The organism is Acinetobacter higginsii, assembly GCF_000369845.1.
GTDB classification, from domain to species: domain Bacteria; phylum Pseudomonadota; class Gammaproteobacteria; order Pseudomonadales; family Moraxellaceae; genus Acinetobacter; species Acinetobacter higginsii.
In genome coordinates this window covers 288357-339186 of sequence record NZ_KB850213.1, presented here as the reverse complement: position 1 = coordinate 339186, position 50830 = coordinate 288357, and the positions used below count along the sequence as shown (strand labels likewise).

Genomic DNA, 50830 nt, shown 5'->3' with positions numbered 1-50830 from the left:
CTTTTCTAGCCAAATCCTTGTTTCTCAACAAGTTTTTATCTGCATCACCGCCGATGGATGTGCATTCTACAGCATTTCACATCCAACACAACCCCCTTTTTTAAATTATCTTAATTTATTGCTTTGATCGATTATTTTTTACACAAATAAGGCTGAAAATGTGCAACTTGGTCGATTATTTGCTCAGTTTTATTTTTTTCTTGCCAGTGTAAAGGGCGACAATCGATATATTCACAGTATCCAGAACCTTGATAGCTTTGTTTGTTCCACAATAATTGATAATTAAAACTTCCTACATAACCCGCAGCTAAGCCAAATTTATAATCACCTCGGCTTTGAGCGTGTAGTTGAAAGACCACCTCTCCCTTTTCTGAATATTGCCAAATAAATTCCCGCGGCAAATACATCTCCCGTCCATTTGGGGTCTGTACTTTAGGATATACACGTGTGACATCTAAAATGACTTGATGATCATAGAGTATTGAATTTTGCTCATTCGACTGAATTTCAATTCTAGAAAAAATAATGTTATTCCACTGATTTCTAAGTTCAGATAAGATGATCTGGAAGTCTGCACTGACCTGAATAATTTGATAAGTAAAAAAATGAAAGGCGATAAAAGGTAAGTAGATGGCTCTGGCATGTTTCAAAATGCCTTGTGCTTGGATTTGATATTTTTGTTTTTTATAGGTGATTTCGCCTTCGCACTGACAGCGAACATACCAATAATCCCCAACGCCCCATTGCAAGGCTGAATGGTTTTCTATCTCAGTACCAATATTCACTTTGAGTTGGCAACTGAGTTCTTCATCATCACGCTTAAAATAATAATTTGGGAAATCAACTTGGATTTGATCTACATCTAAAAACTGGTAACGATCTTGCTCTAATTGACACTGTTCTTTGGCACTATAACTTTTGAGATGCCCGACTGTAGATAAACTACTGGCAACCAAAACAGTCGCAGTATCAATTGCCGTCGTAGCAATTGCACTGGCGTTATAACAAATAGGGATACGAGGTTGGCCAATCAGGCTAATGAAATTTAAATAATGAAAGGGTTCAGGCAAATTTGGCAGGATTAAGGCCTGATAAACAATTTTAAAAAGACCTTTGGGTGGATGAAAAGTTAAAGCATCTGACTTATTGAGGTTCAGCTGCTTTAATTGATTGCTATTCATCAATATTGGCATACTGAACCTCCGTATTTTAAGTTGTTATTTTAGCATCATTCTTTTTGGCAAATAGTGTCGTCACAAATCCTGAAAGGACATAGATGATACAGACTATCAGTATCCCTACAGGAATGTTGTACGTGATTGCAGCAAAAATCAAGACCACAGGTAACATCACGACGAAAGGTACACGCTTACGATCCATTTGTTTAAATGAATAGTATTTGATGTTTGAAATCATCAGTAAGCCAACGGCAACCATGACCACTGAATTAATCACTTGAATGACGATATCTTTTAAATCAAAGATAAATGGATAATCACGACCGACCCATACCAATGAAATAACAGTCACTGCCGCAAGCGGGCTGGCGATACCAATAAAGTAGCGCTTATCCACCACGCCGATTTGCACATTGAAACGCGCTAGGCGGAAAGCGGCACAAGCTGTATAAATAAAGCAACAGGCTAAACCGATACGTCCAAGATCATGCAAGCTCCAGCTATACATCAAAATAGCGGGTGCAACACCAAACGCCAACAAGTCAGAAAGCGAATCGTATTGCTCACCAAATGCACTTTGTGCACCAATTGCACGAGCCACTCTCCCATCCAAACCATCAAGCAATGCAGCCAAGAAAATGGCATAGATCGCTTGGTTAAAGTTTCCATTCATACTGGCAATAATGGAATAAAAACCAGAAAGAAGTGCGGCTGTTGTAATTAAATTCGGCCATAAATAAATGCCACGGCGTTTCACTTTTTGTCCTTCGTGCGTATGCTCTTCTTCTTCTACTTCAAAAGTGATTCCATCAAAAGAATGATCTTCTTTGTTCAAATCAGAATCAGGTTTAAGAGAATTTGTCATTATTTTCAATTCCTCGAGAATATTTGGACGTTGATGGGTTATTCACCCACCAACCAACGCACTGCAGCATGTCCACCATTTTCACTCATGCGCAAATGTGGAAATAACCATTGTAATGCTTGATCCGCATCTTCTGAGAACTTCCAAGGTGGATTAATCACCAATAAGCCACAACCATTCAATCCGACTGGGGTGTCATCTGGCCATACACAAATTTCACAAATGAGCTGACGGCGAATACCCGTTTTCATCATTTTCTTTTCAAAACGTTCAATCATGGCGCGATCTTTGATTGGATACCAAACTGCAATCACACCTGTTGGCCATTTTTTATGTGCGGCTTGGAGTATTTCAACCAATTGCGGGAAATCTTTACGCTCAATTTCGTAAGGAGGGTCAATCATGACCAATCCGCGCTTTTCTTTCGGCGGAATAACACCCATCAGGCCTTCATAAAAATCACGCTCATGCAAGCCCGCACGTTTATCACGAATATTAAAATACAATTGTTGAAACACATCACGCTGCATTTCAAATATAGTTGCTTTATCAATATCACGCATACCTTCAAGCGCAAACCAAGGTGAACCTGGATAAGCGCCTTTACCCGAACCAGCACGCATATCTTCAACAATTTTAAGATATTGCTTTACACCTTCAGGCGCATTACGTTTAATCGAATCGTCAAGCTTGACCAAACGATGGATACCCGTTAAGAATTCACCTGATTTTTGTGCTTCAGACGTAGATAAATCATATTTACCTGCACCACCATGGGTATCGATATATCGATAAGGTTTATCTTTAGCATTTAAACGAGCGAGCAGTTGAAGCAAAAGTACATGCTTCATAACATCGGCAAAGTTACCCGCATGGAAATGGTGACGGTAATTCATGTTGACAATTATTCCTCAATTCAGCGGGTAGTTTAACATGAAAGAAAAAAGTATTCTTTAGCGTTGATGTGATCGTCTAAAATTGCCCTACAATCGAACCTAAGTCATTGGAGTGCTATGCAAGCAACAACTCTTCCACCCGCATTAAATCTTCAGTCTTGGAATCTGGATCAAGTGCTGGATGATCTAAATGAATTTGGCTTTGCCTTGATTGATCAAGTGTATTCAGATGAATATGTACAAGCTCTTGCACATGAATGTACTTCGCATCTTGCCGAATTTAGAGCAGCAGGGATACAAAATGGTGTGGTCAGCCATATCCGTAGTGATCACATTCTATGGATTGATGGGCAACTGCCGATTGCACAACAGCATTTACAGACCTTAGAACATCTATCTCAAGCGTTGAATCAGGCTTTCTATTTAGGCATTAAAGAAGTCGAAGCACATTTCGCTTGTTATAACGCAGGTGAGTTTTATGCTTTACACCGCGATAACCCACAACAAAAAAATGATCGTATGATTTCGACCGTGTTTTATTTGCATGAAAATTGGCAAGAGAATTGGGGTGGTCAATTACGATTGCAGGATAAGCATGATCAATGGCATATCATTCAACCACAACCGAATCGTCTCGCGATTTTTCAAAGCGATGTCTTGCACGAAGTCCTACTCTCTAAACAGCAACGTTTATCAATCACTGCATGGTTACGTAGTGGTGGCTCAATTTGGAATAAAGCTTAAACCCTTTAAATTCCTAAAAACACCCTTATATACCACGCATAACTGACGATTTTGGATCCATAATGTCGAATGAAACTCAACAAGTGATTGCTCGAATTGGTGAAACAGACCAACTCTATTTAGACAGCAATACTCCCGAACTTGCTTTAGAACGTGCCGACCTACGTTTGCAATTAGTGGTACTGAGCCATATTCGTCAGGAACAATTGCATTTCTTGCAAGAAGCAATCGTGCTCATTGAACAGGCGCGTATTGAATACGATGAAATGCCACTCAGCTTATATTTGAATTTGTCCTTGCATCTAGCCAAAGCCTATATGATTTACTTTGAGTTGACCAAAGAACGACGCTTTGCCTTGATTACCCAACAAATTTTAAAACCCTTGGCCCATCATGAGCATTTAGACGTCTATTTCTTCTTGGCCTACGCATCAGCAGCTAAACAAGAACAAGCCTTAACACAACACTGGTTAAAAAAATATGTGTCGTGTTTAGAACATGATTTAGAGTTATTACAACTCCACCCTGCATTTAATGCCATACGCCAAGAAGATTGGTTTAAAACATTGATTCAAAAAAAAGCTCACTAATGTGAGCTTTTTTTATTTGACTATCTTGTGCTATCAACATGTAGCTGTTGATTCAACTCATCAATCACGATCGCCCACTCATCATCTTTATCCCAGTGACTTTTGAGAAAATCTCGCTGCCCTGCACTCCAGAACTCAGCTTCATGTAACTTTTTATCAGCGGGTAGTTGATGAGTTTTCACAAAGTTTTCGATTGCTGCCTCATCCGCCCCAAGCCCAAGTTGTTCGAATAAAAGCTCAAGTGTCGGTTGCTGTTCAAACATTGTTATTCTCCAAATCATGTCCTTTATCGAAGTAATCTAACAGCAAATCGCCATAGCATGCAGCGATAGGTCTATATTTTCTTGTTGTTTTTTGTGTTTATTGGCATAAAAAAAGCACTCTCTAGGAGAGTGCTTCCAATTTATCAAAAAGATAAATTATTTAACCATGTCAGCAATTGCTGCACGTTCTTCTTCAAGCTCATTCAACGTGAAGTTGATGCGCTCACGGCTGAACTCGTCAATTTCTAAGCCTTGAACGATTTTGTATTCACCGTTTTCAGTGGTTACAGGGAAACCGAACATAACACCTTCTGGAATACCATAAGAACCATCAGATGGAATACCCATAGTTACCCATTTGCCGTTAGTGCCCAACGCCCAGTCACGCATGTGATCGATTGCAGCGTTTGCAGCTGAAGCAGCTGAAGACAAACCACGTGCTTCGATAATCGCAGCACCACGTTTACCAACAGTTGGAAGGAACACATCTTTGTTCCATGCAGCATCGTTGATTTTGTCTTTTAAGCTTACACCATTTGCAGTTGCAAAACGGTAGTCAGCGTACATTGTTGGAGAGTGGTTACCCCAAACAGTCATGTCTTCGATGTCAGAAACTGCAACACCTGCTTTTTGAGCAAGTTGAGTCAAGGCACGGTTGTGGTCAAGACGTAACATTGCGGTAAAGTTTTTCGCTGGAAGATCTGGAGCAGATTTCATTGCGATGTAAGCATTGGTGTTTGCTGGGTTACCAACAACCAATACTTTAACGTCACGGCTAGCAACTTCGTTAAGTGCTTGGCCTTGACCGATAAAGATTTCGCCATTCACTTTCAACAAGTCAGCACGTTCCATACCAGGACCACGTGGGCGAGAACCAACTAATAACGCATAGTCAGCATCTTTAAATGCAACTTTAGGATCATCAGTCCCGATCATGCCTGCCAATAATGGGAAAGCACAGTCATCAAGTTCCATCATCACGCCTTTAAGCGCTTGTTGAGCTTTCTCAAAAGGAACTTCAAGCAATTGTAAAATTACTGGTTGATCTTTACCTAACATTTCTCCGCTTGCGATACGGAATAATAAGCTATAACCAATTTGACCAGCAGCGCCTGTAACGGCAACACGAACGGGTTGCTTCATGTGATATTCTCCAATGAGATGCGTTTGCACGATTGAACGCTATTATTATTCAATCGAATTATCATAAACGGCAAAGATTGTACTCTAAAGCGAATACAGATGCATGTAAAAGAGAATGAATTTCAACGAAAGTCTAATAGAAAATACAAATCAAACTAGGTAAATACCTAGTAACTGCCTTTAATTGTAAATTCACTTGGGCAGCCCGTCACAATATGGCTTGCGCATTGTTTATATTGACCATTTTTCTGATAACAAACGCGTATTTCAGTCAGCACCGAATCAAATCTCGATGACTGGCAAGTAAAACGAATACCATTCGGCGGTAATGAAGGATTGAGCTTGGTAAATTGCTGTCTTAAGCTTTCCTTTTGTACTTCAATGGTATTCGGGCTGGTCAAATCCGCAGGGATTTTTAAACGCTCCGCAAAGTTAATAATGGTTCTAAAATATTGACTAGCATTCATCGGCATACACCCCCCCACATCCTGCCATAACTGCACACGGGCATTTTCATCAGGCATGACACGCGCCACCACCTTTGCTTGTAATGGCGATAATTTGGCAGATGTTTTAGTTGAGCAATCTCGGTTGAGCGGTACTTCAGGCAATAAACTTGCAATCGTGAGGGAATAACCTTCCAGACATTTACGTTGCTTTTGTCTTGATGAATCAAAAGAGCAAGCAGCAGGTGTCATTTGGACATGCATGACATAGCCTGCAACGTCTGGATTACTCGCAGCATGTAATGGAGCACTGAAAGAGAAGACCAAGTAACAAGCCAAGGCCTGTAGCGATCTCATCAATTGCCCTTTGAGTAATTCGATTGGTTTCATCAAATGCAAAAACTTCATTGTTTCACTTAAACATCTTGGTGTGTCTTAAGGCCCACTACGTACAGGAATCGTACTCATTCGTTTTTCTAACGATTGCGATCCCTGCCCTAATACCACGCCATAATGTGTAGCGTTGGTCATGACATGTTTAACATAGTCACGTGTTTCCAATAATGGAATCGTTTCAGTATATTGATCTGCTGCCATATTCTGAGCATCAGGCTGCCAACGGCGTGCACGATTTGGGCCCGCGTTATAACCTGCTGTTGCCAATACCGCATTACCACTCAACTGACTTTGAATCATTGAAAGATAATAGGTCCCGTATCGAATATTGGTGTTCATTTCACTCAATGCCGCAGGATTATAAGTTTCACCCATTTGTCTTGCGATCAATTTTGCCGTGTTTGGCATAATCTGCATTAAACCACCTGCCCCAACATGGGAACGTGCGGAGGTTACAAAACGACTCTCTTGGCGCATTAAACCATAGGCCCATGCTGGATCAATACCTGCATTGTAACTATGACTGGTTACATTGCTACGATGCGGTGTCGCGTAACGATAAGTATCATTATGGCGAGACGTGGTACGATCCGCTGCATAAATTGCACGATCATACCAACCGACATCATGCGCACGTTTCGCTGCAGCTAAAAGCAGACCATCGTCGTGTTGTAAATAGGCTTGGCGAACCGCCCAGTTCCACTCACGATTGGTATAATTGGCAGGCGCATTGACATCTCTTAATGCAAACGCACGTCTAAAATGAATATTTTGATTCAGGCGTTGAATATCCTGAGTGCTTGGCTGCTCATTATAAGGCTGATGGTTATAACGTTCACCTAGGCGATCTTTCGCCAACAAGTTATGGTAATCATCGCCAGCTTGTGCCAATTTGCGATAAATCTGCTGTGCCGCTTGTTTAGAACCACCATCTGAACGCTGCTCCGATGCACGTGCCAACCAATACTGCCAACGGTCTTCCTGCTTTTGTGTCACCGACATCGCATCAATCGCACGAATCAAACTTTCCCACGCCCCGAAACGAATCGCCTGACGGGCATAAATTTCAGCTTCTTCAGGGCTAAATGGATAACCATAACTTTGGTCATAGGCATTTAACACTTCACGATTAAAGCCATTTTTCATCACGGTAGTACCACCGACATAACCAATGGTGCGATATAAATATTGTTGTACGGGTTGTGGCACATCTTGAACAGCACGCTGCACATTGCCCAAAGCATTGGTTAAGTCGCTATCCGCAACACGTCCTAAGGCAAAGATTAAATAGGCATAATCGGCATCATTCGACTTCGGTGCACTCCACAAATAACCCAATGGATTGGCTTGAATTTGATTAAACTGCGCTAAAGAAAGATTCAAGCCCATGGTTTGAGCAGTGGCAATCGCGGGACCAGATTGGCCTGCACGTAATTGACCCCATAAACGTTGTTGACGGTCTTGTGCAGTCATCAATGGGCTAGACAGCATCAAACGCCCCAAACCATTACATGATTCAGGCTGAGAATTGGTTGCTAACCAAATGTCTTTATATTCTGCAAAAACCAGACTATCACCTGTTTTTGCACGGACTTGTGCAACGGCGCAGCTTTCTTCTTGATCTGGATTGGTGACATAACTCAGTACAGGCTTGGCATCGGCAAAGCTTCCGAGTTTGACTTTTTCTTCCACGTAATCGGCAGAGAGTTTTTCCGCCATCGCTGATTGTGGATAGCGTTGTGCAAAGCTAATAATCGAAGATGCAGGCTGAAAGCCAAGATTGGTGTTCAGTTTCCAATATTCTGGATAATAACCCAAAGCATCATTTTGCATGTCAGATTGATATTGATCGAGCAAAGCAGAATTGCCTGCATTGGCAGCGCGCAACGCATCATTAAATTGTTCATCTAAAGCATAGACAGACGAGCATGCGATCATTCCTCCCATTGCAATAAAACAACGGAAGCTCTTCTTGTTATTCAATTTTGGAGTTACGGTTGTTCTAAAATCACGCTGCTTTTTCATCTTCATCAATATCTATGCCCAATTTTGCCCTGCCATTATAGTGTAATAAGTCTGGCCTTCCACTATTGTTGTGTTATGTAAATTACTGATTCATATTCATTAAAATTCGCGCAATTTTATTCATAAACTGTCCATTTTTGTCAGTTTTTTATTCTCTGCGTTCCGTTTAAAATACTGCTATAATCCGCCGTTTATTTAAATCCACCTTGTTTAGGAGCCTGCATGACGGTTCAAACATTCATTCCCAGTGCTGTAAAAGCTGCTTCAGAAAACACTGTTACCCAGCCAATGCACACCGCTGATGTTTCAATCAAGAAATTGTTTATTGAAACTCAAGGGTGTCAGATGAATGAGTATGACAGTCATCGTATGGCAGATTTGTTAGGTGATTCACATGGCTATGTACTCACTGACAATCCAAACGAAGCAGACATTCTGCTGATGAATACCTGCTCGATCCGTGAAAAAGCACAAGAGAAGGTATTTAGTGGTCTAGGTCGCTGGCGCAAACTGAAAGAACAAAACCCAGATCTCATCATTGGTGTGGGTGGTTGTGTTGCATCACAAGAAGGTGACAACATTCAAAAACGCGCACCTTATGTGGATATGATCTTTGGTCCACAAACGCTGCACCGTTTGCCACAAATGCTAGATCAGCATCACGCTCAAATTGAAAAACCAAAGAAAGAAAAAATCAAATTGGTTGATATTTCTTTCCCAGATATCGAAAAGTTCGACTTTTTGCCTGAACCGCGTGTGGAAGGCTTCAAAGCATTCGTTTCCATCATGGAAGGTTGCTCGAAATACTGTTCATTCTGTGTGGTCCCTTATACCCGTGGCGAAGAAGTGTCTCGTCCGTTGGATGACGTGTTGGCAGAAATCGCTGGCTTGGCTGAAAAAGGTGTACGTGAGATCAGCTTACTCGGTCAAAACGTGAATGGTTATCGTGGTGAAACCTTTGAAGGTGAAATTTGTACCTTCCCAGAATTGTTGCGCTTAGTGGCAGAAATTCCAGGGATTGGTCGTCTACGCTACACCACCTCTCACCCGCTTGAATTCTCAGAGGATTTAATTCAATGCTACCGTGATTTACCGCAAATGGTTTCGCACTTGCACCTACCAGTACAAAGTGGTTCAAACGATGTATTGCAAGCCATGAAACGTAACCATACGATTGATGTCTACATCGATAAAATTGCCAAGTTACGTAAAGTACGTCCAGATATGCATTTATCCAGCGACTTCATCATCGGTTTCCCAGGCGAAACAGATGCTCACTTTGCTGAAACCCTACAGTTCATTAAAGATCTAGATTTCGATCACTCTTATAGTTTTGTCTATTCGAAGCGTCCAGGTACACCAGCTTCTGATTTACCAGACAACACCCCTGAGCAAGTGAAAAAAGACCGTTTGGCTCAAGTACAAGAAGTGATTAAACGTTCGAGTATTGATAAAACGGATGCCATGCTCGGTAAGATTGAACGGGTGTTAATTGAGAAGGTTTCGGATAAAGATCCGAATGTTTTAATTGGTACAGCGGACAATACACGTTTGGTTACTTTTATCGGTGATGCCGCGTGGATTGGGCGTTTCGCAGAGATTGAGATCACGGAAATTAAAACTTTGAATTTAGTTTACGGAGAACTCTTGAATCTTGAACCTGACGTGGCGTAATGTAAGGGTATTCCTACAAAGCAACAAAAAGGGTTTATCTTGACTGCAGCGATTCGACGTACAGTAACGTTCCCTGAAATTCAATTGGAACGTTTGAAAAGCATGCTCGGTGCGTATAACGGGCATTTAAAACAAATCGAACAACGTTTAGATGTCAAAATTACTCACCGTGGTGATGCCTTTTATCTCGATGGTGATATAGAAGCGGTCGAAAGAGCCGAAGCACTACTGCAACGGCTCTATCAAGAATCAGAAATTTCCTCACAAATCAGCGCCGATGTCATTCATTTGATGATCCAAGGTTCACAGACGGATCGTGAACTGATGGATGATTCAGATCAAGAACATACAGGCCTCGATAGTGTTTGGTTACAGACCCGCAAAGGGCGAATTAACCCACGTGGCGCCAATCAAAAACGCTATGTACAACGTATTTTACAAAGTGATATTTCCTTCGGCATTGGCCCAGCAGGGACCGGTAAAACCTATCTGGCGGTTGCTGCCGCGGTTGATATGCTGGAACGCAATGAAATTCAGCGAATCTTGCTGGTTCGTCCTGCGGTTGAAGCCGGTGAAAAGCTCGGTTTCTTACCCGGTGACCTCACCCAAAAAATCGATCCCTACTTACGTCCACTTTACGATGCCCTATATGAAATGCTGGGCTTCGAAAAAGTGGCTAAATTGATTGAACGCCAAGTGATTGAAGTTGCTCCGCTGGCCTATATGCGCGGACGCACCTTGAACCACTCATTCGTCATTTTAGATGAAGCACAAAACACCACACCTGAACAGATGAAGATGTTCCTGACCCGTTTAGGTTTTGGTTCACGTGCAGTGATTACGGGTGACGTTACACAGGTTGACTTACCGCGTGGGCAACAATCAGGTTTAGCACAAGCATTACGTGTACTGGAAAATGTCCATGAGATTCATATCACCCGTTTCCATTCACGTGATGTGGTTCGCCATCAATTGGTACAAAAAATTGTTGAAGCTTACGAAGGTTGGGACAGTGAACAGCAACGCCTGTCTGCTGAAGCCCGTGCCGAACGCAAAGCCAAACAAGAAGCACTGATTGCAGAAAATGATTCTGCGGCAGATGCGCAACACATTTAGAAAAATCCCTCCACTCCCCTTAAGATGCTTTAGTCGCATCTTAGGGGGACGATTTTAAGGATCTACTTTGAAAATCAATTTAAGTCTTCAACAAGACTTTCAAGCTACTGAATTGCCACTCAAACGTGGTCAAATCAAAAAAAATATCGAAACTGCACTGCGTCATGTCGGTTTTGATGCCAATTGTGAAATTGGAATTGCCTGTGTTGATCTCGCTGAAAGCCATGAACTCAATCTGCAATATCGCGAAAAAGACAAACCGACCAATGTGCTGTCTTTCCCAAGTGATATTCCTGAGGAAATGCTCAGTTTACTCGATGCAGAACCTTTAGGTGACTTAGTCATCTGCATTCCTGTGGTTTTACAAGAAGCGGCTGAACAGCAAAAGACGCCAAGCGATCATTTCACCCATTTATTGGTCCACGGCGTTCTACACTTGCTTGGTTTCGATCATGAAACCAGTGAAACTGAAGCTGAAGAAATGGAAGCTTTAGAAATTGAGATTCTAAAAAAACTGGGTATCGCCAATCCTTACCAAGCCGATGAAAGCTAATCCAAGGTCCTATGTATATCGTTATTTTTAAAGCCACGATCAAACAACTTGACGCAACTTATTCAGAAATGGCACAAAAGCTGAGAAATAAAGCCTTGAGCCAATTTAACTGCATCAAGTTTGAAGCGTGTAGTGAAAATGGTTTTGAAATTGCATTGTCTTACTGGCATAACCTTGAAGATATCAAGCAGTGGCAACGCGATGCAGAACATCTGGTTGCTCAACGATTAGGCAAAGAAAAATGGTATCAGGATTTTAGTGTGGAAATCTGCAACATTGAACGTGCTTATTCGAGTCAGAATGACATGTGAATAAGCACGAACTTATCCACATCTTCAATAACAAAACGGCTGAATGCAGCCGTTTTGTTATTTCTCAAGAGAATTAGAATTGATAACGTAGCGTCAAAGTCACGTTACGAGGTGATCCATAAACCATGCTGTTATTCCCGATGCCTGAATAATATTTTTTATCAAATACATTATTCAAATTAATCTGTGCTTTGATATTTGAATCAATATCATAGCCCACCATTAAGTTTGCTAAAGCATATGCATCTTGGCTAATACGTTGACTGCCTTCTCCAGTATAAAATTTACTCTTATAGTTTAGCCCGCCACCCACACTCCATTTATCCAAGGTATATTTGGTAAAGAGATTGGCGCTGGTTCTTGAAGACATGGTTTGAACTTCATTCCCTTTGGCATCTTTGGCATTGAAATGAGCAACACCGAAACTCAGGTTCCAGTTGTCTTTAATTTCCCCATCTAGTTCAAACTCAACCCCTTTGCTTTCAACGCCATCTACACTGCGGTAGGCTTTCTCAGTGGTTGGGTTACCATTGGTATCAGGTACAAAAACACCAACTATCTCTTCTGCAACATTATCCTGCAGGGTTTTAAATACCGACAAGGCCGCATTCAATTTACCGTCTAAAAACTCACCTTTTAAGCCAGTTTCATAGCTTTTCCCTTCTCTTGGATCAAGATATTGGCGATTCGCATCTCGTTTATCTTCTGGCTTAAAGATACTGGTATAACTGGCATACCAAGAGTATTGATCCAGAAAATCAAAAACTAAGCCTGCATATGGTGTAACTTCATTATTAAATTCCCGATTGCCTTCACCATTGTCACTTTCATATTTCCAGTTTGATAAACGTACCCCTGTAATTAACTTCAATGGCTCCAACAAGCTGAACTTGCCTGCAAGATAAGCACCTGTTTGTGTGGTCTTATTTGGAGGTTGATACAAGTTATTATTCTGAATGGCACCAATTAATGGAATATTTGGATGATCAAAATCGAGCACGGCACCTGAGGCAATCGGAGGCGTTCCTGAGTACCACTTATCTTTCTTGCTTTGGTTATACATAAAACCTGCAACAACTTCCTGCTTTAAGCCACCCAGCATAAAAGGTGCTGAGAGATAGGTATCAATATTATTTTCTTTAGTCTGGGTGGCATCAGACCAGGTCATAAAAGAGCCGAGTGTATTGGTTGCTTTATCCAGCTTCCCCCATGAATAGAGCAAGGCCGTGTCTTGTTTTACTTCTCGATAAGCATAGTTCACATTCAAATTGATATCGTTAAATAGATTCTGCTTCAATGTTGCAAAAGCCGTGGTGGTATCGGTATTCCAGTAGGTCCAATCCGAACTCACCGATTTAGAGCGATCGAAATCAGTTCGGGTACCATCGGTGTAAAATGCGGGCAATCCGCCCCAACGAACACCCTCTCGCTCTAGATTCTGATACCCCGCACCGACTGAAAGATAAGTCTTGTCCGTAATATCTGCATCCACAACCGCATAGACTACATTATTGGTTTTTTCGTAGCGATCCATATACGAATCCATATCCTCGTGCTTCACGACGACACGACCACGGACACTACCATCAGCATTTAATGGTGTGGAAATATCTGCTGAACTTGACCATGCATTCCATGAGCCCAAAGAAGTGCTGACATTCCCTGTCAACTCTTTCGCATTGGCATGTTTTCGAATCATGTTAATCGCAATAGCAGGATTCCCAGCACCTGTCATCAAACCATTTGCGCCTTTCACCAGTTCAACCCGATCGTACATGGTTAAATCAGGATCATTGGCTTCCATCCCCACATTGCTTGGAACACCATCAAACAGATAATAGTCGACATCAAAACCACGTGCTGTTGGGTACTGACGTTCATCCCACTGATTCACAGTCACACCTGTGACGTTATTTAACATGTCCTGAAACGATGTAATATTGGCATCATCCAAATACTCACGGGTGAGAACTTTGACCGATTGTGGTGTTTCTCGAAGCGATAAATTAAGTTTGGTCGATGTATTGGTACTTTTAGCGGTATAACTTTTCTTACCTTCCGTTACAGCTAAAGCCCCTTCTTCTGCTTTTACTGTAATCGTTGGCAATTTTGCATTTTCGTTCGCTTCGTCTTCTGCAAATACCAATGTAGGTAACAAGATCGCAGCCATTGCCAAGACCAGTGGGCGGGCTTTAAACAGGTTTAAAGTTGGAGGTTGATGCATGAAATATGTCCTTATTGCAAGGGAACGGTCTTGAAAACATGCATCTCATTCCCCCGATAAATTTTAAGAAGGATGCATTCATTTTCAAAAGGAGAGTTAACTAAAAACACATTGCAAATGATAATTGTTTTTATTATCAATTCAAGTTTTAAACAATAAACTTAGTTTCCTGTTTTTATTAGATTTAAAAATATATTTAAGATTTTTAAAAAATAATTAAATGATTTTTATAAATATTTAATTCTTAGTTTATCTATCATTATTTTCCAATAAGAAGTGCACCTTAATTAGTGCACTTCAAATTCAGCATCAACTGGATCAAAACGCCAAGTCCGAATGATGCGCAACTCAGAGATTTCTTTTTTCATCGTGGCATCAAAGGGTCCAAATGGTGCACCACGGCGAACCGATGCTTTAGCAGCTTCGTCTAAAATCGCATGCCCAGAACTTTCAATTAAGCGAATCGCTCGAATTCCCCCTTCTGCATTGAGAATCACCATGAGGCGCACTTCACCCGCCAAGCGTTGTTGTTTGGCTTGATCAGGATAATAGCGGTTCCCATATAACTCGACTTTTTGGCGAAATTTATCTAGGTAAGCAGCAGATGCATCTTGTTTGGCCTGAATGCCATCGACCGTTTTAATGCGTTGTTTACGGCTAAAATTTTGTTGTCGTTGTAAATATTGCGCTTCTAAGCTCGCGACCATGGCAGCTTTGGCTTGAAACTGACTTTGTAGATCATCCAAGGTTTTTTTACGTTCGCTCTGCTCGGCTTGCTTTTGCCAACTCAAAACCGTCATGAGCACTTTTTCTTCGAATTTTAACTCTCGTTTTTGCTGTATTTTCTCCAGACTTTCTAACTCTTTTTCACCTGTAGTTGCATCGGCTTGCATCGGTGCAGGCATATCGCTCGACATCCGATGTGCTTCACGGAAATCGCCCGAACCTTTTTGATCAGCTTGCGCCAAAAAGTCTGCATCTTTAACTTTTTCAGTACTTGGACGAACGGTGACGGCAATTTCTTTGGTGGAAGTGTCAGAGGGTGATGGCATGGTAAATTGAATCGCCAACACCGCCCCATGCAAAAGCATCGCCAAAGCCACTGCCCCAACAAAAATTGGATCTTGCCACCAATAAGGGGACAGTTCTGAACGAAAATTTATTTTATTCCACATGGTATTCAAGCGACAAAATGTCCCATCCCCAACGGCATAACCGTATAAAAACCAAACCAATATTCAAAATTTTACAAAAATGTGATCCACTTATAGTTACAGTGTTTCCATACCATCATTTTATGAAAATGTAGCAATTAATTTTGCTACACTGCAAGTCAGAAATTTATTTTTATTTTTTAGTGAATATAAAGATTGTGGCATTGCTTTACTTATCAATTCACTTTCTGGAACAACTTTTATGCAAACGCTAATTTCATCTGTAGTTAAACGTCTACGTAAAGTTTACCAAAAAGCAGAAGAATTCATCGAAGAAGAAAGAGAGTTTTCACTTTCACAAGTTTTTGTGAATGCCACGATGGAACGTTATGTCACCGAAAATGTGGGCATTATGCAAGACCTGCATGCTGATCTGTATGACGGTTGGTTACGCTTATACACCACCCTCGATGTCAAAGGCCTCCATACCACTTTATCGGTTGATTTAAAGTTGATTCAAATGGAAATGAATCAAAATGTGCAACTGATGGTTTTTGAACAAATCAGCAATACCCAAGTGATTGAAGCCAAATTCAAAAACATCTTTCAAAAATGGGGCTTTTATGTGGCAATCTGGTATTACCAGAAATTCCGTGAAGAAGATCCACTTGGCAAAATCTTAGAACATTTTGAAGTGGTGAAAGTTCAAGATGATTTACTGTATCTCGATTTAAATCGTTGGTTAGGTAAAAAAGCCAGCATTATCGAAACCTTGAGTAAAGTACATGTCAATCGTGCACGCGTCCGTCCTGCGGAGTTGATTGTTTGGGGCAATGTGAATCTTGCTGCAATTTTATCGCCTTCCAATGAAGATGACTTTGACGAAGATGATCTCAACGACAGCGAAGTGACCCCGATTCAGCAAAAAGACCGTAAAAAATAAACAGCTTTAAACTGGGGTAGCATGTTGCTTGTCATGCGATGCTACCCAAAACATACATCTTCATGATTTATACGAAAAATTAACAAGCGCTTAGTAAAAAACCTGATCTTTTCTTCATAATCTACAGGCATAATATCTTTAAATCGTAATGATAAATGAGCGATTCAATTCAGCATTGCTCAAAGGATATAGTGTTATGACAAAGAAATTATTGAAAGTACTGGGTCTTACTTCGGCTGCCATTTTCAGTGCAAGCATCTCTAGTCATGCCTTGGCAATGGCGCCTTTCCAAGCCAGCTATCAATTCAGCTACAACAATAAAAACCTAGGTTCAGCAACACGTACTCTTTCCCAACAAGGCAATAACTGGACTTATCAATTCAGTGCCAAAGCTGGTGGTATTGCTTCTGCATCTGAAACCAGTCAATTTAGTTTTGCCGATAATAAAATCAACTCGCAGAAATTTAGTCGCAGCAGTAAAATCTTAATTCACAACAACACGATGAGCATTAACTTCAACCCCAATAGTAAAGTTGTGAATACCAAAAAAGATGACACGGCTCGCTCATTTGCATGGCAAGCAGGTGCTTTGGATGAACTCAATGCTGAACTGCAAATCCGTGAAGATTTGAAGAGCAATTCATTGAAAACCAAGTATCTGATTGCAGATGCGAAAGCCATCGATGAACGTCGCTTTGTGAAACAAGGTACTGAGAACATCAAAACCCTTTATGGTACTTTCAGTACCATCAAAGTGGTGATGCAGCACGATAAACCAGAGCGTAATACCGTGTTCTGGTTAGCTCCGAAACTCGATTACCTTCCTGTAAAAATGGCACATAATGATGGAAAATCATCATATGGACTGCTATTAACAGGCTATTCAGGTAAAACAAACTAAGCATCTGGTCAATTTTGGCTTGCATTTTTTTCGATGCTTTTTAAAATATGCCTTTGCTTGAACAAGCATCCGTTTAGAGGATTCTCCCGTGTACGCTTTAGAACAGAAAATCTTAAATGAAGGTATCGTTCTATCTGATCAGGTTTTGAAAGTTGATGCTTTCTTAAACCACCAAATCGATCCTGTGTTGATGCAGTTGATTGGTAAAGAGTTTGCCGCTCGCTTTAAAAATGCAGGTATTACTAAAATTATTACCATCGAAGCCTCAGGTATTGCACCTGCAATCATGGCAGGTTTAGAACTTGGCGTTCCTGTTATTTTTGCGCGCAAATACCAGTCATTAACATTGAAAGACGACCTTTACCGTTCTAAAGTGTTCTCGTTTACCAAACAGACTGAAAGTACCATTGCGATTTCAAACAAGCACATTAGTTCAAGTGACAAAGCACTTGTAATTGATGACTTTTTGGCCAATGGTCAAGCTGCCTTAGGTCTAATTGACTTAATTCATCAAGCAAAAGCTGAAGTTGTTGGTGTCGGTATTGTGATTGAAAAATCATTCCAACCGGGCCGTGACGTATTGCTTGAAAAAGGCTACCGCGTTGAGTCCTTAGCGCGTGTTAAATCTTTAGAAGATGGCAAAGTTACTTTTGTTACTGAATAAGATTTAAAACCTAGAAAAAAGCGGATGAAAACTCATCCGCTTTTTTTATTTAACAACAATCCCAGTTATATAGCACTTTAGAAAAGTCTCTCTTCTTTAAATCTTCTGGATGAATAAAGAAATTCCCTACGCCGGAATCACCCCACATAATCTCGTTTTCTGCATCATCAGTATCGAGCTGAAAAAGCAGCACATAATCTTGAACTTTTTCATTATATTGACGTGGGTCAGTTTGGGTAAAATAAGGATAACCGCCTAAACGATGTCCACTTGCAGAAGCCAATTCATCATAAGGTTCGATAAAATCATCTTCGAAATCGCCCCCTTCAAATTGATCTTCAAAATCATATAGTTCATCGACACCTAAAATCTTTGGTGCAAAGCCAAAATCACCGAGGCTAATCGGCTGAGAAGTCAGGCTAAATTCAATCGCGTATTGCCCCGTAAATGGCAAATAATCATCTTCACCTAACTGAACTTCAGAGAAGTCTTGTTTTAATTGTGAAGCATCTTCAATGACCTGCTCAAAGTACAACACTTTAAAGCCCGATTGCTGCTGTTGGTCATCAAAGTTCATTCCGTACAAATCATCAGCCGCGATGTAGAACTGTAAAATCCCCTGATCTGGGAAATTGGGCAAACTTGGAATTTCAGCGAAATTAAACTGTGCTAGCAAAGCTAACGGATTGCTATCAGCGTCCACTGGATAAGTCGCATCTAGCGGTAAGTAAGGTTGTCCCCCAATTTTACTTTGCCATAAAGTTAATTCATCACTAGGAGTGAGTTGCATGGTGACGGTTGGCAGAATAGTCGCCGTGATTTTTTCTAGGTATGGCTGCAAATTGTTCGGCAAAGTCTCTGGTTTAAAATTCATTTTGTTGCTTGTCCATGTACTTATTTATAGAACTTAATATAAAACAAGCAGCTAAATTTAAATAGAGAACAAAGTCTGCACTACGACAGTTAATGACGCTCAATTGACCCATTATTTATCACATAAATTCTGATAAGATGAGCCCGATAAAAATTTGCGATTAGGAATCACGATGCGCACTTACTTAGACCTTTTACAACATATCCTCGACAATGGCGGCGACAAAGGCGACCGTACTGGCACAGGTACACGTTCAGTATTTGGTCATCAGATGCGCTTTGATCTTTCTAAAGGCTTTCCACTGCTCACCACCAAGAAAGTCCATTTTCGCTCTATTGCCATTGAATTACTTTGGTTCCTCAAAGGTGATACCAACGTTCAATATCTCAAAGATAATAAAGTTTCAATTTGGGATGAATGGGCAACCGCGGAACAAACTGCCCGTTTTGGTCGTCCTGAAAGTGAGCTTGGTCCAGTTTATGGTCACCAATGGCGTAACTTTGGCGCAACCCAAAATGCAGATGGTAGCTACCAGCAGGATGGCTTTGATCAGATCAAATGGTTGATCAATGAAATTAAAACCAATCCTAATTCTCGTCGTTTGATTGTGTCAGGCTGGAACCCAAATGAAGCAGGCAAAGTGGCATTACCACCTTGCCATACCCTGTTCCAATTTTTTGTACAAGATAACAAACTGTCATGCCAGTTGTATCAACGCAGTGCCGATGTGTTTTTAGGTGTCCCGTTTAATATTGCCAGCTATGCCCTACTGACACATATGATTGCTCAGGTCTGTGGTTTAGGCGTAGGTGATTTTGTCTGGACAGGTGGTGATACGCATTTATATGCCAATCACTTTGAACAGGCACAATTACAGCTGAGCCGTGAGCCGCTACCGTTGTGTCAATTAAAGCTCAATCCTGAGATTACCGATATTTTCGATTTTAAATTTGAAGATATTGAAATTATAGGGTATGAATCACACCCAGCAATTAAAGCACCTGTCGCAGTTTAAATCGATTAGTTAGAGAGAATATAAAATGGCATGGCAAGGCACTGAAGTTGTCCACGTAGTTGCAATGGATAAAAATCACTGTATCGGTAAAGGCAATGCTTTGCCGTGGCATATCTCTGCTGACCTAAAGCACTTTAAAGCCATTACCCAAGGGGGTGTGGTGATTATGGGGCGTAAAACCCTTGAATCTATGGGGCGTAGTCTACCGAATCGTGTCAATTGGGTGATTACCCGTGACCCTGAATGGCATTTTGACGGGGTTAAAGTCGCACATAGTATCGAAGATGCACTTAATGGCGCACTTACAGATGCACAACACGCTGAAAAAGCATCCTTATTTATTATTGGGGGTGGAGAGATTTTTACCCAAACGCTCGCTATTGCGGATCGTTTAGAATTAACTCATGTTGATCTTGACGTTCAAGGTGATGCACATTACCCAAAAATCTCCGATGACTTTCGCAAAGTAAACTCGGAACAGCATACTGATGAGAAATCAGGGGTTACTTTTGAGTTTGCGACCTACCAAAAATAAAAATGGATCGCACTTGCCATGCACAATATTGGATCACGTGAGTTTTTCATCGCTTTAGGCATTGGGCTTTTACACAGTCTGTTTACCTTGTGCGTGATCCTTTCAAGTATCTGGCTCTGTCTGGCTTTATGGATTCAGCAACCCTTAGGTAGTTTTTTCAGTCGAGCCGTCATTGCGCTATGGATCTTATTTGCCCTCAGCTTGATTGGCGTCTATGTCAGTGGTCATCTGGTGAGTCGTCGCACCGATATCATTATTTATTGTGTGGCATTTGCTTGCGCTTTGGTCTGGTATTTTTCCTTAGAGGCAAGACAAGATCGGGATTGGAATCCTGAGGTTGCAGAACAGCTGAGCTATGAAAAGAATGGTGATCTTGTAAAGCTGCATAATGTGCGAAATTTTGACTGGCATGCCGATGGTAGCTATGACATTCATTGGGAAGATCGCAGCATTGATCTGAATAAGATTACGGGCATCAATGTCATTACCTCCTACTGGATGGGGCCACAAATTGCCCATACGCTGGTTAGTTTCAATTTTTCAGATCAAAAGCCATTGGTATTCTCTATTGAGATTCGTAAAGAAAAAGGCGAAGATTTTTCTGCGATTGGTGGCTTTTTCCGTAAATACGAACTCAGTTTAGTCGCATCCGATGAAAAAGATCTGATCTATACGCGCAGTAATGTTCGCCATGAACAAGTCTATTTATTCCCGATCAGAATGCCCGCAGCTGAACGCAAAGCTCTCTTCATTGAATATCTGCACAAAGCAGATGAACTGCGCGCAGAAGCCAAATGGTACAACACCCTGACCAGTAACTGCACCACGCTGGTCTTTGACATGGTTCAAGCGATTAATCCGCAGCGCTTACCCAAAGACTACCGCTTATTGGCCTCAGGTTATTTACCTAACTACCTCTACGATCTGAAGGCGCTCAATCAAAACTACAACATGAAAGAATGGTATCGCTTGGCACATATCAATCCACGTGCAGAACAATATGAACAACAGCCCAATCAGAGTAGTGAATATTTTTCGGATGTCATTCGTACAGGCCTTCCCAAAACTGAGTGATTTTTCCACTCATTTTATTAAAGACACCTGAACATTTACAAAAGGATACGCAATATCCTGCTCCACTCCATGTTGTTTTATTCTAATACCGAGCATAGAAACACAATGATTTGGACTTAAATTTTATGTTAAAGCCTTTTTTAACAACATGTACTTTGGCAATTGCCGTAGCAGTGACCGGTTGTTCAACTACAGAATCTCTCCAAACCTCACCGAATGCATCTCAGAAAGAAAACATCAATCTCTATGGCCGTAACTGGATTGCTACCCATATCAATGGTGTCGAGATTACAAGCAATGATCTTTCTGGCAAGCGCCCTGCGATTCAATTTGATGCGAAAGGCAAACGCTTCTTCGGTGCAGATGGTTGTAACCAGATTCAAGGCAGCTTTGAAAGCCAAGGTACGATCTTACGCTTAGGTCCGATTGCTTCGACCATGATGGCCTGTATCGGCAAAGATAATAGCGCGCTTTCACGCCAATATAGCAATGCTTTGGCAAGCACAACCAATTACGAGCTGAAAGGCCATGAGCTTAAATTCATGGATACATCAGGCAAAGTTCTGGTTAGCTTTGTCACCGTGATTCAGCCGTTGCCATAATTCGTTATCGTAAAAAAGTAAAAGCTCGTTGCGAACACGGGCTTTTACTTTTTCAACACTTCGTTTACTTTAGTAGCATTCTTAAAATTAAAAATTGGGGAGTCTCATGCAACAAGCGCTCGTAGGTGGTGGATGTTTTTGGTGTGTAGAAGCGATATTTCTACAGCTTAAAGGTGTAGAAAAAGTCGTGAGTGGTTATGCGGGCGGGATTAGCCAAAACCCAACCTATGAACAGGTCTGCCAAGGTACGACTCAACATGCTGAAGTTGTGCTGATTGATTTTGATGAGCAACAGATCAGCTATACGCAATTGTTAAATGTATTTTTTACCACACACGATCCAACAACACTCAATCGTCAAGGTAATGATATTGGCACGCAATATCGCTCTGTTATTTATTATTTTAATGATGAGCAAAAGCAGCAAGCCGAACAGATTATTCATGATCTGGAAGATGAAGGTCTGAATATTGTGACTGAGCTCAGCCCAGTACCGACGTTCTATCCTGCTGAGGAATATCACCAAAACTTCTTTGCCCGCAATCCATCACAAGGTTACTGCAACTTCAGCATTCCGCCTAAGCTGTCTAAATTACGTGCTAAATATCTCGATCTTCTCAAAACCGACTAGGCATAAAAAAAAGCAACTCTCAGAGTTGCTTTTTTCTTTCTAACGCGTTGTTCTAGTTTTCACTGACGAACGCGATATCACTTAAGCCTGCTTCGCTGGCACGAGACATCACTTGCGCAACCGTATCGTATTTTGATTCTTTATCTGCACGTAACTGCACAGTTGGTTTGGTCGCAGCCTGTCCCGCCTCTTGGAAACGCTTTTCTAGCTCTTCTAAGCTAATAATCTGCGCATCCCAAGCCACTTCACCTTTGTCATTAATACTAATGGTGATCGCTTTTGGTGGTGGATCTACAATTTCAGCAGTGGTTTTTGGTAAACTTAATGGAATTGATGGGTTAGCAACCGTTGCTGTGACTAAAAAGATAATCATCAATACCAACATAATGTCGATCAGAGGAATAAGATTCATCTCATTCATGCCACTGTCGTGGTCTTCACCCAATTGAAAGCCCATTTTAAGCTTGACCTCCAACTAAACTTTGTTGAGTCGCTTTAGTTTCTGTTTTTGCCGCTGTTTCTTGCTGCAACATGGTATCGATTAACAAGCTATGTGCTTGATCTTGTAAATCATGTGCTAAGCCACGATTGAAACGTACACAAATGTTATACGCCATCACCGCTGGAATCGCCACTGCAAGACCAAGACCGGTCATGATCAGCGCCTCACCCACTGGGGTTGCAACCTGAGCTAAACCAGCTTGACCACTTTTACCCACTGCTACAAGCGCGTGGAAAATCCCCCATACTGTACCGAATAAACCCACAAACGGTGCCAGTGAAGCAATTGTTCCAAGAACCGAAACACCTTTTTCTGCTTGAGATTTTTCAGCAGAGATTTGGCGAAGCAATGCTTGCTCAGCGACAGCTTTACGTTGCTCAAACGATAAAGGCTGTAACTTTGATTTAAGCGTAGCCAAAGCTTGAACAAGTTGAGTATAAGCTTGTTGTTTTAATTGGCGTGTTCCTAATAGGCGCAGAATGAAAATAGTCCACGTCGCAATCGACATTGCTAAAAGGATGAAATACAGTGTTTTACTTACTGCATCTGCATGTTGCCAATAAACTGAAAAGTTCATATACGAACTCCTGATTTAATCTGTCGCAAGGACTCAAATTTATTAAGGACTAAGATCAAACGGCTGCTCTGCTCGAATCGGGTAAGCAACACCATTTTCCATATACGGTTTAAATTTCGCACTTCTTACAGCACGTAAAACTTTTTCATCGAGATTTGGTATACCACTACTACGTGTAATACGTGCATTGGTAATTTTACCTTTCTCATCAGCTTCAATCAGTACCATCACTGAGCGTGTTTGGTTATCTAAATCTTTTGCTGTAACAGATAATTTCGGTGAACGACTCCATTGAACCCCTGAACCGCCAATTGATACACGTTTTGGTGATGGATCAGCAGCAGGTTGAGGTTTCGTTACTTCCTGAACAGGTTGTGGTTTTTCAACTACTTTTTCAGTAACTGTGGTAACGACTTTAGTCTCAACTTTAGGTTCAATCTTTTGTTCAGTTTTTTGAAGAACAGGTTTTGGTGCTTCTTTGACCTGTTGAACCTTTTCAATCTTTTTCGGTGGAGGCAAAGGTTTTTCAACGACCTTAACTTCCTTCACTTCTTTTTTAGGTTCAGGTTTTGGCTGTTCTTTTGGTTTCGGTGGTTCAGGTTTAGGTGGTTCTTTAATCTTAACGAACTTCACCTTAAGCGGTTCTTTTTCGATTGGTCTTAACTCAATCGTTTTCATGTGGCTCACCGCCCACAGAACTCCTACATGTCCAATCACAACTGCAACTAAGGCAGCGATGATTTTCTTTTTCATCGGGTGTGGCGTGTTGAATGTAGCAGGAGATTGACTCATAAGAATCTAAGTACCTAATAGATGGTGACGCTTTCAAAAAAACGATTTCACTCATCGGATAGAACAATGAAAGTGCCGTAATAATAAATGAGAAGTGTTTTCATTTGCAACTATTTTTTCTTGTATATTCACTAACCATTGAAAAATAGGTATAAAAAAACATGCCTTTCGGCATGTTCTCTTTACATATTGAAACAAAGCGATGAATTAGAACACCACTGTTTTGTTTCCATCCACAATGATACGGTCTTCTAAATGCCATTTTACTGCACGTGCCAATACGTTACGTTCAACGTCTTCGCCTAACTCACGTAACTGCTCAACGTTATAATCGTGGCTCACACGCTCAACATCTTGCTCAATGATTGGGCCTTGATCAAGATCAGCCGTCACATAGTGTGCGGTTGCACCAATCAGCTTCACCCCTTTCTCATAGGCTTGCTTGTATGGATTTGCACCCACGAAAGCAGGTAGGAAAGAATGATGAATATTGATGATCTTCATTTCCCACTTAGCAACAAAGTCTTCACTCAAAATCTGCATATAACGCGCCAAGATCAATAGATCATTGCCCTGCATCATTTCATCAATTTGAGCATACGCTTCAACTTTATTGTCTTTATTGACCGGTACAACATGGAATGGGATACCAAAGTTTTCAACCGATTCACGCAAATCTGGATGGTTTGAAATGACTTGGGTAATTTCACATGGCAATGAACCACGTGCATGGCGCCATAACAATTCCAATAAAGCATGGTCTACTTTAGAAACTAAAATACCGACCTTTTTCAACTCACCAACAAAAGTAAGCTTCCATTGCATTTCATAACGTTCAGCAACATTGGCAGCAAAGGTCTGCATCAACGCTTCTTTACGAGACTGTAAATGATCAATTTCAAACTCAACACGCATGAAATAACGCCCGCCTTGAGCTTCTGTTGCGTACTGATCAAGTGCGGTAATGTTTGCTCCCTGATGATACAAAAAGCTCGATACGGCTTGCACGATCCCCGGCTTGTCTTCACAAGTAATCAGTAATCGCGCTGTGTGGGCTGTAGTCGTGTTCATTTGGTTAATATCACTTATTCGAATCAAATTAAAATCAAGCCGAGCATTCTAACCCTTTTTTGCTATTGACTAAATAGCTGCTGACGATCTATTCATCATCATTTTTAAGATTAGACAAACTCGCGAACAAGTCTGATGGTCCAAGTGATTTCAATAACTGCTCATAGGTTTGGCGACTTTCACCCATTAAATATGGTCCTTCTAAGAACACCATTTGTCGCAATGCTTGCCAAACCCACTTTTCTTCCAGACGATTGTTATCGCTGATATGACCAGACATATATAAGAAGTTGGTCCAGTTGGTCAGCACAATCCACAAGTTGATGATCAAGGCTTCAATTTCTGAATCGGTCATTTTCATCAGACCCGCATCTACGAAGGCACGATAAATTCTTTGCCCCTGCTGCATCACCTGCCCAGCAAAACGTGGATAGATTTTCCGGAAGTCTTCATTATTTTCGACCAGATGATAGACATCACGATGAATAAAACGATAGGCCCACAACTGATTACTGAGTACTTGAAAATAGCTAATTTTATCATTGGCATTCAATGGACGATCCGTTGGCAAGGCCAACATTTCCAAGGTTTCTGCCTGATATTGCTGTGCCAGTTCTTTAATAATTTCCTGCTTGTTACGGAAATGATAATACAAGTTGCCTGGGCTAATCCCGAGTTCAGCCGCGATGTGGTTGGTTGTGACCGAACGCTCTCCACGCTCATTAAACAACTGCAAACTGATTTGCAGAATTCGATCTTTTGTTTTATTCGGTTTAGCGTGCGACATTGATTTTAACCATCTATAACATAATCAATAGGTTATAAAACAAACCTATAAAGCGACTTGACACTTTAGAGTATTTACTCTAAAAATTAAAAAATAATAAGCTTTCTTTTGGTCCACTCCTATGAACAGTCAAACAAAAACAACCGCTATGACACCTCATGTTGATGTGAAACGGCTACATGATTTGCTTGAGCAGCAAAAAGCAGCTTACCAACGCCATCCTGTGCCAAGCGCCAAAGAACGTATTGAACGCTTAGCTCGACTTAAAAACATCTTGATAAAGTATCAAGATCAATTTGCTAACGCAATTAGTCAAGATTATGGCAACCGTGCCATTATGGAAACCAAAATTGGCGAAGTTCTGACTTGTTTAGAACATATCAAGTACTATAGCAAAAACTTAACTGAATGGATGAAACCATCTAAACGCCATATCAGCATGTTACACCAACCAGCAAAAGGCTGGGTAGAATATCAACCATTGGGTGTCATCGGGGTGATTGCACCATGGAACTACCCTTTATTACTTTCAGTCGGCCCATTGATCTGTGCTTTGGCTGCTGGTAACCATACCATGATCAAAATTTCGAGTGCTTCTTCAAATTTTGGCTATGTACTTGAAAATGCCCTTTCTGAAGCATTCCCACAAGAGTTGGTTGCTGTAGTAAATGGTGGTGGCGTTATTTCAGATGCATTCAGTCATCTCGCTTTTGATAAAATGATTTTCACAGGCTCAACCTCTGTCGGTAAAACAGTCATGGCAGCGGCAGCAGAGAATCTTGTTCCAGTGATTTTAGAGCTTGGCGGAAAATCGCCTGCACTGGTTCATTCAGCCATGAATATTCGCGACGTGGCACAACGTATTGCGGTAGGTAAGCTATGGAATGCAGGTCAAACCTGTGTTGCACCAGACTATATGTTCCTACCTAAAGGCAAAACAGCTGAGTTCACCAAACACTACAATGACTTTGTGACCACAATGTACCCAAGCTTGCGTGACAATAAAGATTACACCTCTATTGTGAATGACAAGCAATATAATCGCCTACAAGGTTACTTAGAGGATGCTCGTAACCAAGGTGCAACGATTGTTGAACTAAATGCCAAGAATGAGTCTTTAACTGAAGTTCGTAAGATTGCGCCGACCTTATTAACAGGCGTGACCACTGAAATGGAAATTATGAAGAATGAGATCTTTGGTCCAATTCTGCCTATTTTAGAATACGACCATATCGACGATGCACTTCAGTTCATTAATAGTCGCCCACGTCCATTAGCTTTCTATTACTTCGATATCGATAGTGCACGTGCTGATTATGTCGCAGGACGTACCCATTCAGGACATTTTGGTATCAACCAAGTTCTTACCCACGTGGCGCAGGATGATCTGCCATTTGGTGGCATTGGTGCATCAGGTATGGGCAAATATCATGGTAAAGAAGGCTTCTTTAGCTTCTCACATGAACGTTCAATGATGTCAAACCCAGTGAGCCCTAAACTTTACAGTTTAAAATTCATCCTACCACCTTATAATAAAGCAACGCATAAACTGCTTTTAAAAACACTATTTCGTTAAGCTGGTTAAGGCATGAGCTATCACACCAGTTCATGCCTTGTTTTTACCAAATTCGCTTGTCTTTTAATCGTATTTTTGGTATAAAACGCCCCTTGAATGATTTCATCCGTTTACTTGAATGGCTAGTTGCACGAAACAGTGCTATATAAACTAGCAATGGAGTTCACCATGTCTAAGGTTTGCCAAGTTACCGGCAAGCGTCCTATCGTTGGTAACAACGTATCGCACGCAAACAACAAAACCAAACGCCGGTTCGAGCCGAACCTGCACCACCACCGTTTTTGGTTAGAAAGCGAAAAGCGTTTTGTACGTCTTCGTCTAACTACTAAAGGTATGCGTATTATTGATAAATTGGGTATTGAGAAAGTTGTTGCTGATCTCCGTGCTCAAGGTCAAAAGATCTAAGGAGTCTGAACAATGCGTGATAAGATTCGCCTCGTTTCTACAGCTGGTACTGGTTATTTCTATACCACTACTAAGAACAAACGTACTATGCCGGAAAAAATGGAAATCAAAAAATTTGATCCAAAAATCCGTCAACACGTAATCTTCAAAGAAGCTAAAATTAAATAATTTTAGTTCTTTAAAAAAACGACTTCTCTTGAAGTCGTTTTTTTTGCCTAAAAAATGTATTTTATTTAAATGAAATGCTTGAAAATGACTTACATGATTTTTTTTGATAAATAAAAAAATTGTCATCAACAAATTCGATTTTAGTTGTTACACTTTATTCGCTGTTTTCTTGGCATGTTTTATGCTCATTTATTTTCCCCTTAACCGCAAAGATTAAGGAACCGCAATGCCACATGATGTTGATTTAATTATATTACTTGCTGTTGGTTTTGGTATGGCCCTTATTTTTGGCTATATCGCAGCACGTCTACGTCTCCCTCCTTTGATTGGTTATTTAGTTGCAGGCATTATTATTAGTCCCAATACGCCTGGCGTAGTCGGTGACATGCAGCTCGCCAATCAGCTGGCTGAACTGGGGGTAATGTTCCTCATGTTCGGTGTCGGGATGCATTTCTCCCTCAAAGATTTACTGCAAGTACGTCGTATTGCTGTGCCTGGCGCAATTTTGCAGATTGCGGTGGCAACCTTACTTGGGATCGCAGTCTCTATGTTTTGGGGCTGGAGCTTTGGCTCTGCACTGATCTTCGGCTTAAGCTTATCTTGTGCCAGTACTGTTGTTCTGCTCAAGGCATTGGGTGACCGCGGCTTACTGGACTCAGTGAATGGAAAAATTGCTGTTGGCTGGCTCTTGGTTGAAGACCTCGTGATGGTTTTAGCCTTGGTCCTTCTACCCGCAACAGCGGTATTACTCGGTGGACAGGCACTACCTGGGACAGATACATCACAAAGCATCTGGATCACGATTGGCATTACCCTGCTCAAAGTGACAGGCTTTATCGCCTTCATGCTGATTATTGGTAAGCGACTTGTACCCATGATCATGCAATTCGTGGCACGTTTAGGTTCTCGTGAGCTGTTTACACTCACTGTTGTTGCAGCTGCGGTTTCAATTGCATACGGCTCTTACGCGGTGTTCGGCGTATCTATGGCCCTTGGCGCATTCTTTGCGGGTATGGTGGTAAAAGAGTCTGACTTTAGCCACCGTGCAGAAGAGGAAACATTGCCATTACGTGAAATTTTCGCAATTTTGTTCTTTGTTTCAGTCGGCATGCTGTTTGATCCGAGCATTCTGGTAGAAGAGCCGTTACGTATTTTAGCTGTCGTTGCGATTATCATGGTGGGCAAGACCCTAGCGGCTATGGCGCTGGTATTGTTCTTCCGCTACCCAATTAATACCGCCTTAACCGTAGGCGCAAGTTTGGCGCAAATCGGTGAGTTCTCCTTCATCTTGGCGACACTCGGTTTATCATTAGGTTTATTGACGCCTGATGCGCAAAACCTGATTCTTGCAGGCGCATTATTCTCAATTACCCTGAACTCATTTGTGTTCTCTGCAATTGAACCTGTACAGCGCTGGATTCGTGAACGCTCGCATTTAGCACGTTTATTAGAACGTAGTGGTGACCCACTGGCCATGTTGCCCGATGAGGTAGATCAAGCTTATCTGCGTGATCAGGTGGTGATTATCGGTTATGGTGGCGTCGGCCGCCGTATTAGCGAAAATCTGATGCAACAGAATATCAAAGTCGTGATTGCAGAAGAAAATCGTGAAATTGTTGAAAAACTACGTAGCCAAGGCATTGCGGCGGTCAGTGGTGAAGCGACTGAACCCAATGTATTGATTCAAGCACATATTCAACATGCCCGTTTGCTGGTCATTTCACCGATGGATATTTTAGATATTCATCGTATCGTGGACATTTCAAAACAGCTGAATCCTGAAATTCAGGTCCTTATTTGCGCAGAGAGTAAAGAAGAAGCTGTGGTGATACGCGAAGAAAATATTGGTGAAGTGTTCTACGCCAAAGAAGAAATGGCAAAAAATATGAGCCATCATATTCTCAGTCAAATCGAACTGGCGCATCAATCCGAAACCCACTAAATATGTTCAAAAATAAAAAAGCGTACTTAAAGTACGCTTTTTTATTTTGTGAGCTTAACTCAAGTGTTGAGGTTGCTCATCGACGACTTCGGCCTGCCACTCATTCATCTGCTTTTCTAACAGACCAAACAAAGCCGCTTGAATCATGTGCTGTGCGACAGTTGCTGTTTGATCGCCAAGTATGGCTTTGACCTCATCACTAAACTGTATCTTAACTAAAGGCTCATTTTCAGAACCCGCATTGCGCAAAGCCAGCTCACCACCCTCGAGTTGGACCAACTCAAGAACTGCTTCTTGATTACCAAATAATTCTTTTAACTGTTGCATTGACATAAATTTTCTCCATGCTTCAACATGGTGGCAAAGTATTTTGCGCTCACGTCTTATTTATATAAGTACTGTTGGCATAGATTTCAAGTCGCTTTAAACATTCGACTTAGAACTCAACCATTTCATTACGGAAACCATCAATTAAATGACTCAATTCACGATGCCACTCACGTAAAATTTTGGCATCGGGCAACCAAGCCTGCGGGCTTTGAGTGACCTTGATGATCAGATTTGAGGACGTCTCATTTTCAGGTTCAGGTGCTGTTGGCTCAGGTGCATATTGACACATACGGTACGCACGCTTTAATTCTGCCACAAAACCATCTTTAGCCAATTGCTGCAAAACTAAAACCTCAGGTGAAACCTGCCCTTTATCTGCCATATGCTCTTCAATCGATTTAAAGGTCGGCTGTAAATCATTGAGACGATAATAACGTACCAATTCCTGCAAGAAAGCTAAAAGTGCACCATGCAAATGGAAAACCGCAGCTTCGCGATAGGCCTGTGCCTGCTGAATATGCTCAGTTTGCTCCGCTTGTTGACATGCAAGACGAGCAAAATACAGTTTTTGATTGGTACGATCTGCATGATAACGAGCAACACGGGACATAATATTTTCCTTCAAGATCCTTTCGCTTGGTTTAGGGACTATTGAGATTACACCTTACGAGCGATAACGCTGATTGCGCTGCGATTAAAGCAGTGCTTTACTCTTGCTCAGGGGTACAGCTGAAATATCAATAGACCCTACCTAAGATTAAATGCTTTAATGATAAAATCAATATCTTTTGAGCCTACCCATGCGTCATATTCAACAAGCCATACTGAGCTTAATATGCTGTGTGGTCATCCCAACCACCTATAGCTGTGAGCCAGCAGGATTAGACTGGGAAAAGCTCTATACAGATTATGATCTCAACCATGATCAAATGATTGATCTAAATGAATGGAAAAAACTGATCCAGCTAAAAGACCAACCCGTTGCTTGGCAAAAACAGGTTCTTACGGTCGACTCCAAAAGAATAAGGATCTTTAAAGCTTTAGACCTTAATCACAATGGTCTGATCGATCAGCAAGAAATGATCAATATCTATCAATATTTTTCAAACCCTTGTCAGGGTTGGGGTTCAACTTGGGGGAAATAACGGTAGATAAGCTATCCAATGTCCAACTCAAGCAGATAGAGTTTTCGCTTGGCAATGACTTGAATCGGTGGATCAATCGGACGAATATTGCCAATAACCCAAGCAAAATATCCTTCAGCCCAATACGTCGCACAAGCTGCGTTCATCAGATCGCCATGGATGCACGGATTCAATATCTACCAGTGCAACTGCAAAACCAACCTATTCATCCCCATCATTCAAAAGAAAGTTTTGATTCTCTACAATCATCAAATCTTTCAGTGGCAACATTTCAGGTTACCATGAGCGAACTTCAAGAGTTTTAATTTTCTTCGCTATTCGCTCAGCATTTGGTGCAACAATTGATAAAGCCGTATATTGCTTTAACATTGATAATTAAGCTTTATCATCCGCAGCTTTGACACGAATGCCTTGGCTTTTTACTTTCAAGGTATTTAAACCTTTAATTGCTTTAATCGCTTCACGTGGATTTGGCATTTCAACAAAACCAAAACCTTTCGATTTCCCCGTTGCTTCGTCTTTGACCACGACACAAGACTCAACTTTTCCATATGCTTTGAATAAGTCGAGAATTTCCGCATCAGTCACATTACGGTCTAAATTACGAACTAAAATTTTCATGCTAAAACCTAAAAGATGATTCATTGTAGAATCAATGAATCAAAAGAAATTGAATCTGCCTAGTTTAATCGAAATCAATGCCAAAACCTAAATTGATTGTAGTCGTGCGAGAACGATTGCTTTGGGCATAGGCACGTGGAATATCTCGATGAATCTGAACATCGACTAAATGTTGAGGTAAATCATTGAGGAAGTAACTTTCTATTTTTCTTCCTAGCTCATCATATTGATCTTGTGACCATAAATTTAAATTCTGTTTGGTCAAAATCAATTCATCTTCTGCACGGGTTAAGGCCACATACAGCACACGACGCTCCTCCTCAACATCATCAAAATCGCCTTGTGCACGTGCATGAGGATATTGATTCGGAGATACATGTGGGACATAACAGACTTTTTGTTCAGCACCCTTAGCTGAATGGATGGTAATCAGCGTCACTAAGTCTTGGTCAGGCGTTTTATCAATTTCGGAGATAGAAATTGGATCAAGTACATATTCCTCTAAGAACTCCCCGAGAGCACTGTGTTTACGTGCCAATTGCTTGACCAAATCAAAGTCTTTAACACGACGTGACCAATCTTTAGTTTTATAATTATTTTCCAGCTGTTCATTTAGCGCATCTAGTGCGAGGCCAATACAAGCTTCAACATGCTGCTGCAATACATCAAGCTGCATCAAAATTAAAATCGCCTGTTGTGGTACTTTGCCATGCCGCTCTAAACGTTGGCAACGGGCTTCAATATCAGGCAGTTGAATCAATTCTTGCGCCAATTTACTGGCACCCACATCGCCCACGCCATCCCAAAGCGTCAGGAAACGCATCCAGGCTAAATCATCTTGTGGGTTTACGCTGACCCGAAGTAAGCTCAATACATCTTTAACATGTGCAGACTCAAGCAGTTTTACCCCACCAACAAAACGATAAGGGATATTGGCTGCAATTAAAGCACCTTCCAAATAACGCCCACTAAAACCTGAGCGCAGCAACACCATATGTTCTGCCCAAGCCGCACCTTGCATATGACGACGATTCAAGTCCTGAATAATCCAATTGGCTTCCTCAAACTCATTACTCAAGATATGCAGTTGTGGCTTTAACCCTTTGCCCCGATAAGCCTGTAGATGCTTGTCATATTCAATTTGGCTCTGCTCCAGCAGCCAATTGGATAAATCCAAAATACCTTGGGTCGAACGATAATTCATTTCCAAAGTCAGCACTTCTGCATCGGGTACACGTTCTTTAAAATGATGAATATTTTCAAAATCTGCGCCACGAAAGCCATAAATGGATTGTGCATCATCCCCTACGCAAAACAGTTTTACCTTGCCAACTAAAGGCTGAAGCAAAGCCCATTGCAGTGGATTAGTATCCTGCATTTCATCAACTAATAAGGCAGAGCAGAAACCAGTGACCCACTTCACTAACTCTGGTGAACTTTGCAAATGCACAGCAACAATAGATAGGATGTCATCATAATCTAGAAAATTACGTTCTTGCTTGCGTTGCTCATAGGCTTTCATCAATTCAGCAATTTGAGCTTTATACTCAACCGCTTGGGGTAACTGCTCAACCAATGCATCTGACAATTTGGTTTTAGTATTCCGCGCATAAGAATACAGATCGCACAATTCTGCAGCCTTCGGCAAGACATTGCCCTTATCTTTACCACGCAATAAGCGGAACATCAGCAACTGATCATCTCGATCAATAATACTGAACTGGCTCAGCCCAAAAGCCCGTGGATTACGGCGCAATAGATACATACAAAAAGTATGAAAGGTTGATGCACGTAAACCTTTGGCCTGTGCGCCCATATGTTGTTCAACACGTGTCACGATTTCACTTGCTGAACGTCGGGTAAAAGTTAGAATCTGAATTTGTTGTGCAGCTAAACCTTGATCAATTAAATATGCTGCTCTTGCCACGATGGTTTTGGTTTTACCACAACCTGCTCCAGCCAAGACCAGACAATTTTGTGCTGTCGTTGTGGCTGCTTGTTTTTGTTGTGGATTCAGTTCATCAATTAGCTTGGCAAGCGTCATACAATCGGTCAATTAAAAACGAAATGCTATTTTAGCAGACTCAAGCCATTGAAATGTTTCCGACTACAAAAACAAAAAGAGCATGTGTATTACATGCTCTTAGTTTTAACTTGATCGTTTAAACCGTGGTTGAGCTATGTGGTAACTGCTTAATTGCACCAGCAAAAGTCAGGTAATTAATCCCTTGGAATAAAATATCAATCGCAAGGAACATCCCCAATACCCAGAACGGTGAATCAGGTGATGACAAGATCAGAATCCCGGTTAATAGGGTTAATATGCCTGAAAACAGCACCCACCCCCAGCCTGAAATTGGTCTAAGGATAAAGGCGTTCACGGTACGGATAATCCCTGCAATAATTAAGGCAACCGCCAAGAAACTGGTGAGTACCACCGCGGTAATCACGGGTGTGGTAAACGCAAAGTAACCTGCTGCCAGATACAGCACACCAAACAAGGCCCATAACCAGCGTGTGCCGCCTTTAAACACCATAAATGCAGCAACAAAGTGCAAAATACCACCCAACATCATCAACACACCGAACAGCAATACCGCAGATAGTGTTGCAAAGGGTAAAGCCGCTAAAAGAACAAGGCCAAAAATAACCAATAATACGCCCAATAACAGATACCATTTACGATCAGCGTGCAGCTGATTGCGAATTAGATCGTTACCCACTGTTTTCATCATTATTTACTCTTTTATCATCAATGTTATATCTCTATATTGATCGCGTTTTTCACTGAGTTCTGTATAAGGCATGTTGAGAATTAATGACGGAATGTCAGAAAATGGATGTTTTCTTTGATCTTTTTAAGTTGTGTCATTATTTTTTTAAAGATATGGATAAGTCTGAACTTATCCACAATTTATTTGATCCAGCCTATTTCTTGGGCGGTCAGTACACTGATCACGGTTTGCTCTAAATCGTTTGGCATTTTACTTTTGTGTTCGGACAGTGGAATCCGTCCACCCATTATTTCAGCTTTAGTTTGTGGATAGAGCGGCTGTTTATCTGCCTGTGCATAGCCAATCGGAAAAATAGGTTCACCATTGGCTAAGTTATATTTATCGGTCGCGCCAAAACCATGTAATAACTCATGTACCAATACCACATTGTTTTGCTGTGTCTGTTTAGCTGAGGCAAACAGGTTGACTGAACCAATGCGCCCACGTTCCAGCGCAGTTGAGTGCTTGAGTTCCCGACTTTGCTTCGGATCATAAAAATTCAAATACAGAGTTAAACTCGGTGAACCATCAATCGATTGGTGCTGTTTCCATGCATAGAATCGGAACTTTAGACTCCATAGAATATTATTCAGAATACTTGGCTGTTCAGACATCTTCGGTGGTGCTTGCTGCAATTCCCGCCCAATCTCAATCATAAAGTAACTGCTTTGCCCTCGATATTGCTGGCTATTTTTTTCCAGATACTGCTTCACCTCAGCAAAATCATCTTGCTGCAATTGTTGAATATACTGCTGTGTTGTAGCTAAACCATCGGCATTAATCGGATGCAACAGCACATTAATCGGCTGATTCCAATCTTGATTTTGATCACGATAAGCATTGATCGCAACAATTAACAATACCAGCAATAAACATGCAACTCGGATATTTTTCCACATGAACTTCTCCCCCAACCCAAAGTCATTATTGTTTTTCTTTATGCTATAAAAAATGCCAGCAATCGCTAGCATTTTTTTAAACTTGAATGTTTAAGCTTCTACCCATTTTCCGTCTTGGAAAACCAGACTCCACTTGGTTTGCTTGCCTTCAGCAGTCTCAGAACCTACATACTGTGCTTGGTTCTTACGGCTGAATTTCACTACCGTTGGATTACCTTCTGGATCGACATCTGGAGCTTCTAACAAGAACTGGTATTTCGGATCAAGCTGCTCAGCCACACTGCGTAATTCAGCCACTTTCGGTGCACGCGTTTCACGAATTTTCGGGAATTTGCTGGCTGCTAAGAACAGACCTGCTGCACCATCACGTAACACGAAGAAATCATCATGCTTGGCTGAACGTAAGTGTTCCATTTTGATTGGATCAACACGCGGCGGCGCTGGTTGTCCGCTCTTTAATACTTTACGGGTATTGTCACAACTTGAGCAGGCAAAGTAAGGTCCAAAACGACCTGTCTTTAACTGCATTTCACCATCACATTTATCACATGGAATGGTTGGACCATCATAGCCCTTGATCTTGAATTCGCCTTCCTCGACTTCGTAACCATCACAATCTGGGTTATTACCACAGACATGCAATTTACGACCACCATCGACCACATAGCTGTCCATTGCTGTACCGCATTTAGGACAACGGTGTTTCGACATCAAATCTGCTGTTTCAGCCCCATCATCATCCGACAATGCCGCCAAAGACTCGACTGGTGTTAAGTTGAGTGTGCCTTTACAACGCTCTTTCGGTGGCAGGTTATAACCTGAACACCCTAAGAATACACCTGTTGTTCCGGTACGAACCTGCATTGGACGCGAACATTCAGGACAAGAGACATCGGCAACTTCGACTGGCTGATTACGGCGCATGCCGCTTTCACCCTGCGCATTGGTTAAACGTTTCTTGAAATCACCGTAGAAGGTATCCAGTAACTCTTTCCAGTTACGCTCACCCATTGCGACACGGTCTAATTGGCCTTCTAAATCTGCGGTAAAGGCATAATTCATCAGGTTATTAAAACTTTCATCCAGACGATCCGTCACGATCTCACCCATCTTCTCGGCAAAGAGACGACGGTTTTCCAGTTTTACATAACCACGTTCTTGAATAGTTGAAATAATTGCAGCATAGGTCGATGGACGACCAATCCCCTTTTTCTCTAATTCTTTCACCAAAGACGCTTCAGTAAAGCGTGCAGGCGGTTTGGTAAAATGCTGACTCGGGTCAAGTTTTTCTAACTTAAGTACTTCGCCAACTTTAACCGCAGGCAATAAAATATCATCATCCGATTTATTGGCACCACGAACACGGGTAAAACCATCAAATACCAGCGTACGGCCTTTCGCCTTTAACTCAACATTTGACGCTTCAACAGTCAACGTTGAAGATAAATATTCTGCTGGTGTCATTTGACAGGCAACAAATTGACGCCAAATCAAATCATATAAACGTTGTGCATCACGCTCAACGCCCGCCAGTTTATCGCCCGTCAAAGCAACATCTGAAGGACGGATTGCTTCATGGGCTTCTTGTGCACCTGCTTTATTGCCATAGCGATTTGGCTTGGCAGGGACATATTTTTCACCAAAATTTTGTTGAATATGGTTACGCACCATATTCACAGCGTCATCACTTAAAAAGGTTGAGTCTGTACGCATATAGGTAATGAAACCACCTTCATACAAACGCTGCGCTAGCATCATGGTTTTCTTTACAGAGAAACCTAAACGCGTACTCGCCGCTTGTTGTAAGGTTGAAGTGATATACGGGGCGCTTGGATTAACTTTGGTTGGTTTATCCTCACGTAGTGCAACTTTATATTCAGCATCTTTTAATACACTGAGTAAGGCATCAGTTTCGACTTTATTTTTAAGCTTAAGCGTTTTACCTGCTTGCTTAACCGCTTCTAAGCGAATGTCTTCTTTCTTGGAAATGGTATCTGCAAAAACTTGCCAGTATTCTTCTGGAATAAATGCACGGATTTCACGTTCACGTTCAACCACCAGTTTCACTGCAACTGACTGCACGCGTCCTGCCGATAAACCACGGGCAATCTTTTCCCATAGTAATGGCGACACCATAAAGCCCACCACACGGTCTAGGAAACGACGCGCCTGTTGAGCATTAACACGGTTTAAATCAAGTCGTGTTGGCTGTTTAAATGCTTCTTGAATGGCATTCTTGGTAATTTCGTTAAAGACCACACGATGGTAGCGACTATCATCCCCACCAATGACTTCTCTTAAATGCCAAGCAATTGCTTCCCCTTCTCTATCCAAGTCCGTTGCGAGATAGATTGCATCTGCATCTTTGGCGAGTTTTTTCAGTTCGGCAACCACATGTTCTTTGCCCGGGAGCACTTCATAGTGTGCAATCCAATCATGCTCTGGATCGACACCCATACGATTGATCAATGCAGACTGTGCTTTTTCGGCTTTCTGTTGATCCGTTAATTTGGCACGGGTTGCGGGCTTCTTTTCAGTGGATTTCGCCCCGCCTCCTGTCGGTAAATCACGCACATGACCGACCGATGACTTCACCACATATTGTGAACCCAAATATTTATTAATTGTTTTCGCTTTTGCAGGCGACTCCACAATCACTAAGGCACGTTTCTTTGCAGCAGATGCGGAAGCTGCTGTGCTTTCTGAAGCAGAGCGTGGAGTATTCGCCATAATAAATCGTTTTTCCTATGATCAATCAGAGAGTTAGCGCTGTGCTAAATCATGTAAATAAGCTTTTATCTGTTCAAGCTGTGTGGCTCTTAGGTCAGTTTCTTCATCCCAATACAGTCCGACACAGTTTGCCTGCATATCAATAGCATAAACTCCTTTTAATGCAATGGTTAAATCATTAAATTTCTGATCCCCTTGCACAACCTGAAGCTTGCCATCCACCACCCGTGCACGCATTAACGCTAAGCGAGCATCTGGAATCAGCACACTATAATAAGCCACCATACTGGCACGTTTTTCCGATGCCATTGGAATCTTGGTCCATTCTGGCGCAACGATTAAACGCGGATGCAAGCCCATTTTGCGCGCCTGATCACGCATCATACCCAATGCCTTTTCTCGTGGACTGACACGCAAGCCAAAAATCGAGCCAAGTACAAACAGTACAATCGCAACTGTGATCCAAATTCCAATATTACTCATAAAGTAGCCCAAAACTTTCTTTTATTAGCGTTACATAAGTTGAATCCAAAAGGCAAGTTTCAACGTAAAAAATAATCTTGTATTCAACTGCACCCTTTAAAGCATCCCTTTTTCAGACGATCAAAAGCCTAAATACCCAATGCTTTTAACGCGCTTACTTTATTCGATCAGGGTTAATTTTCCGAATTGATCAAGATGTACATCACCCCAATTCTTTAATGCAACAATAATCTGTTCCAGACTACGACCTAAATCAGTTAAACAATATTCAACTTTTGGAGGAACTTGCGGATAGACCTCTCGATGCAGAATGCCATCTTGTTCTAATTCGCGTAGCTGATTGGTCAGCATTCTCTGGGTAATACTCGGTACGCGCTTACGAATTTCATTAAATCGTAAGGTACCTTCATTAAATAAATGCCAGAGAATGACACATTTCCATTTTCCATCAATCAAACTGATGGCGGCTTCGACGGAACAGCCTGGAGAACAATCAAAACTCGAATGCCGCATTTTTGCCATTTTACAGTATCCTTTTTGACACTATGAGCGTTATTTGTCTGTAGTCACTAAAATCAAGCTTAAGTTATGCTGAGATTCCAATCAAGTGGAAGCAAAACCATGAAAGCTGTGGCATATCAAAAGGCAGGTGCAATTACTTTAGAAGATGCGCTTGTAGACATTGAGATCGACTCACCTATTGCACATGGACATGATTTACTCGTTCGTGTGCAAGCTGTTTCTGTCAATCCAGTCGATACCAAAATTCGGAACAATAAAAGTGCAGAAGATCAGCAATGGAAAATTCTGGGCTGGGATGCAGTGGGTGTCGTTGAGGCGATTGGCGAACACGTCACTCAGTTCAAAATTGGTGACCAGGTCTGGTATGCAGGTGCACTCAACCGACAAGGCAGCAATAGTGAATTACAATTGGTTGACGAGCGTATTGTCGGACATAAACCTAAGTCACTCGATGCTAGCGAAGCAGCAGCACTACCTTTAACCGCCATTACCGCATGGGAAATGCTGTTTGATCGATTACAAGTTCCTCGAGCAGCGGCTGAAAATACTTCGATCCTTGTCATTGGCGGTGCTGGTGGAGTGGGTTCAATCACCATTCAATTGCTCAAACAATTAACCAATCTAACCGTCATCAGTACTGCATCTCGACCAGAAACGTCTGAATGGGTAAAACAGTTGGGTGCTGATTATGTCTTAGACCATCGCCAAGCTTTAGCCCCACAAATTCAGCAACTCGGCTTAAATGCCCCTTTATATGTATTTTCAACCACGCAAACCGATCAGCATCTCGCTGATATTGCAGAACTGATCGCAGCACAAGGCCATTTCGGTTTAATTGATGACCCTGAGCAACTCGACATTAAGCTCTTTAAATCAAAGTCTGTTTCGGTTCACTGGGAGTTTATGTTCACGCGCTCTATGTACCAGACTGAAGATATGATCCAACAGAGCCAACTTTTGAATCAAGTTGCAAGCTTAGTTGATGAGGGAAAAATTAAAACCACAGTGAGTCAGGTACTTTCGCCAATCAATGCCGAAAACCTAAAACATGTACATCAACAAATCGAAAGTGGCACGACCAAAGGAAAAATTGTCCTGCATGGTTTCTAAATGCAATTATGCAACCTAGATCTTGCAGTCATGCCACTCAGCATTGCTGCAAGATTTATTAATAATGCGGTGGTTTATCATTTATCGGATCAAAAGCTGCAATTCCTTCCGATAAATCTGAAGATTCAACCCGACGATATAAAAATTGCATTTGTTTTTTTAAATCAGCAATTTCCTGCGTTTGAATTGCGAGTTGCTGATTCAATTGTTCAACTAAATCATCTAAAAATGCAATTCGGACTTGCAAATCTTCAATGGGTGCGGAGAATGACGCGTGATTATCAAAATTTTGTGGTTTAGTCATTTCAGACCTCATCTGAACTTTTAGGAAACATTATGGCCTATATTACTTTAAGGGATGTCCATCTCGCATTTGGCGGACCTGCCTTACTCGACGGCGCGAACTTCAACCTAGAACGTGGCGAGCGAGTCTGTTTAATTGGTCGTAATGGAGAAGGTAAGTCTACTTTATTAAAACTGATTGAGGGAAGCTTGTTACCGGATAACGGTGAAGTTTCAATTCAAAATGGTTTAACTGTTTCAATGTTAGCCCAAGACGTCCCAATGGACTCAGGCAAAGTTGCTGACATTGTTGCCGATGGTGCAGGCGAAGCATCTATTGTATTGAAAGAATACCATGAAGCCAGTGATGCCTGCGTATTGGGTGATATGGAAGCTTGCGACCGCATGGGCATGCTACAGCACAAACTGGATCAGTTGGATGGTTGGGCATTAGAAAACAAGGTCAACTCGATTCTCAGTAAAATGGGACTTGATCCTAATGCAGATCTAGCGGATTTATCGGGTGGTCGTAAACGTCGTGTGTTATTGGCACGTGCTCTACTCACTCAACCTGATGTATTGTTACTGGACGAACCTACCAACCATTTAGATGTTGAAAGTATCGAATGGTTAGAAAAGTTTTTATTGGATCAAAATAACCTGACCCTGCTGTTTATTTCGCATGACCGTTCATTTGTTGACAGCATTGCGACCCGTATTGTTGAGCTTGATCGTGGTATTTTGCGTAGCTACGAAGGTAACTATTCTCGCTATCTCGATCTCAAAGCACAACAAATGGAAGCAGAAGAAAAACAAAATGCTTTATTTGATAAAAAGTTAGCTGAAGAAGAAGCTTGGATTCGTCAAGGCATTAAAGCACGCCGTACTCGTAACGAAGGTCGTGTCCGTGCGTTGCAAGACTTACGAGAACAATCTAAAGCACGTCGTTCGCAACAAGGCAAAGTCAGTATGGCAACGCAAGAAGCCAATCGCTCTGGTAAGCTGGTATTTGAAATTGAAAATCTCAGTGTCAGCTATGGCCAACAACCACTGATCAAAGATTTCTCTGCTATCGTACTACGTGGTGACCGTATTGGTTTAGTTGGCGATAACGGTGTGGGTAAAACCACCTTGATTAAAGCGATTTTAGGTGAGATTGAACACAGTGGTTCTGTGAAAACAGGAACACAACTCGAAGTTGCTTATTTTGACCAATTGCGTAATGCCCTAGATCTTGAAAAAACCGTCATGGCCAACGTTTCAGAAGGTTCTGATTTTGTTGATGTGAATGGTAACCGTCGTCATATCTATAGTTATTTACAAGACTTTTTATTCTCACCAGAACGTGCTCGTACCCCAGTTAAAGCCCTATCTGGTGGTGAGAGAAACCGTATCTTATTGGCAAAATTATTGCTCAAACCATCGAATTTAATCGTGATGGATGAGCCAACCAATGACTTGGATATGGTGACACTTGAGCTGCTTGAGGAAATGCTATCTGACTATAAAGGTACTTTGCTGTTGATCTCGCATGACCGTGCCTTTATGGACAATGTCGTGACGTCGACATGGGTATTCGATGGCAAAGGTAACATTGATGAATACATCGGTGGCTATCAAGACTATTTGGAACAGCGCCCAGATCAAAAGGTCGTTGATCAGAAAAGTGATGTAAAAAAAGCGCAAGCCAAAGCAGAAGCGGCCGCAGCACCTAAAAAGGTAAAACTCAGTTATAAAGACCAGCGAGAGCTTGAGCAACTGCCTGCTGAGATTGAAAAACTGGAAACTGAACAAGCAGAATTGTCGGCAAAATTGGCAGATGGTTCATGGTTTGTCAGTGATGCCAATGCCGCAACTGCAGCCAGCCAACGCCTAGCTGAAATTGAAGAAGTATTGCTAGAAAAATTGGAACGCTGGGACATTTTAGAAAATATGTCTAAAGGCAACTAAGTTGATTGAGCATTTATCCTTTCGAGGGTAAATGCTTTACTTCATCCAATTGAATTTATAGCAAATCAAAATCTTGTTGCAGTGATTGGTAAATATTAAAATTTTCATCATCAAAACAAATAAAAACAACCTGTTGTACACATATTCCCTTACCTAGTTGTTCAGCAATGGTCTTTAACGCGATCTGTGCAGCAAGCTGTTTCGGAAAGCGATAAATCCCCGTTGAAATATTGGGAAACGCAAGGCTTTGTAGTTTCATGTCTTCTGCTAATTTAAAACTATTGCGATAGGCACTTTCCAATAGTCTCTCTTCCTGATGCTGTCCATCTACCCAAGTCGGTCCAACCGTATGAATGACATATTTAGCAGGCAGATTTCCTGCCGTGGTCATGACCGCTTCGCCAACTGTACAACCACCTTGCTTGGCACGAATCTTTTGACAATCTGCCAAAATCGCTGCGCCACCACGACGATGAATCGCGCCATCTACACCTCCACCACCTAATAGTGAGGTATTGGCTGCATTAACAATTGCATCTACCTCGATTTGGGTAATATCCCCTTTGATTATTCTGATACTTTTCAAAAGACTCCCCTTCTCAGTGTGTTATATAAGAGATCGTGAACGATAAAAACAGCTTTAGTTTTATTTTACATTTAAAGTTGCCAAACTCACTTCATGTTACACTGCTCTGAAATTCAACGTTATTCTCTTTACTAAGTTTATGAGTCAAAATCAGTCTTATATCCCTGGCGAATTTCAATGGAAATTTCTATTACCCAAATACTGGAAAATTTGGATCGCCATTCTATTTCTTATGCTATTGGCCATTCTCCCATGGGCTATTCAATGGCGCTTGGCACATGGTTTGGCCGCTTTATGCTGGCGTGTGCTCAAATCACGCCGTAAAACCACACTTCAGAATTTAGAGTTGTGTTTTCCAGAGTGGTCACCTGCCGAGGTTGAAACGCAAGCCAAACAAGTTTTTGTGGATATGATGCTTGGTGTATTTGAAACCCTCAATGCTTGGTACTGCCCCAAATGGTTTAAAGGCCGCCATAGTATTGAAGGCTTAGAACATATCACCGATGCAAAAGCACAAGGTAAAGGCGTGTTATTACTCGGCACCCACAGCACCTTATTAGATGCAGGCGGTTATATCTGTTCTCAATATTTTGAACCCGATGTGGTGTATCGCCCACAAAACAATCCGCTGTTGGATATGCTGATTTATCGCTGTCGTGCCACCATTTATCAACATCAAATCGATCACGATGATATGCGTGGTTTGATCCGTCGACTCAAAGATGGTGGTGCAATCTGGTATAGTCCTGATCAAGATTTTGGTTTAAAACAAGGCGTGATGGCTCCTTTCTTTGGTGTTCCAGCGGCAACCGTGACTGCTCATCGTCGTTTACTCAAAATTTCGAAAGCGGTTGCAATCCCCTTATATTTCTATCGTTATGGCGATGTTCGCAACCCAAAATATAAAGTACTGATTGAGCCAGTTGTGGACAATATGCCAAGCGAAGATGAAGTCGATGATGCGATTCGCGTGAATAAAATTATTGAAGCTCAACTCCGTATCGCACCTACGCAATGGATGTGGTTCCATCGTCGTTTTAAAACCCGTGCTGAAGGTTACGACAAAATTTATTAAGCTAAAAAAGCCGCCTCATGAATCAATGAAGCGGCTTTTTTCTAAAGTAATAACCACAATTAATTCGGGAAAATCACACCCGTACTTAAATCAAAATAAGTTGGGGTATTACTATACACTGAACCCAATTTGACATTAATGAACCAACCTAAGTTACCTTGATCTTGTAAACGGTTTTGAATCTCGCTCGGTAGATCAAGCTTATAAATCGCATCTTCTTTAAAGACTTTTGATTCAATGCTGGCTGTGCTTTCACTATCGCGTTCAAATAAATAGCCTTGTTGTAACACACCAAATCCAATCGAATTATCTTTATCAATCAAATGATAACCTTCTGCAGCTTGCTGTTTTAGCAACGCATCTAGTTTGGTTGGATTATCCTCAAAGAATCCTGCTTCCGTTTTTGGCATGTCAAAATAACGATAGCTATAGGTCCCATTATGGGCGCTGCTATTTACACAAGTTGGGATGTAATACATGTCATTCTTGGTACCATTGGTTGTGAAGTCTTCACCCGCAGAGATTAATTTACAGCCTTGTGCGCCGAGCTCATTAAATGCAGCAAGAATACTTGCTCTGGTTTTATTAGTTAAAAAGCGATTGTCATAAGTATAGGTTGCGGGCTTCTTATCATTTTTCACAAATAAATATTTATAGGTATTGCTTGGATCCTCTCTTAAGAACGACTTATAAATAAAGCCAGACTCACCTTGCTTTTTCATTTCAGCTAATTTGAGCACATATCTATTTGCGATCACATTGGTGGTGATATCAGCAATTTTATAGCTATAGGTATCGGTTGAAGCATTATTTTTTACATATAAGTTTTTAGGTTCAGGGAAATCACTATTGGCTTTTTTTACATCCAATGATGTACCCGCCAAGGCAAAACCTTGACTACCCTGCTCATTGGCTTGCGCCAAGAAATTGGCCCAAGACGCTTGATTATCGAGTAGACGATAACTTGCTGTTGCTTTACTCACAGTCGGTTTTAATAAGCTATAGCCTTCGACATTGGTACGGGTATAACAAGTGACAACTTTAGATGGATCGACTGAATCCATATAAGTTTGAATATCTTTAATATTCGCTGTTTCACTCACTGCACACATGCCATCACCTTTAAAGGCATAAGCTGAAGCAATTCCATTTGGTCGATAGCGATCACTATATTTCACTCGATTTGCCGTGGTTGTACCGCTGGTTTCAGTCGCTGCAATCTCGCTAATCAGTGCATCATCCGATGCAACATCGTAATTTTTAATGACTGCACCAGTACAATCCTCTTTTTCAAATTGACGGGTTTCAATGGTAAAGCGAACGCTGTTTTCGGACGCTTTATGTACTGTTAAATTGGTTCGTGCTCCCTTATGACAGAATCCACCCAACCATGAACCCACAAAACGATCAGCCACGACTGGAGTTGGTGTAGGAGTCGGGGTGGGCGTTGGAGTGGGTGTTGGAGTCGGGGTAGGTGTTGGGGTCGGTGTAGGCGTTGGAGTCGGGGTAGGTGTTGGGGTTGGTGTAGGCGTTGAATCTGAATCATTATCAGATCCACAGCCCACCAAGATTGCGCAAGTTACGCTAAGTGCTAGTTGAGTCCATATATTTTTCATTGCATCACCCTCTGTGTGATTTTTTCACATATTTGTGTATGTGAAAATTTAACACTTTTATGCTTGAGTGCAAATATGTTTATGCGTAAATTAATAACGAAAGGTAAAATCATTTCTTATTGATGGTTCGAAGGTATGGATGCTCAAGAAAACTTAGCAAGACAATTCAGTGCTTTACCGAACGAATGGCAGGCATGGTTAGAGGAAAATTTAGAGCGCGGTTGTGCTCCCATTGATTTAGCCAATATTCTGTTGCGTGAAGGTTTAATTGACCTAAATAAAGATTTTTCTGCTCCGATATACGCTGAAGAGCAACACTACCGAGAACTTGAACAGGCAGCAGCCACAAAACAAACCCAACTCAGCAGTACATTTACACCAGAACAAAAAAAATGGTTGGCTCAGATGCTACTGGATGGTTTAAGCAAAGCTGAGATTTATCAGTCATTGATGAAGCAAGGATTGAATGAAAACGATATTGCATTCGAATGGGTACAGTTAAAGCAACATCCTTATTTTCAAATCGCCGAAGAGCAGCACTTCCTGCTCAAAAAACGTAATTGGCTGCTGCATACTTTAGATCGTTTTGCCCGTTTAAATCCTGAATATCAGCAGATTAAGCGAATTTCAAAACCTGATTTTGCAGATTTTATCCAACAGTATTACAGCCGGAACTTACCTGTGATTTTGACTGATGCTATTCAGCATTGGCCTGCTTTACACAAATGGTCACCACAATATTTCAAACAGGCTGTCGGTACACAAGAAATTGAAGTTCAGTTCAATCGTGAACAAGACCCTTTATTTGAACGTAACTCGATTCAACATAAAACCAAAATGCGAATGAGTGATTTTGTTGATTTAATCGAACAAACCCCACATTCCAATAATTTTTATATGACAGCGAACAATGCCAAAGCTAGCCAATCTAGTCTGGCTGCATTGTTTCAAGATATTGATCATTTTCATGGCTATACGGACCACGCCCAAGTCTATGATCGTAGCTTCATCTGGTTTGGCCCTAAAGGTGCCTTTACTCCCTTACACCATGATTTGACCAATAACTTTTTAGTACAAATTTATGGACGGAAAAAAGTCACCCTGGTTCCTGCAATGCAAACACCACACCTCTATAATGATGTCGCCGTATTTAGTAAAATTGGCGATCCTCATCGTCCTGATATAGTGAAATCATTTCCAGATTTTGCCCATAGCAGCAAAATCGAATGTATCCTGAATGAGGGCGAGGCCTTATTCATTCCACTAGGTTGGTGGCATTGTGTCGAAAGTTTAGACATTTCTATGAGTGTTTCCTTTACTCATTTCAATATCGATAATGCGGGCGCTGAATCCTTTCCTTCACTAAGCGGGCATTAAAAATTGTGTCAGCCAATGACTTAACCGAATCCGTTCTTAAGGTGTTCTAATGGTAAAACCAACCGACCAAGTCATCAACACAGCATCATCTGAATTGAATGCACAAGGTGTGATTCCGCAAGATGCAGAAACCACATTGGATAGCATTTATCCCATGATGCAGCATATCGCACGTTGGTTAATCCATTCCGGTGTTGGCTATACCGATTTCGTGGCTGCGCTAAAACCAATTTTTTATGAACAAGCCTTGGTTGAATTAGAACGAATCAAACAGAATAAAACCGATTCAGCAGTCAGTTTATTATCGGGACTGCATCGCAAAGATGTCAGCGCTTTTCGACAACAAGCCAATCAAGTCACCAATGAGGCTCCTAATTTTGCCATTAGTGTTCCTGCCCGTGTCATTGCCCGCTGGATTGCCCTTGATCTCCCCCATCAAATTCCTGTTTCCGGTGAGGAAAATAGTTTTGAAGCCTTGGTTAAACACATTTCAACAGAAAAACATCCGCGCTCGATTTTGTTTGAATTACAGCGTTTAGGTGTAGTTGTTCAAATCGATCAAGAGGTCGTATTACAACAACATAGCTTTACCCCAGATAACCAAATGCAAGAAAGTAAAGCTCTGTTTTCTGCCAATCTCAGTGACCATTTGGCTGCAGGGATTGATAACTTTATCAGTGAGAAACCCTTTACCCATCTCGAACAAGCTGTACATGCCGAAAAATTAACAGCACAATCTGTTGAGGCACTTCGGCAGTTGAGTATTACACTTTGGCAAGACATGGCAAAACAACTTTTAAATGCCGCGATTCAGCATTGTGATCAAGACCAAGAAAAAGATGATGCTTATTATCAATTTCGCTTTGGTGTCTACCAGTACGATACTCAGATAAAACTACAAGTGCCTTATATTTTTAAGGATAAATAACAATGAGAAGCTTATTGCTCGCGACAGTTTCCTTCATTTCAGTGGTTGTCTTAACCGCCTGTGGAGAAAACTTTTCTGTTGCCAATGTGAGTCTAGGTGGCAGTGGCTCTGGTACACAAAAACCATTACCTGGTGGAGGAAATCCACCTGTCACTGGTGATAAAGGTAAAGATGATGAAGAGGAAGATCAATATGATTATTTTGTTACCTTCCCTGATGCCGTAAATGATGAATGTACTGGCATACAACGTAGTATATATTTCATTGATGCTGGGACTAAGCATCCTCAGATTGCTGGAGCTCAGCAAAGTAGTCCTTCACAAACCGTTCAAATCAATATTAAAAATACAACGCCGAATTATATATTTGAAAAAATTCCTCAATGTCATCAAGTAGAATTTTGGGCAATGTCAGGGAAATTACATTTCCTTCCTGATCAATATTTAAGATGTTCGGCAGAGCAATATACTGTGCAAGTTTTACAACCTTATGAAATTAAAACCTATGAGTTTGACTTTAAAATTCCACAAGGTGATGACATTTTATTAGTTCGTTACCCAACACAATACACATCTAATTTGCCCGATGCCCAAACCCATTGGAGCAGTTGCCCAACCTTAGACATTCATCTTCCAGTCACCCAACAGCTGATCCCTAAATCGGGCGAAAAATTACCACCATCAAAACCAGATCTTAGCGAACCACTCTCTGGCAGAAAGCCACAACAATAAGCGGTATACAATCGGGCTAAAAAATTAAAACCCGAGTTCTGCATCCTGCAAAACTCGGGCAAATGAGGTTGTGCTTTCAAACTACTTTTATTATCCTGCGTCCATCGCATGCATCATATCCATGATGACTTTTCCATCTCAGCGTCGCTATCCTTAAGCGGAAATCCATTCCTGCGTCCTTGTGCTGATGTATTTAGAATAAACCTTTTACCGATACAGTACTATTCGTTGCAGACTTAAATCCATGTACGAAATAACGTACATTAATTAGTTAAACTTTAAAATCAAAGCATTGTGCAAGTCCCACTCGCACAACATCAGTTTTACATGCGCTGCTTATGCGGTTGAGCTAAAGAATCGGTTACCACTTTCTCTTCTTGCTCAGCCTTTTCAATGCCTTCCTGTATGGCTTCTTGAGCCTCCTGTTCATCCTCAGCGGTCTGTTGCAGCGATTGTTGCTGCTGTTCAAACACTCGCCCTGTCTGTAAGACCACATACACAGGAAAATGATCTGAACCAATATGTGGCAGGCGATTCATATCAATCAAACCAAAATCGGTACTATGAAAGATATGATCTAGCGACCATCGTAATAAAGGATAGTCCGCATGAAAGGTATTCATAAAATAGCGCCCGACTCGAGGATCAAGCAGTCCACTAATCCGCTGAAATAAACGGGTTGTTCTGGACCATGCCACATCATTCAAGTCTCCCATGACGATACAGCTCTGATCAAGGTCTTTAATCTGATCACCCACAATCAGCAATTCCGCATCTCTTAACGTAGACTCTTTAGCCTCCGTTGGACTCGGTGGTTTAGGATGCAAACAATACAACTGCACTTGCACGCCTGATGGCAAAGTCACTGCAGTATGAATCGATGGAATTTCATCACTCAAAATAAATTTAACTTCGGTGTCGTCTAAGGGCAAACGACTATAAAGATGCATACCATATAGGTTCTCTAAGGGTACTGCCACACGGAAAGGATAATCTGCTTCAATTGGGCTCAGCGCTTGCTGCCATTCAGCATT

General features: G+C 41.4%; 53 protein-coding genes and 1 pseudogene (1 of these 54 running past the window's edge). 25 read left to right on the top strand and 29 right to left on the bottom strand.

Features of this window, described 5'->3' with window-relative positions; all coding sequences use genetic code 11:
* Window positions 1–131: 131 nt before the first annotated feature.
* Genes F885_RS12360 through F885_RS12370 form a run of 3 tightly spaced genes read right to left on the bottom strand, consistent with a single transcriptional unit; the run spans window position 132 to window position 2939 of the window.
* The gene (locus F885_RS12360; protein ID WP_005315283.1) at window positions 132–1193 is read right to left on the bottom strand and encodes a DUF6670 family protein; all 1062 of its coding nucleotides are present in this window, start codon (window positions 1191–1193) and stop codon (window positions 132–134) included.
* A gap of 16 nt (window positions 1194–1209) precedes the next feature.
* Complete coding sequence (gene pssA / locus F885_RS12365) at window positions 1210–2043, bottom strand: CDP-diacylglycerol--serine O-phosphatidyltransferase (protein WP_004802590.1); 834 nt, start codon at window positions 2041–2043, stop codon at window positions 1210–1212.
* Between the two features lie 38 nt (window positions 2044–2081).
* Window positions 2082–2939 carry a 23S rRNA (adenine(2030)-N(6))-methyltransferase RlmJ gene (locus F885_RS12370; RefSeq protein WP_005200234.1) on the bottom strand — a complete coding sequence of 286 codons (858 nt, stop codon included), beginning with the start codon at window positions 2937–2939 and terminating at the stop codon, window positions 2082–2084.
* A gap of 117 nt (window positions 2940–3056) precedes the next feature.
* Between F885_RS12370 and F885_RS12375 the strand changes: the two genes are divergently transcribed.
* Window positions 3057–3683: a 2OG-Fe(II) oxygenase gene (locus F885_RS12375; protein ID WP_005315282.1), complete on the top strand. Its 627-nt coding sequence runs from the start codon at window positions 3057–3059 to the stop codon at window positions 3681–3683.
* A gap of 62 nt (window positions 3684–3745) precedes the next feature.
* Window positions 3746–4273, top strand: coding sequence for a hypothetical protein (locus F885_RS12380; RefSeq protein ID WP_004802587.1), 528 nt, complete (start codon window positions 3746–3748; stop codon window positions 4271–4273).
* Between the two features lie 20 nt (window positions 4274–4293).
* Here F885_RS12380 and F885_RS12385 read toward each other — a convergent pair whose 3' ends face one another.
* The 4 genes from F885_RS12385 to F885_RS12400 all read right to left on the bottom strand — a co-directional run bounded on the left by F885_RS12385 (window position 4294) and on the right by F885_RS12400 (window position 8468).
* Complete coding sequence (locus F885_RS12385) at window positions 4294–4536, bottom strand: DUF2789 family protein (RefSeq protein WP_005200238.1); 243 nt, start codon at window positions 4534–4536, stop codon at window positions 4294–4296.
* Window positions 4537–4692: 156 nt separating this feature from the next.
* Window positions 4693–5679: a malate dehydrogenase gene (locus F885_RS12390; protein WP_004655942.1), complete on the bottom strand. Its 987-nt coding sequence runs from the start codon at window positions 5677–5679 to the stop codon at window positions 4693–4695.
* Window positions 5680–5846: 167 nt separating this feature from the next.
* On the bottom strand, window positions 5847–6515 hold the full coding sequence (locus F885_RS12395) for a ribonuclease T2 family protein (RefSeq protein ID WP_004802585.1): 669 nt from the start codon (window positions 6513–6515) through the stop codon (window positions 5847–5849).
* A 45-nt stretch (window positions 6516–6560) separates the two neighbouring features.
* Window positions 6561–8468: a lytic transglycosylase domain-containing protein gene (locus F885_RS12400; protein WP_171061094.1), complete on the bottom strand. Its 1908-nt coding sequence runs from the start codon at window positions 8466–8468 to the stop codon at window positions 6561–6563.
* A gap of 300 nt (window positions 8469–8768) precedes the next feature.
* Here F885_RS12400 and miaB point away from each other — a divergent pair, with 300 nt between their 5' ends.
* From miaB to F885_RS12420, 4 genes are all read left to right on the top strand, one after another.
* Window positions 8769–10220: a tRNA (N6-isopentenyl adenosine(37)-C2)-methylthiotransferase MiaB gene (gene miaB / locus F885_RS12405; protein ID WP_005315280.1), complete on the top strand. Its 1452-nt coding sequence runs from the start codon at window positions 8769–8771 to the stop codon at window positions 10218–10220.
* A 39-nt stretch (window positions 10221–10259) separates the two neighbouring features.
* Window positions 10260–11336: a PhoH family protein gene (locus F885_RS12410; RefSeq protein ID WP_004655946.1), complete on the top strand. Its 1077-nt coding sequence runs from the start codon at window positions 10260–10262 to the stop codon at window positions 11334–11336.
* Window positions 11337–11403: 67 nt separating this feature from the next.
* Window positions 11404–11889 carry an rRNA maturation RNase YbeY gene (ybeY, locus tag F885_RS12415; RefSeq protein ID WP_005315276.1) on the top strand — a complete coding sequence of 162 codons (486 nt, stop codon included), beginning with the start codon at window positions 11404–11406 and terminating at the stop codon, window positions 11887–11889.
* A gap of 11 nt (window positions 11890–11900) precedes the next feature.
* Window positions 11901–12200, top strand: a complete 300-nt coding sequence (locus F885_RS12420; protein WP_005315274.1) for an antibiotic biosynthesis monooxygenase family protein — start codon at window positions 11901–11903, stop codon at window positions 12198–12200.
* A gap of 73 nt (window positions 12201–12273) precedes the next feature.
* Here the strand turns inward: F885_RS12420 and F885_RS12425 are convergent, their stop codons facing one another.
* A complete protein-coding gene (locus F885_RS12425) occupies window positions 12274–14424 on the bottom strand; it encodes a TonB-dependent siderophore receptor (protein ID WP_005315271.1) in 2151 nt (716 codons plus the stop codon).
* A 287-nt stretch (window positions 14425–14711) separates the two neighbouring features.
* The gene (locus F885_RS12430; protein WP_004802579.1) at window positions 14712–15599 is read right to left on the bottom strand and encodes an energy transducer TonB; all 888 of its coding nucleotides are present in this window, start codon (window positions 15597–15599) and stop codon (window positions 14712–14714) included.
* A 241-nt stretch (window positions 15600–15840) separates the two neighbouring features.
* Here F885_RS12430 and F885_RS12435 point away from each other — a divergent pair, with 241 nt between their 5' ends.
* The 3 genes from F885_RS12435 (at window position 15841) to F885_RS12445 (ending at window position 18086) form a co-directional block, all read left to right on the top strand.
* Window positions 15841–16521, top strand: coding sequence for a hypothetical protein (locus F885_RS12435; protein ID WP_004802578.1), 681 nt, complete (start codon window positions 15841–15843; stop codon window positions 16519–16521).
* Between the two features lie 196 nt (window positions 16522–16717).
* Window positions 16718–17422 carry a DUF3108 domain-containing protein gene (locus tag F885_RS12440; RefSeq protein WP_005315251.1) on the top strand — a complete coding sequence of 235 codons (705 nt, stop codon included), beginning with the start codon at window positions 16718–16720 and terminating at the stop codon, window positions 17420–17422.
* A gap of 88 nt (window positions 17423–17510) precedes the next feature.
* Window positions 17511–18086 (top strand): xanthine phosphoribosyltransferase, encoded by a 576-nt coding sequence (locus F885_RS12445; protein WP_005315248.1) that lies wholly within the window; start codon window positions 17511–17513, stop codon window positions 18084–18086.
* 49 nt (window positions 18087–18135) lie between these two features.
* On the opposite strand, the gene F885_RS12450 is transcribed toward F885_RS12445, so the two are convergent.
* Window positions 18136–18960, bottom strand: coding sequence for a YwqG family protein (locus tag F885_RS12450; RefSeq protein ID WP_005315245.1), 825 nt, complete (start codon window positions 18958–18960; stop codon window positions 18136–18138).
* 172 nt (window positions 18961–19132) lie between these two features.
* Between F885_RS12450 and thyA the strand changes: the two genes are divergently transcribed.
* From thyA to msrA, 5 genes are all read left to right on the top strand, one after another.
* Window positions 19133–19975 (top strand): thymidylate synthase, encoded by an 843-nt coding sequence (gene thyA, locus F885_RS12455; protein ID WP_005315242.1) that lies wholly within the window; start codon window positions 19133–19135, stop codon window positions 19973–19975.
* A 25-nt stretch (window positions 19976–20000) separates the two neighbouring features.
* Window positions 20001–20510, top strand: coding sequence for a dihydrofolate reductase (locus tag F885_RS12460; protein ID WP_005315240.1), 510 nt, complete (start codon window positions 20001–20003; stop codon window positions 20508–20510).
* A gap of 18 nt (window positions 20511–20528) precedes the next feature.
* Entirely contained in the window at window positions 20529–21584 is a 1056-nt protein-coding gene (locus F885_RS12465) for an Lnb N-terminal periplasmic domain-containing protein (RefSeq protein ID WP_005315238.1), read from the top strand.
* A 125-nt stretch (window positions 21585–21709) separates the two neighbouring features.
* On the top strand, window positions 21710–22186 hold the full coding sequence (locus tag F885_RS12470; protein WP_005315236.1) for an META domain-containing protein: 477 nt from the start codon (window positions 21710–21712) through the stop codon (window positions 22184–22186).
* A 106-nt stretch (window positions 22187–22292) separates the two neighbouring features.
* Complete coding sequence (msrA, locus tag F885_RS12475; RefSeq protein WP_005315235.1) at window positions 22293–22817, top strand: peptide-methionine (S)-S-oxide reductase MsrA; 525 nt, start codon at window positions 22293–22295, stop codon at window positions 22815–22817.
* A gap of 52 nt (window positions 22818–22869) precedes the next feature.
* Here the strand turns inward: msrA and F885_RS12480 are convergent, their stop codons facing one another.
* The 5 genes from F885_RS12480 to F885_RS12500 form a co-directional block, all read right to left on the bottom strand.
* On the bottom strand, window positions 22870–23274 hold the full coding sequence (locus F885_RS12480) for an ExbD/TolR family protein (protein ID WP_004802569.1): 405 nt from the start codon (window positions 23272–23274) through the stop codon (window positions 22870–22872).
* 1 nt (window position 23275) lies between these two features.
* Entirely contained in the window at window positions 23276–23896 is a 621-nt protein-coding gene (locus F885_RS12485; protein ID WP_004655971.1) for a MotA/TolQ/ExbB proton channel family protein, read from the bottom strand.
* A gap of 42 nt (window positions 23897–23938) precedes the next feature.
* Window positions 23939–24688 carry an energy transducer TonB family protein gene (locus F885_RS12490; RefSeq protein ID WP_004802567.1) on the bottom strand — a complete coding sequence of 250 codons (750 nt, stop codon included), beginning with the start codon at window positions 24686–24688 and terminating at the stop codon, window positions 23939–23941.
* Window positions 24689–24895: 207 nt separating this feature from the next.
* Window positions 24896–25759, bottom strand: a complete 864-nt coding sequence (purU, locus tag F885_RS12495) for a formyltetrahydrofolate deformylase (protein ID WP_004802565.1) — start codon at window positions 25757–25759, stop codon at window positions 24896–24898.
* Between the two features lie 88 nt (window positions 25760–25847).
* Window positions 25848–26546, bottom strand: coding sequence for a TetR/AcrR family transcriptional regulator (locus F885_RS12500; RefSeq protein WP_004802563.1), 699 nt, complete (start codon window positions 26544–26546; stop codon window positions 25848–25850).
* A 121-nt stretch (window positions 26547–26667) separates the two neighbouring features.
* Between F885_RS12500 and F885_RS12505 the strand changes: the two genes are divergently transcribed.
* The 4 genes from F885_RS12505 (at window position 26668) to F885_RS12520 (ending at window position 30637) form a co-directional block, all read left to right on the top strand.
* On the top strand, window positions 26668–28122 hold the full coding sequence (locus F885_RS12505; protein WP_005315233.1) for a coniferyl aldehyde dehydrogenase: 1455 nt from the start codon (window positions 26668–26670) through the stop codon (window positions 28120–28122).
* Window positions 28123–28290: 168 nt separating this feature from the next.
* Window positions 28291–28527: a 50S ribosomal protein L28 gene (rpmB, locus tag F885_RS12510; protein ID WP_004649871.1), complete on the top strand. Its 237-nt coding sequence runs from the start codon at window positions 28291–28293 to the stop codon at window positions 28525–28527.
* Between the two features lie 12 nt (window positions 28528–28539).
* A complete protein-coding gene (rpmG, locus tag F885_RS12515; protein WP_003654787.1) occupies window positions 28540–28695 on the top strand; it encodes a 50S ribosomal protein L33 in 156 nt (51 codons plus the stop codon).
* A 226-nt stretch (window positions 28696–28921) separates the two neighbouring features.
* The gene (locus F885_RS12520; protein WP_005315232.1) at window positions 28922–30637 is read left to right on the top strand and encodes a cation:proton antiporter; all 1716 of its coding nucleotides are present in this window, start codon (window positions 28922–28924) and stop codon (window positions 30635–30637) included.
* Window positions 30638–30691: 54 nt separating this feature from the next.
* Here F885_RS12520 and F885_RS12525 read toward each other — a convergent pair whose 3' ends face one another.
* Both F885_RS12525 and F885_RS12530 read right to left on the bottom strand, forming a co-directional pair.
* Entirely contained in the window at window positions 30692–30970 is a 279-nt protein-coding gene (locus tag F885_RS12525) for a hypothetical protein (protein ID WP_004802556.1), read from the bottom strand.
* A gap of 103 nt (window positions 30971–31073) precedes the next feature.
* A complete protein-coding gene (locus F885_RS12530) occupies window positions 31074–31577 on the bottom strand; it encodes a DUF6586 family protein (RefSeq protein WP_005192240.1) in 504 nt (167 codons plus the stop codon).
* 190 nt (window positions 31578–31767) lie between these two features.
* Between F885_RS12530 and F885_RS12535 the strand changes: the two genes are divergently transcribed.
* The gene (locus F885_RS12535) at window positions 31768–32112 is read left to right on the top strand and encodes an EF-hand domain-containing protein (protein ID WP_005315231.1); all 345 of its coding nucleotides are present in this window, start codon (window positions 31768–31770) and stop codon (window positions 32110–32112) included.
* Window positions 32113–32123: 11 nt separating this feature from the next.
* Here F885_RS12535 and F885_RS21210 read toward each other — a convergent pair.
* The 8 genes and pseudogenes from F885_RS21210 to F885_RS12570 form a co-directional block, all read right to left on the bottom strand.
* Window positions 32124–32481, bottom strand: a pseudogene (locus F885_RS21210) (ASCH domain-containing protein).
* Between the two features lie 6 nt (window positions 32482–32487).
* On the bottom strand, window positions 32488–32733 hold the full coding sequence (locus F885_RS12540; protein WP_004802550.1) for an RNA recognition motif domain-containing protein: 246 nt from the start codon (window positions 32731–32733) through the stop codon (window positions 32488–32490).
* 64 nt (window positions 32734–32797) lie between these two features.
* A complete protein-coding gene (locus F885_RS12545; RefSeq protein WP_005315230.1) occupies window positions 32798–34777 on the bottom strand; it encodes an ATP-dependent helicase in 1980 nt (659 codons plus the stop codon).
* 118 nt (window positions 34778–34895) lie between these two features.
* Window positions 34896–35468 carry an HdeD family acid-resistance protein gene (locus F885_RS12550; RefSeq protein ID WP_005200279.1) on the bottom strand — a complete coding sequence of 191 codons (573 nt, stop codon included), beginning with the start codon at window positions 35466–35468 and terminating at the stop codon, window positions 34896–34898.
* A 179-nt stretch (window positions 35469–35647) separates the two neighbouring features.
* Window positions 35648–36406, bottom strand: coding sequence for a hypothetical protein (locus tag F885_RS12555; protein WP_005315224.1), 759 nt, complete (start codon window positions 36404–36406; stop codon window positions 35648–35650).
* A 90-nt stretch (window positions 36407–36496) separates the two neighbouring features.
* Window positions 36497–39136 (bottom strand): type I DNA topoisomerase, encoded by a 2640-nt coding sequence (topA, locus tag F885_RS12560; RefSeq protein ID WP_005315206.1) that lies wholly within the window; start codon window positions 39134–39136, stop codon window positions 36497–36499.
* A gap of 33 nt (window positions 39137–39169) precedes the next feature.
* Complete coding sequence (locus F885_RS12565; protein WP_004802536.1) at window positions 39170–39619, bottom strand: hypothetical protein; 450 nt, start codon at window positions 39617–39619, stop codon at window positions 39170–39172.
* Window positions 39620–39778: 159 nt separating this feature from the next.
* Entirely contained in the window at window positions 39779–40141 is a 363-nt protein-coding gene (locus tag F885_RS12570) for a winged helix-turn-helix transcriptional regulator (RefSeq protein ID WP_005315203.1), read from the bottom strand.
* 99 nt (window positions 40142–40240) lie between these two features.
* On the opposite strand from F885_RS12570, the gene F885_RS12575 reads away from it, so the two are divergent.
* Window positions 40241–41251, top strand: coding sequence for a zinc-binding alcohol dehydrogenase family protein (locus F885_RS12575; RefSeq protein WP_005315201.1), 1011 nt, complete (start codon window positions 40241–40243; stop codon window positions 41249–41251).
* 58 nt (window positions 41252–41309) lie between these two features.
* Here the strand turns inward: F885_RS12575 and F885_RS12580 are convergent, their stop codons facing one another.
* On the bottom strand, window positions 41310–41555 hold the full coding sequence (locus F885_RS12580) for a SlyX family protein (RefSeq protein WP_004656007.1): 246 nt from the start codon (window positions 41553–41555) through the stop codon (window positions 41310–41312).
* Between the two features lie 32 nt (window positions 41556–41587).
* Here F885_RS12580 and F885_RS12585 point away from each other — a divergent pair, with 32 nt between their 5' ends.
* On the top strand, window positions 41588–43483 hold the full coding sequence (locus F885_RS12585; RefSeq protein ID WP_005315200.1) for an ATP-binding cassette domain-containing protein: 1896 nt from the start codon (window positions 41588–41590) through the stop codon (window positions 43481–43483).
* Window positions 43484–43538: 55 nt separating this feature from the next.
* Here the strand turns inward: F885_RS12585 and F885_RS12590 are convergent, their stop codons facing one another.
* Window positions 43539–44069, bottom strand: a complete 531-nt coding sequence (locus tag F885_RS12590; RefSeq protein ID WP_005315199.1) for an O-acetyl-ADP-ribose deacetylase — start codon at window positions 44067–44069, stop codon at window positions 43539–43541.
* A gap of 139 nt (window positions 44070–44208) precedes the next feature.
* Here F885_RS12590 and F885_RS12595 point away from each other — a divergent pair, with 139 nt between their 5' ends.
* Complete coding sequence (locus F885_RS12595; RefSeq protein WP_005315198.1) at window positions 44209–45144, top strand: LpxL/LpxP family acyltransferase; 936 nt, start codon at window positions 44209–44211, stop codon at window positions 45142–45144.
* Window positions 45145–45203: 59 nt separating this feature from the next.
* On the opposite strand, the gene F885_RS12600 is transcribed toward F885_RS12595, so the two are convergent.
* Window positions 45204–46760, bottom strand: a complete 1557-nt coding sequence (locus F885_RS12600) for a PT dipeptide repeat lipoprotein (protein ID WP_005315197.1) — start codon at window positions 46758–46760, stop codon at window positions 45204–45206.
* Window positions 46761–46895: 135 nt separating this feature from the next.
* Between F885_RS12600 and F885_RS12605 the strand changes: the two genes are divergently transcribed.
* Genes F885_RS12605 through F885_RS12615 form a run of 3 tightly spaced genes read left to right on the top strand, consistent with a single transcriptional unit; the run spans window position 46896 to window position 49796 of the window.
* Complete coding sequence (locus tag F885_RS12605) at window positions 46896–48137, top strand: cupin-like domain-containing protein (RefSeq protein ID WP_005315196.1); 1242 nt, start codon at window positions 46896–46898, stop codon at window positions 48135–48137.
* A gap of 49 nt (window positions 48138–48186) precedes the next feature.
* Window positions 48187–49065 carry a DUF6502 family protein gene (locus F885_RS12610; protein WP_005315195.1) on the top strand — a complete coding sequence of 293 codons (879 nt, stop codon included), beginning with the start codon at window positions 48187–48189 and terminating at the stop codon, window positions 49063–49065.
* A gap of 2 nt (window positions 49066–49067) precedes the next feature.
* Window positions 49068–49796: a hypothetical protein gene (locus F885_RS12615; protein ID WP_005315194.1), complete on the top strand. Its 729-nt coding sequence runs from the start codon at window positions 49068–49070 to the stop codon at window positions 49794–49796.
* 323 nt (window positions 49797–50119) lie between these two features.
* Here the strand turns inward: F885_RS12615 and F885_RS12620 are convergent, their stop codons facing one another.
* Window positions 50120–50830, bottom strand: the 3' portion of a protein-coding gene (locus tag F885_RS12620; RefSeq protein ID WP_005315193.1) for an endonuclease/exonuclease/phosphatase family protein. 408 nt of this gene lie beyond the right edge of the window; the window shows 711 of its 1119 coding nt (coding positions 409–1119); the start codon falls outside the window, past its right edge; its stop codon occupies window positions 50120–50122.

Coding starts and splice junctions, on each gene's coding strand:
- F885_RS12360 (WP_005315283.1), bottom strand. CDS start 1,193: ATGCCAATATTGATGAATAGCAATCAATTAAAGCAGCTGAACCTCAAT.
- pssA (WP_004802590.1), bottom strand. CDS start 2,043: ATGACAAATTCTCTTAAACCTGATTCTGATTTGAACAAAGAAGATCAT.
- F885_RS12370 (WP_005200234.1), bottom strand. CDS start 2,939: ATGAATTACCGTCACCATTTCCATGCGGGTAACTTTGCCGATGTTATG.
- F885_RS12375 (WP_005315282.1), top strand. CDS start 3,057: ATGCAAGCAACAACTCTTCCACCCGCATTAAATCTTCAGTCTTGGAAT.
- F885_RS12380 (WP_004802587.1), top strand. CDS start 3,746: ATGTCGAATGAAACTCAACAAGTGATTGCTCGAATTGGTGAAACAGAC.
- F885_RS12385 (WP_005200238.1), bottom strand. CDS start 4,536: ATGTTTGAACAGCAACCGACACTTGAGCTTTTATTCGAACAACTTGGG.
- F885_RS12390 (WP_004655942.1), bottom strand. CDS start 5,679: ATGAAGCAACCCGTTCGTGTTGCCGTTACAGGCGCTGCTGGTCAAATT.
- F885_RS12395 (WP_004802585.1), bottom strand. CDS start 6,515: ATGAAACCAATCGAATTACTCAAAGGGCAATTGATGAGATCGCTACAG.
- F885_RS12400 (WP_171061094.1), bottom strand. CDS start 8,468: ATGGGAGGAATGATCGCATGCTCGTCTGTCTATGCTTTAGATGAACAA.
- miaB (WP_005315280.1), top strand. CDS start 8,769: ATGACGGTTCAAACATTCATTCCCAGTGCTGTAAAAGCTGCTTCAGAA.
- F885_RS12420 (WP_005315274.1), top strand. CDS start 11,901: ATGTATATCGTTATTTTTAAAGCCACGATCAAACAACTTGACGCAACT.
- F885_RS12425 (WP_005315271.1), bottom strand. CDS start 14,424: ATGCATCAACCTCCAACTTTAAACCTGTTTAAAGCCCGCCCACTGGTC.
- F885_RS12430 (WP_004802579.1), bottom strand. CDS start 15,599: ATGTGGAATAAAATAAATTTTCGTTCAGAACTGTCCCCTTATTGGTGG.
- F885_RS12435 (WP_004802578.1), top strand. CDS start 15,841: ATGCAAACGCTAATTTCATCTGTAGTTAAACGTCTACGTAAAGTTTAC.
- F885_RS12440 (WP_005315251.1), top strand. CDS start 16,718: ATGACAAAGAAATTATTGAAAGTACTGGGTCTTACTTCGGCTGCCATT.
- F885_RS12450 (WP_005315245.1), bottom strand. CDS start 18,960: ATGAATTTTAAACCAGAGACTTTGCCGAACAATTTGCAGCCATACCTA.
- thyA (WP_005315242.1), top strand. CDS start 19,133: ATGCGCACTTACTTAGACCTTTTACAACATATCCTCGACAATGGCGGC.
- F885_RS12460 (WP_005315240.1), top strand. CDS start 20,001: ATGGCATGGCAAGGCACTGAAGTTGTCCACGTAGTTGCAATGGATAAA.
- F885_RS12465 (WP_005315238.1), top strand. CDS start 20,529: ATGCACAATATTGGATCACGTGAGTTTTTCATCGCTTTAGGCATTGGG.
- F885_RS12470 (WP_005315236.1), top strand. CDS start 21,710: ATGTTAAAGCCTTTTTTAACAACATGTACTTTGGCAATTGCCGTAGCA.
- msrA (WP_005315235.1), top strand. CDS start 22,293: ATGCAACAAGCGCTCGTAGGTGGTGGATGTTTTTGGTGTGTAGAAGCG.
- F885_RS12480 (WP_004802569.1), bottom strand. CDS start 23,274: ATGGGCTTTCAATTGGGTGAAGACCACGACAGTGGCATGAATGAGATG.
- F885_RS12485 (WP_004655971.1), bottom strand. CDS start 23,896: ATGAACTTTTCAGTTTATTGGCAACATGCAGATGCAGTAAGTAAAACA.
- F885_RS12490 (WP_004802567.1), bottom strand. CDS start 24,688: ATGAGTCAATCTCCTGCTACATTCAACACGCCACACCCGATGAAAAAG.
- purU (WP_004802565.1), bottom strand. CDS start 25,759: ATGAACACGACTACAGCCCACACAGCGCGATTACTGATTACTTGTGAA.
- F885_RS12500 (WP_004802563.1), bottom strand. CDS start 26,546: ATGTCGCACGCTAAACCGAATAAAACAAAAGATCGAATTCTGCAAATC.
- F885_RS12505 (WP_005315233.1), top strand. CDS start 26,668: ATGAACAGTCAAACAAAAACAACCGCTATGACACCTCATGTTGATGTG.
- rpmB (WP_004649871.1), top strand. CDS start 28,291: ATGTCTAAGGTTTGCCAAGTTACCGGCAAGCGTCCTATCGTTGGTAAC.
- rpmG (WP_003654787.1), top strand. CDS start 28,540: ATGCGTGATAAGATTCGCCTCGTTTCTACAGCTGGTACTGGTTATTTC.
- F885_RS12520 (WP_005315232.1), top strand. CDS start 28,922: ATGCCACATGATGTTGATTTAATTATATTACTTGCTGTTGGTTTTGGT.
- F885_RS12525 (WP_004802556.1), bottom strand. CDS start 30,970: ATGTCAATGCAACAGTTAAAAGAATTATTTGGTAATCAAGAAGCAGTT.
- F885_RS12530 (WP_005192240.1), bottom strand. CDS start 31,577: ATGTCCCGTGTTGCTCGTTATCATGCAGATCGTACCAATCAAAAACTG.
- F885_RS12535 (WP_005315231.1), top strand. CDS start 31,768: ATGCGTCATATTCAACAAGCCATACTGAGCTTAATATGCTGTGTGGTC.
- F885_RS12540 (WP_004802550.1), bottom strand. CDS start 32,733: ATGAAAATTTTAGTTCGTAATTTAGACCGTAATGTGACTGATGCGGAA.
- F885_RS12545 (WP_005315230.1), bottom strand. CDS start 34,777: ATGACGCTTGCCAAGCTAATTGATGAACTGAATCCACAACAAAAACAA.
- F885_RS12550 (WP_005200279.1), bottom strand. CDS start 35,468: ATGATGAAAACAGTGGGTAACGATCTAATTCGCAATCAGCTGCACGCT.
- F885_RS12555 (WP_005315224.1), bottom strand. CDS start 36,406: ATGTGGAAAAATATCCGAGTTGCATGTTTATTGCTGGTATTGTTAATT.
- topA (WP_005315206.1), bottom strand. CDS start 39,136: ATGGCGAATACTCCACGCTCTGCTTCAGAAAGCACAGCAGCTTCCGCA.
- F885_RS12565 (WP_004802536.1), bottom strand. CDS start 39,619: ATGAGTAATATTGGAATTTGGATCACAGTTGCGATTGTACTGTTTGTA.
- F885_RS12570 (WP_005315203.1), bottom strand. CDS start 40,141: ATGGCAAAAATGCGGCATTCGAGTTTTGATTGTTCTCCAGGCTGTTCC.
- F885_RS12575 (WP_005315201.1), top strand. CDS start 40,241: ATGAAAGCTGTGGCATATCAAAAGGCAGGTGCAATTACTTTAGAAGAT.
- F885_RS12580 (WP_004656007.1), bottom strand. CDS start 41,555: ATGACTAAACCACAAAATTTTGATAATCACGCGTCATTCTCCGCACCC.
- F885_RS12585 (WP_005315200.1), top strand. CDS start 41,588: ATGGCCTATATTACTTTAAGGGATGTCCATCTCGCATTTGGCGGACCT.
- F885_RS12595 (WP_005315198.1), top strand. CDS start 44,209: ATGAGTCAAAATCAGTCTTATATCCCTGGCGAATTTCAATGGAAATTT.
- F885_RS12600 (WP_005315197.1), bottom strand. CDS start 46,760: ATGAAAAATATATGGACTCAACTAGCACTTAGCGTAACTTGCGCAATC.
- F885_RS12605 (WP_005315196.1), top strand. CDS start 46,896: ATGGATGCTCAAGAAAACTTAGCAAGACAATTCAGTGCTTTACCGAAC.
- F885_RS12610 (WP_005315195.1), top strand. CDS start 48,187: ATGGTAAAACCAACCGACCAAGTCATCAACACAGCATCATCTGAATTG.
- F885_RS12615 (WP_005315194.1), top strand. CDS start 49,068: ATGAGAAGCTTATTGCTCGCGACAGTTTCCTTCATTTCAGTGGTTGTC.